The 56,550-nt window shown below is 55.1% G+C and carries 55 protein-coding genes, 5 tRNA genes and 1 pseudogene (1 of these 61 running past the window's edge); 24 read left to right on the forward strand and 37 right to left on the reverse strand.

Translation table 11 applies throughout. The annotated features are described in order from the left end of the window. Positions 1–1,295, reverse strand: a pseudogene (locus OZ410_RS00040) (hypothetical protein); the annotation flags it as partial. A gap of 379 nt (positions 1,296–1,674) precedes the next feature. On the opposite strand from OZ410_RS00040, the gene OZ410_RS00045 reads away from it, so the two are divergent. After that, positions 1,675–3,267, forward strand: coding sequence for a peptide chain release factor 3 (locus tag OZ410_RS00045; protein WP_277707149.1), 1,593 nt, complete (start codon positions 1,675–1,677; stop codon positions 3,265–3,267). A gap of 102 nt (positions 3,268–3,369) precedes the next feature. Here the strand turns inward: OZ410_RS00045 and OZ410_RS00050 are convergent, their stop codons facing one another. The 5 genes from OZ410_RS00050 to OZ410_RS00070 form a co-directional block, all read right to left on the reverse strand. Continuing rightward, entirely contained in the window at positions 3,370–4,050 is a 681-nt protein-coding gene (locus tag OZ410_RS00050; protein WP_277705865.1) for a hypothetical protein, read from the reverse strand. Between the two features lie 107 nt (positions 4,051–4,157). Then, a complete protein-coding gene (locus OZ410_RS00055) occupies positions 4,158–4,427 on the reverse strand; it encodes a hypothetical protein (RefSeq protein WP_277705866.1) in 270 nt (89 codons plus the stop codon). 231 nt (positions 4,428–4,658) lie between these two features. Continuing rightward, positions 4,659–5,480: a hypothetical protein gene (locus OZ410_RS00060; RefSeq protein WP_277705867.1), complete on the reverse strand. Its 822-nt coding sequence runs from the start codon at positions 5,478–5,480 to the stop codon at positions 4,659–4,661. Between the two features lie 119 nt (positions 5,481–5,599). Beyond that, positions 5,600–5,794: a helix-turn-helix transcriptional regulator gene (locus OZ410_RS00065; RefSeq protein ID WP_277705868.1), complete on the reverse strand. Its 195-nt coding sequence runs from the start codon at positions 5,792–5,794 to the stop codon at positions 5,600–5,602. Beyond that, a complete protein-coding gene (locus OZ410_RS00070; RefSeq protein ID WP_277705869.1) occupies positions 5,778–6,191 on the reverse strand; it encodes a DUF2178 domain-containing protein in 414 nt (137 codons plus the stop codon). The genes OZ410_RS00065 and OZ410_RS00070 overlap by 17 nt, the downstream gene beginning before the upstream one ends. A 276-nt stretch (positions 6,192–6,467) precedes the next feature. On the opposite strand from OZ410_RS00070, the gene OZ410_RS00075 reads away from it, so the two are divergent. Next, positions 6,468–7,628 (forward strand): serine hydrolase domain-containing protein, encoded by a 1,161-nt coding sequence (locus tag OZ410_RS00075; protein ID WP_277705870.1) that lies wholly within the window; start codon positions 6,468–6,470, stop codon positions 7,626–7,628. A 54-nt stretch (positions 7,629–7,682) separates the two neighbouring features. On the opposite strand, the gene OZ410_RS00080 is transcribed toward OZ410_RS00075, so the two are convergent. The 24 genes from OZ410_RS00080 to OZ410_RS00195 all read right to left on the reverse strand — a co-directional run bounded on the left by OZ410_RS00080 (position 7,683) and on the right by OZ410_RS00195 (position 29,265). After that, on the reverse strand, positions 7,683–7,997 hold the full coding sequence (locus tag OZ410_RS00080; RefSeq protein ID WP_277705871.1) for a DUF3467 domain-containing protein: 315 nt from the start codon (positions 7,995–7,997) through the stop codon (positions 7,683–7,685). Positions 7,998–8,055: 58 nt separating this feature from the next. Beyond that, on the reverse strand, positions 8,056–12,354 hold the full coding sequence (gene rpoC, locus OZ410_RS00085) for a DNA-directed RNA polymerase subunit beta' (RefSeq protein ID WP_277705872.1): 4,299 nt from the start codon (positions 12,352–12,354) through the stop codon (positions 8,056–8,058). A gap of 39 nt (positions 12,355–12,393) precedes the next feature. Next, positions 12,394–16,203 (reverse strand): DNA-directed RNA polymerase subunit beta, encoded by a 3,810-nt coding sequence (gene rpoB, locus OZ410_RS00090; RefSeq protein WP_277705873.1) that lies wholly within the window; start codon positions 16,201–16,203, stop codon positions 12,394–12,396. Positions 16,204–16,332: 129 nt separating this feature from the next. Continuing rightward, positions 16,333–16,713 (reverse strand): 50S ribosomal protein L7/L12, encoded by a 381-nt coding sequence (rplL, locus tag OZ410_RS00095; RefSeq protein WP_277705874.1) that lies wholly within the window; start codon positions 16,711–16,713, stop codon positions 16,333–16,335. Between the two features lie 53 nt (positions 16,714–16,766). Next, the gene (rplJ, locus tag OZ410_RS00100; RefSeq protein ID WP_277705875.1) at positions 16,767–17,285 is read right to left on the reverse strand and encodes a 50S ribosomal protein L10; all 519 of its coding nucleotides are present in this window, start codon (positions 17,283–17,285) and stop codon (positions 16,767–16,769) included. Between the two features lie 12 nt (positions 17,286–17,297). Further along, the gene (rplA, locus tag OZ410_RS00105; RefSeq protein ID WP_277705876.1) at positions 17,298–17,993 is read right to left on the reverse strand and encodes a 50S ribosomal protein L1; all 696 of its coding nucleotides are present in this window, start codon (positions 17,991–17,993) and stop codon (positions 17,298–17,300) included. Positions 17,994–18,013: 20 nt separating this feature from the next. After that, complete coding sequence (gene rplK, locus OZ410_RS00110; protein WP_277705877.1) at positions 18,014–18,451, reverse strand: 50S ribosomal protein L11; 438 nt, start codon at positions 18,449–18,451, stop codon at positions 18,014–18,016. Between the two features lie 129 nt (positions 18,452–18,580). Further along, positions 18,581–19,132, reverse strand: coding sequence for a transcription termination/antitermination protein NusG (gene nusG, locus OZ410_RS00115; protein WP_277705878.1), 552 nt, complete (start codon positions 19,130–19,132; stop codon positions 18,581–18,583). Positions 19,133–19,142: 10 nt separating this feature from the next. Continuing rightward, positions 19,143–19,331, reverse strand: coding sequence for a preprotein translocase subunit SecE (secE, locus tag OZ410_RS00120; protein ID WP_277705879.1), 189 nt, complete (start codon positions 19,329–19,331; stop codon positions 19,143–19,145). A 154-nt stretch (positions 19,332–19,485) separates the two neighbouring features. Continuing rightward, positions 19,486–19,558: transfer RNA gene (locus OZ410_RS00125), tRNA-Trp, on the reverse strand. Positions 19,559–19,634: 76 nt separating this feature from the next. Continuing rightward, positions 19,635–20,822, reverse strand: a complete 1,188-nt coding sequence (gene tuf, locus OZ410_RS00130) for an elongation factor Tu (protein WP_088342205.1) — start codon at positions 20,820–20,822, stop codon at positions 19,635–19,637. A 262-nt stretch (positions 20,823–21,084) separates the two neighbouring features. After that, positions 21,085–21,156, reverse strand: a tRNA-Thr gene (locus OZ410_RS00135). Between the two features lie 147 nt (positions 21,157–21,303). Beyond that, a tRNA-Gly gene (locus tag OZ410_RS00140) sits at positions 21,304–21,379 on the reverse strand. A gap of 230 nt (positions 21,380–21,609) precedes the next feature. After that, a tRNA-Tyr gene (locus OZ410_RS00145) sits at positions 21,610–21,692 on the reverse strand. Between the two features lie 27 nt (positions 21,693–21,719). Beyond that, positions 21,720–21,793 (reverse strand) — tRNA-Thr (locus OZ410_RS00150). An 86-nt stretch (positions 21,794–21,879) separates the two neighbouring features. Next, on the reverse strand, positions 21,880–22,197 hold the full coding sequence (hpf, locus tag OZ410_RS00155) for a ribosome hibernation-promoting factor, HPF/YfiA family (RefSeq protein WP_277705880.1): 318 nt from the start codon (positions 22,195–22,197) through the stop codon (positions 21,880–21,882). A gap of 24 nt (positions 22,198–22,221) precedes the next feature. After that, positions 22,222–23,112, reverse strand: a complete 891-nt coding sequence (locus OZ410_RS00160) for a tyrosine-type recombinase/integrase (protein ID WP_277705881.1) — start codon at positions 23,110–23,112, stop codon at positions 22,222–22,224. A gap of 80 nt (positions 23,113–23,192) precedes the next feature. Continuing rightward, the gene (gene rpsU, locus OZ410_RS00165; RefSeq protein WP_277705882.1) at positions 23,193–23,387 is read right to left on the reverse strand and encodes a 30S ribosomal protein S21; all 195 of its coding nucleotides are present in this window, start codon (positions 23,385–23,387) and stop codon (positions 23,193–23,195) included. A 69-nt stretch (positions 23,388–23,456) separates the two neighbouring features. Continuing rightward, positions 23,457–24,620 (reverse strand): acyl-CoA dehydrogenase family protein, encoded by a 1,164-nt coding sequence (locus tag OZ410_RS00170; protein WP_277705883.1) that lies wholly within the window; start codon positions 24,618–24,620, stop codon positions 23,457–23,459. 13 nt (positions 24,621–24,633) lie between these two features. Continuing rightward, positions 24,634–25,470, reverse strand: a complete 837-nt coding sequence (locus tag OZ410_RS00175) for a ComEA family DNA-binding protein (protein ID WP_277705884.1) — start codon at positions 25,468–25,470, stop codon at positions 24,634–24,636. Positions 25,471–25,498: 28 nt separating this feature from the next. Beyond that, positions 25,499–27,562: an amino acid carrier protein gene (locus tag OZ410_RS00180; RefSeq protein ID WP_277705885.1), complete on the reverse strand. Its 2,064-nt coding sequence runs from the start codon at positions 27,560–27,562 to the stop codon at positions 25,499–25,501. 104 nt (positions 27,563–27,666) lie between these two features. Further along, a complete protein-coding gene (locus tag OZ410_RS00185) occupies positions 27,667–28,674 on the reverse strand; it encodes a potassium channel family protein (protein WP_277705886.1) in 1,008 nt (335 codons plus the stop codon). 3 nt (positions 28,675–28,677) lie between these two features. Beyond that, a complete protein-coding gene (locus tag OZ410_RS00190; RefSeq protein ID WP_277705887.1) occupies positions 28,678–28,941 on the reverse strand; it encodes a PspC domain-containing protein in 264 nt (87 codons plus the stop codon). A 12-nt stretch (positions 28,942–28,953) separates the two neighbouring features. Further along, a complete protein-coding gene (locus OZ410_RS00195; RefSeq protein ID WP_277705888.1) occupies positions 28,954–29,265 on the reverse strand; it encodes a rhodanese-like domain-containing protein in 312 nt (103 codons plus the stop codon). A 198-nt stretch (positions 29,266–29,463) separates the two neighbouring features. On the opposite strand from OZ410_RS00195, the gene OZ410_RS00200 reads away from it, so the two are divergent. The 12 genes from OZ410_RS00200 (at position 29,464) to OZ410_RS00255 (ending at position 39,631) form a co-directional block, all read left to right on the forward strand. After that, positions 29,464–29,910: a MarR family winged helix-turn-helix transcriptional regulator gene (locus OZ410_RS00200; protein ID WP_277705889.1), complete on the forward strand. Its 447-nt coding sequence runs from the start codon at positions 29,464–29,466 to the stop codon at positions 29,908–29,910. A gap of 13 nt (positions 29,911–29,923) precedes the next feature. Continuing rightward, positions 29,924–30,580, forward strand: a complete 657-nt coding sequence (locus OZ410_RS00205) for an NAD(P)H-dependent oxidoreductase (protein WP_277705890.1) — start codon at positions 29,924–29,926, stop codon at positions 30,578–30,580. A gap of 40 nt (positions 30,581–30,620) precedes the next feature. Further along, on the forward strand, positions 30,621–31,208 hold the full coding sequence (locus tag OZ410_RS00210) for a YceI family protein (protein WP_277705891.1): 588 nt from the start codon (positions 30,621–30,623) through the stop codon (positions 31,206–31,208). A 237-nt stretch (positions 31,209–31,445) separates the two neighbouring features. After that, positions 31,446–32,843, forward strand: coding sequence for an anthranilate synthase component I family protein (locus OZ410_RS00215; protein WP_277705892.1), 1,398 nt, complete (start codon positions 31,446–31,448; stop codon positions 32,841–32,843). A gap of 1 nt (position 32,844) precedes the next feature. Next, a complete protein-coding gene (locus OZ410_RS00220; RefSeq protein WP_277705893.1) occupies positions 32,845–33,414 on the forward strand; it encodes an anthranilate synthase component II in 570 nt (189 codons plus the stop codon). Further along, positions 33,411–34,406: an anthranilate phosphoribosyltransferase gene (gene trpD, locus OZ410_RS00225; protein WP_277705894.1), complete on the forward strand. Its 996-nt coding sequence runs from the start codon at positions 33,411–33,413 to the stop codon at positions 34,404–34,406. The genes OZ410_RS00220 and trpD overlap by 4 nt, the downstream gene beginning before the upstream one ends. Further along, complete coding sequence (gene trpC / locus OZ410_RS00230) at positions 34,403–35,188, forward strand: indole-3-glycerol phosphate synthase TrpC (RefSeq protein WP_277705895.1); 786 nt, start codon at positions 34,403–34,405, stop codon at positions 35,186–35,188. The genes trpD and trpC overlap by 4 nt, the downstream gene beginning before the upstream one ends. Continuing rightward, positions 35,185–35,859, forward strand: a complete 675-nt coding sequence (locus OZ410_RS00235) for a phosphoribosylanthranilate isomerase (RefSeq protein WP_277705896.1) — start codon at positions 35,185–35,187, stop codon at positions 35,857–35,859. Before trpC ends, OZ410_RS00235 begins: the two co-directional genes overlap by 4 nt. Continuing rightward, on the forward strand, positions 35,852–37,039 hold the full coding sequence (trpB, locus tag OZ410_RS00240) for a tryptophan synthase subunit beta (protein ID WP_277705897.1): 1,188 nt from the start codon (positions 35,852–35,854) through the stop codon (positions 37,037–37,039). Before OZ410_RS00235 ends, trpB begins: the two co-directional genes overlap by 8 nt. 4 nt (positions 37,040–37,043) lie before the next feature. Next, positions 37,044–37,826 carry a tryptophan synthase subunit alpha gene (trpA, locus tag OZ410_RS00245; protein WP_277705898.1) on the forward strand — a complete coding sequence of 261 codons (783 nt, stop codon included), beginning with the start codon at positions 37,044–37,046 and terminating at the stop codon, positions 37,824–37,826. Further along, the gene (locus tag OZ410_RS00250; protein WP_277705899.1) at positions 37,823–38,050 is read left to right on the forward strand and encodes a hypothetical protein; all 228 of its coding nucleotides are present in this window, start codon (positions 37,823–37,825) and stop codon (positions 38,048–38,050) included. Before trpA ends, OZ410_RS00250 begins: the two co-directional genes overlap by 4 nt. Positions 38,051–38,116: 66 nt before the next feature. Next, positions 38,117–39,631 carry a M20/M25/M40 family metallo-hydrolase gene (locus OZ410_RS00255; protein ID WP_277705900.1) on the forward strand — a complete coding sequence of 505 codons (1,515 nt, stop codon included), beginning with the start codon at positions 38,117–38,119 and terminating at the stop codon, positions 39,629–39,631. Positions 39,632–39,634: 3 nt separating this feature from the next. On the opposite strand, the gene OZ410_RS00260 is transcribed toward OZ410_RS00255, so the two are convergent. Together OZ410_RS00260 and OZ410_RS00265 are read right to left on the reverse strand one after the other, a co-directional pair. Continuing rightward, complete coding sequence (locus OZ410_RS00260) at positions 39,635–42,181, reverse strand: phosphoenolpyruvate carboxylase (protein ID WP_277705901.1); 2,547 nt, start codon at positions 42,179–42,181, stop codon at positions 39,635–39,637. Positions 42,182–42,329: 148 nt separating this feature from the next. Then, positions 42,330–42,986, reverse strand: a complete 657-nt coding sequence (locus tag OZ410_RS00265) for a uracil-DNA glycosylase family protein (protein WP_277705902.1) — start codon at positions 42,984–42,986, stop codon at positions 42,330–42,332. A 465-nt stretch (positions 42,987–43,451) separates the two neighbouring features. Between OZ410_RS00265 and OZ410_RS00270 the strand changes: the two genes are divergently transcribed. Then, a complete protein-coding gene (locus tag OZ410_RS00270) occupies positions 43,452–43,580 on the forward strand; it encodes a 30S ribosomal protein THX (RefSeq protein WP_277705903.1) in 129 nt (42 codons plus the stop codon). A 9-nt stretch (positions 43,581–43,589) separates the two neighbouring features. On the opposite strand, the gene yaaA is transcribed toward OZ410_RS00270, so the two are convergent. From yaaA to OZ410_RS00285, 3 genes are all read right to left on the reverse strand, one after another. Continuing rightward, positions 43,590–44,351: a peroxide stress protein YaaA gene (gene yaaA, locus OZ410_RS00275; protein ID WP_277705904.1), complete on the reverse strand. Its 762-nt coding sequence runs from the start codon at positions 44,349–44,351 to the stop codon at positions 43,590–43,592. Positions 44,352–44,442: 91 nt separating this feature from the next. Beyond that, complete coding sequence (locus OZ410_RS00280; RefSeq protein ID WP_277705905.1) at positions 44,443–45,480, reverse strand: RluA family pseudouridine synthase; 1,038 nt, start codon at positions 45,478–45,480, stop codon at positions 44,443–44,445. Position 45,481: 1 nt separating this feature from the next. Beyond that, positions 45,482–46,069, reverse strand: a complete 588-nt coding sequence (locus tag OZ410_RS00285; RefSeq protein ID WP_277705906.1) for a PASTA domain-containing protein — start codon at positions 46,067–46,069, stop codon at positions 45,482–45,484. 89 nt (positions 46,070–46,158) lie between these two features. On the opposite strand from OZ410_RS00285, the gene OZ410_RS00290 reads away from it, so the two are divergent. The 5 genes from OZ410_RS00290 to OZ410_RS00310 all read left to right on the forward strand — a co-directional run bounded on the left by OZ410_RS00290 (position 46,159) and on the right by OZ410_RS00310 (position 51,795). Then, positions 46,159–47,145 carry a D-alanine--D-alanine ligase gene (locus tag OZ410_RS00290; protein ID WP_277705907.1) on the forward strand — a complete coding sequence of 329 codons (987 nt, stop codon included), beginning with the start codon at positions 46,159–46,161 and terminating at the stop codon, positions 47,143–47,145. A gap of 28 nt (positions 47,146–47,173) precedes the next feature. Next, positions 47,174–47,635: a pantetheine-phosphate adenylyltransferase gene (gene coaD / locus OZ410_RS00295; protein WP_277705908.1), complete on the forward strand. Its 462-nt coding sequence runs from the start codon at positions 47,174–47,176 to the stop codon at positions 47,633–47,635. A gap of 124 nt (positions 47,636–47,759) precedes the next feature. Beyond that, positions 47,760–49,610, forward strand: coding sequence for a PAS domain-containing sensor histidine kinase (locus tag OZ410_RS00300; protein WP_277705909.1), 1,851 nt, complete (start codon positions 47,760–47,762; stop codon positions 49,608–49,610). After that, positions 49,597–50,001, forward strand: a complete 405-nt coding sequence (locus OZ410_RS00305; RefSeq protein WP_277705910.1) for a response regulator — start codon at positions 49,597–49,599, stop codon at positions 49,999–50,001. The genes OZ410_RS00300 and OZ410_RS00305 overlap by 14 nt, the downstream gene beginning before the upstream one ends. 48 nt (positions 50,002–50,049) lie before the next feature. Next, on the forward strand, positions 50,050–51,795 hold the full coding sequence (locus OZ410_RS00310; RefSeq protein WP_277705911.1) for a M14 family metallopeptidase: 1,746 nt from the start codon (positions 50,050–50,052) through the stop codon (positions 51,793–51,795). Between the two features lie 3 nt (positions 51,796–51,798). Here OZ410_RS00310 and OZ410_RS00315 read toward each other — a convergent pair whose 3' ends face one another. After that, the gene (locus tag OZ410_RS00315) at positions 51,799–52,395 is read right to left on the reverse strand and encodes an NUDIX hydrolase (protein ID WP_277705912.1); all 597 of its coding nucleotides are present in this window, start codon (positions 52,393–52,395) and stop codon (positions 51,799–51,801) included. Positions 52,396–52,402: 7 nt separating this feature from the next. Here OZ410_RS00315 and pyrE point away from each other — a divergent pair, with 7 nt between their 5' ends. Together pyrE and OZ410_RS00325 are read left to right on the forward strand one after the other, a co-directional pair. Next, positions 52,403–53,044: an orotate phosphoribosyltransferase gene (gene pyrE, locus OZ410_RS00320; RefSeq protein WP_277705913.1), complete on the forward strand. Its 642-nt coding sequence runs from the start codon at positions 52,403–52,405 to the stop codon at positions 53,042–53,044. Between the two features lies 1 nt (position 53,045). Continuing rightward, entirely contained in the window at positions 53,046–53,438 is a 393-nt protein-coding gene (locus OZ410_RS00325) for an SRPBCC family protein (RefSeq protein WP_277705914.1), read from the forward strand. 6 nt (positions 53,439–53,444) lie between these two features. Here OZ410_RS00325 and OZ410_RS00330 read toward each other — a convergent pair whose 3' ends face one another. Beyond that, positions 53,445–54,185 (reverse strand): biotin--[acetyl-CoA-carboxylase] ligase, encoded by a 741-nt coding sequence (locus OZ410_RS00330; RefSeq protein ID WP_277705915.1) that lies wholly within the window; start codon positions 54,183–54,185, stop codon positions 53,445–53,447. 80 nt (positions 54,186–54,265) lie between these two features. On the opposite strand from OZ410_RS00330, the gene rsfS reads away from it, so the two are divergent. Further along, positions 54,266–54,640, forward strand: coding sequence for a ribosome silencing factor (rsfS, locus tag OZ410_RS00335; protein WP_277705916.1), 375 nt, complete (start codon positions 54,266–54,268; stop codon positions 54,638–54,640). A gap of 8 nt (positions 54,641–54,648) precedes the next feature. Further along, on the forward strand, positions 54,649–56,550 hold the 5' portion of the coding sequence (gene ftsH, locus OZ410_RS00340; protein WP_277705917.1) for an ATP-dependent zinc metalloprotease FtsH. It continues 132 nt past the right edge of the window; 1,902 of the gene's 2,034 nt are visible here — the first part of the coding sequence; the start codon lies at positions 54,649–54,651; its stop codon lies off the right edge, out of view.

Genomic DNA, 56,550 nt, shown 5'->3' on the forward strand with positions numbered 1-56,550 from the left:
TCATCCGTGTCGTCGTTGGTCGGGTCCCCGTCATTGTCCGGGTCTTCCTCTTCGGTGGGCGTACCGTCTCCGTCATCGTCCGCATCGCGGTAGTTTACATCTTCGGTCCCGTCCGTATCGGGCAGGTCATTAGCCGGGTCGTCAATCTCGTCGTTAACGTCGTAGCCGTCGTTTACATCCGAGCCTTCATACCCGTCGTCCAGGCCGTCCCCGTCGGTATCGGTGCCCGTGTAGGTCCAGTCCGGCTCCCCGTCGAAGTTAAAGTCGTTCCCTTCGTTGTTGTCCGGTACGGTGTCGTTGTCCGAGTCCTGATCCAGGTAGTCCGGGGTGCCGTCGCCGTCCGTGTCCTCAGGGGTAACCCCGTCCGGCTCATAGGCGTCGTCCAGGCCATCGCCGTCCGTGTCTGTACCGCTGGGCGGGATGTACCCGTCCGTGGGCTGGCCCTCTACGTTGTCCGGGATGCCGTCGTTATCCGAGTCGATGTCCCGGAAGTCCGGCAGCCCATCCCCGTCCGTATCTATAGGGTCCAGGCCATTGGGGTCGTAATGGTCGTCCAGGCCATTGCCATTATTGTCAATGCCGCAGGGCTCCTGGTAACTGCCGGAATCCTGGGCTTCCACATTGTCGGTAATACCATCATTATCGGAATCGATATCCCGGAAGTCCGGGTGGCCGTCCCCGTCCGTATCCATGGGGTCCAGGCCGTTGGGGTCGTAATGGTCGTCCAGGCCGTTGCCATTATTGTCAATGCCGCAAGGCTCCTGGTAACTCCCGGAAGACTGGGCTTCCACATTATCGGTAATGCCGTCATTATCGGAATCGATATCCCGGTAATCCGGGATGCCGTCCCCATCGGTATCCACTGGGACCAGTCCCCCGCATGCACCCGGGCTGGGCTCATAGGCATCGTCCAGGCCATTTCCATCGGAATCCACGCCGGAAGGCGGGATATAGCTGCCAGATGCCTGTGCCTCCAGGTTGTCCGTAATGCCGTCGTTATCGGAGTCGATATCCAGGTAATCCGGTACGCCGTCCCCATCGGTATCCGTAGGGTTGGTGGCCGGGTTGTTATCCCCGTCGGTGTTGGCATCCTCCCGGCTGTCGATTATCCCGTCATCGTCATCGTCGATGTCGTTCGGAACCGGCAGGGTCCGGAGCACGCCATGGGGTTGGGGTGTTCCTTCAAATTCAGGGCTGGCCAGCACCAGGACGGGCAACCAGAACAAGCCCAAAAGCAGGGCGAGTCCCCGAACCGGAAAAGGTTTGGAAAAAAGACGGAAGTAAAGGTTTTCCATGCGTGATCGTTTAGGCTTAACGGTCACCATGGCATTTTCAGGTCAGGTTCTCTCGTAAAGACTTGGGGAGTCTTTGGTTCCCGCAATATAATCGGAATACATGGTCCGGCCAATCAATTTTAACAGGAATCCGGCGGGCCTTCCTTCAACGGCCGCAATAATCGACAAACGGCCTGAAGGGCAAGGCTTAAGCCTGGGGACAAATGGCCCTCAGCCCCTGGCCGAGGCCCCGGCTTACCACCGGTTTTTCGACCATCTCCTCAATTCTTCGATAAGCGGAGCGGCGCTTCCCTCCACTCCTGCCCTTCAAATCCGCTTCAAACCGCCGATGGAAGCGCTCGGTATTTTTGGTATTTTTGCACCAAATTTCAGCAAGGCCTTGAGTTTTACCCAGGAAATCAGACAACGACGCACCTTCGGCATCATCTCTCACCCGGATGCCGGAAAAACCACCCTTACCGAAAAGCTGCTGCTCTTTGGCGGGGCCATACAGGAAGCCGGTGCGGTAAAGAGCAACAAAATCAAAAAAGGCGCCACCAGCGACTTTATGGAAATTGAACGGCAGCGTGGGATTTCCGTAGCTACTTCGGTCTTGGCTTTCCGGTATAAAGACCGGAAAATCAATATCCTGGATACCCCGGGCCACAAGGATTTTGCTGAGGATACGTTCCGGACCCTTACGGCCGTAGACAGTGTTATCGTGGTCATAGACGTGGCTAAGGGGGTGGAAGAACAGACCGAAAAACTGGTCTCTGTCTGCCGCATGCGCAACATCCCCATGATCGTTTTCATCAACAAACTGGACCGGGAGGGGAAAGACGCCTTCGACCTGCTGGACGAGGTGGAGCAGAAACTGGGCTTGCACGTATGCCCCTTGAGTTTCCCCATCGGGATGGGCTATGATTTCCAGGGCATCTACAACATTTATGAAGGCAATGTTAAACTCTTTAGCGGGGGCAGTAAGAAGAAGCTCGAAGAAACCCTGGAATTCGAGGACCTGCAGGACCCTGAGCTGGAAAATCGCATTGGCTCCCCAGCCCTGAACAGCCTGAAGGAGAACCTGGAACTGGTTACCGGGGTGTACCCCCAGTTCAGCCGGGAAGCCTACCTGAGCGGGGAACTGCAACCCGTGTTTTTCGGATCGGCCCTGAACAATTTCGGGGTGCAGGAACTGCTGGATTGTTTTGTGCAGATTGCCCCGGACCCGAGGCCCAAAAAGGCCGAGGAGCGGCTGGTAAAGCCGGAGGAAGAACAGATGAGCGGCTTCGTGTTTAAGATCCACGCCAACATGGACCCCAAACACCGGGACCGCCTGGCTTTTGTCAAAATCGTTTCCGGCACCTTTGAGCGCAACAAGCCCTACCTGCACGTGCGCCTGGGCAAGAACCTGAAGTTTTCGAGCCCCAATGCCTTTTTTGCCGAGAAAAAGGAAATTGTAGACCGCTCCTATCCCGGCGATATCGTTGGCCTGCACGACACGGGGCACTTTAAAATCGGGGATACGCTAACCGAAGGGGAAGAACTGCACTACAAGGGCATCCCTTCCTTTTCGCCCGAACACTTCCGCTACATCAACAATGCGGACCCCATGAAATCCAAGCAATTGGCCAAGGGCATTGACCAACTGATGGACGAAGGGGTGGCCCAGCTCTTTACCCTGGAACTAAACGGCCGGAAGGTGATCGGTACCGTGGGGGCCCTGCAATACGAGGTGATTCAGTACCGCCTGGAACATGAGTACGGCGCCAAATGCACCTACGAAAACTTCCCGGTTCACAAGGCCTGCTGGGTCGAACCCCAGGACCCGAACAACGAGGAATATCAGGAATTCCTGAGGGTCAAACAGAAATTCCTGGCCCGGGACAAACGGGGCCAGCTGGTCTTTCTGGCGGATTCCGCCTTCTCCCTGCAGATGACCCAGGACAAATACCCCAGCGTTAAACTGCATTTTACCTCCGAGTTCGATACCTGACACCGGCAGCACCTGAAAGCGGTGGCCTGCGCAAAATTGTTGCGGGGGCTGCGGTTATTTTTGGATTGGGCGGGGGTGGGGAATGCACATCCCGGATCCCTGTTAAAAGCGAAGCCCCATGGTGAGTTGCAGGGCCCCATACCCATAGGAAACCGTAGGAGCCTCCAAATCGGCAGGCCAACTCCCGGATGATGTATAAGACCCCAAAGCCGTACCATAGGAAAGTACATAGAAGCCCCCAAGGGTACCGTAACTGCCCGGGCGTTGCCATAAATGAATTCCCAGTCGCATCTTCAAACCCACCGTAACGGAATGGTCTTCAGGGGCATCCCCTTCTGGGGCGTAAGCGGTATTAAACATCAGTTGCGGCCCTGCCTGCAGTAACCAGGGAGTAGCGGTTATGCCGTAATAAGCCCCAAGCCCCACGGAATTAAACCCCACCTCTGCCGCGCTGCCCGAGCGGACACCTGTTACCTGGCCCAGTTGAGCATAAGTGGCTTCCAGGCCTGCACTATGGCCACTGCCCAGATTCCGGCGATATCCCAGGGCAAAATAACCCCGGGGGCCCCGTTTTACCGGGTAGCCCACATTTCCAAAAAAACCACTGACATTTTCGTCGTAACCCTGTTCCCTGAAATACCGGGCCATCGCATTGGCCGGCCCTATGACGGGGAATCCCACCTGGAATTCAAATCCCGAAGTTTTTGCGGATTCCTGCTGGGCATTTACCGGATAGGTGACCAGGGCAGAGCCAACCCATAAAAGTGAAATAATTTTCCTCATGATTTCCGTTATTAGGGGATTTCAGGCACAAGGAAAACCTAATAAACGGTAAGGCTGTCCGAAAATGGCATTGGGGCAGGATTCCGGACACCTTGCCTGCAGCAGGGCTATCCCCCAAATAACCAAAGCAATCCCAAGGTAGTCAGCACGACCAGGACGCCCCACAAAAGCCATTCCCTTCGGCGTTCCCGGGCCGCCCGGGAACGAATCCCGGCTTTGATCCGAGCCAGTTCCTCCGGGGATACCTCCTTAAAAGATAAGGGAGTAGCTCCATCCCCGATATAATCGGAGCGGTTCCCTTTCCGCCGCTTTTTCAGCAGCGCCCGATTTTGCTTCATGCTCTTGATGGCATGCAGCATGCTTCCTTCTCCTCCCATGGCCTAGCGTTTCTATATGCGTCGCAAGAAAAGACAAAATGTTACATATGACACTTAATGTATCATATAAAACATTTATTTCCCGGAAATTGCCCTGCTTTCTTTTTTCAGCCCGGGGTCATAGCTTTACCCAAGGGGGGGTAGGGAGATACCACTCCTCCTCCCCGCCAAGGAAACACTAAATACCGGGGCTCAACTTGGAAAATCTTAACGCTCTTAAGAAAAGGCGCCTTACAAATAGTCTGATTTCAGCAGTACAATAAGTTCTTCCCCCTGCCGGATGAGCCGCGGTAATTCGGCATTGCCGCGGATATTGAGGAAGAATCGCAGCCGTAAATACCCATTGACCATTTTGCGCACTTCGTTTATATCGTGCGTGAGCAGGCTCAGGCCATCGCTTTGGGCGCGGGCATAATCGTCGGTCTGGTTGAAATGGTATTCCAGGATATGCTTATTGTGATTGGCATAGTTCGGCGCCAGGTGGCCAAAATCGGAATAGTTCAGGTTCAGGATCCCATCCGAGAGTACAGAAACCTGCTCCCGGGCCCGTAAATCGTAGTAATAATCCTCTTCCAGGTGGCGGGTAAAGGCCTCGTATTCGGCCAGTTTACGCGAAAGGATTTCATTTTCGGGCATCCTCAGGATACCGGACTGCTTCAGGTCTTCCAGGGTAATGCGGTTAAAGGAATAGGGACGATAGGGGTTATCCCCCATCGCCAGGGGGAAAAGGTCCAGGTTGTCCAGTTGGTCAATGCTCCTGTGGCGGGTATAATTTGCCAGGCTGTCGATGCGGCGAATGGATTCCCGCATGTGCCCCATGATGTCCCGGAGTTCTAGCAAATCATCCTCAAGGTCCGAGATTAAAGAGCGGGCATAGGATTGCATCAGGGCGTCCCGTTGTGATCGGTTATAGGCGTTGTCGAGTGAAAAAGCGATCAGGATACCCAGGATGACCACCAGGGTGTCGAAAAAATAGGTGTAGCCGGTGGCCCTCAGGTGGCAGGCAAGTCGCTGCAGGAAAGATGACCTTTGGGGTTTTGCTTTTTCATCCATGATGCCAAGAGCCCGGAATCAGCCCGAACCGCACCCAAGGTACTTTTTGCCAGGGCAAAGACCTATGACATGGATCAGGTGCATACATTCGTAGCTAAGGCCAGTCCTGAATTTCCAGGCTACGCATCCAACAGGAAAACCTCTTCTATGGGCAGGTCAAAAACCCGGGCTACGGCATGGGCCAACTGCAGGGAAGGGTTGTATTTGCCCTTTTCCAAAAAAACAATGGTCTCTCGACGCACCTGTACCTTCCGCGCCAGGTCTTCCTGCGTTAAGCCGTCCCTGGCACGGAGTTCTTTAATCCGGGTTTGCATGGGTGGAGCCCGTTTTGGAGTAATAGATCCAGAACCCCACAAAAAGCAGGGCCATGCCCAACAAGCCTATTTCCAGGGGGATTTCCGGACGCAGGCCTGAATCCATCACAAATACCGCAATGGCCGTCCAAAGGTAAAAGGAACCGGCAAATGCGCTGGCAGCAGCCCGTTGTTTTATACCCCGGCTGAGTTCGTCCTCTGCCGGCAAGCCTTTTTTCTCATCCTTCATGCGGCGCAGGGCTACCACCACACTAAATCCGGTCACAACAAATACCAAGGCCGCCACTGAAATTTCAAAGATGCCGAGGGGGCTTTGCTGGGCATACAACCAAAGGCCTGCGGAAAAGGTAACGGTTCCCGCCAGGATCAGCACCAATAGGGTTTGGGTCTTTTTCATGATTATATTGTTATTTATTTCTAACACTAAGTTATGTATTTCTAACAACATATACCATACCCAATGGCAAAATTATGCGTGCCCTTCTTACACGCGGGGTCTGAAGCCCTTTGTGATGAACGTTCATGACAGGCATGAGAAATCAGCATTAACCCATTCGTTAACTGCCCTTTACAACTTTGATCCCCTACCCTTCCCCTTGCCCCGTAATGAGATTTTTTCTATCTTCTCCCTCCGGTACCGGAAATGCCTGCTATCCTTTCCGGCGCTGCTGTTATGAAAAAGACCCTAATCCTCCTGTTTTGGCTGTTGGCCTCCCTGGGCTGCAGCAAATCTGAGGCACCTGATCCCATTCAGGAACCCGACACCAATCTGGTACCCCGTCCTGGCAGTCCGGGCAGTACCACGCCAGACCCCCCTACGGACGAAGGCACTTCAAGCCTTAGTGATATTACACAGGACTTTGAATTCCTACTGCGAAACCTGGGATTCCCAGGAGCCCAGGTAGCCATTGTTTGGGAAGAAGAACTGGTATACCTGAAAGCATTTGGCAAGGCAGACCTGGATACCGGGCAGGAGGTCACGGATTTCTCCCGTTTCCGCATAGGCGCCATTTCCAAACCGATTACCCTCCTGGCCCTGTCCAGGCTTATTGTGCAGGGACGTGTACAACCCAATGACCTGGTATTCGGGCCCGACGGCCTGCTGGGGACCCAATACGGCACCCCGCCTTATGAAGAGGCAGTGATGCGCATCACAGTAGACGATCTGATAGAGCACCGGGCGGGATTTGCGGATATCCCCAACGATATCATGTTCGAAGACCCGGCCTTAAGCCAGGCAGATTTGATCGGGCAGGTCCTGGACCAGCGCAGCCTGGCCTATGAACCAGGGACCACCTATACCTATTCCAATTTCGGATACTGTTTATTGGGGCGCATTATAGAAGCCGTTTCGGGCCAGAGCTACTCGGAATATGTTCAGAATGAGGTCCTGGGCCCTATGGGCATTACGGGAATGCAGGTTAGTTCAGACGCCCAGGGCGTTCCCGTGCAGCACGAAGTTTCCTATTATACCCGCTGGCAGGTGCCCTACCCCTTAAACGTTACGCGAATGGATGCCCACGGGGGATGGCTGGCCCGGGCATACGATCTGGCCCTATTGGCCGCGCAAACGGATGGGAGTCCCAACTTCCCGGATTTCCTGGACCGCGGGGAAGGAGTATCTTATCTGAGTCGCAGCAGTTGGGGGCATAATGGGGCCCTGCCGGGGACCACGGCCGTTTTAAAGGTAGGTTACCCCCTTTCCTATGTAGTATTGTTCAATGCCGGCAACAGCAATTTCCATGAAACCCTGCAGGCGGTTATCGACTTTATGGAAGAAAAAACCCGCGATCGCACCAGCTGGCCCCAGGATAACTTTTTTGAGTTCCAGTAGTGCATGGTTATGGCATAATAAAAAAACCGCGCTGCTGGCGCGGTTTTTTTATTCTCATGCTTCGCCCGTAGGCCCGAAGTTTAACGGGATGGGCGGGTGGTCGTGTTCCTGTATGGTGCCGTGTGCCTGTTCAAAGCGCTGTATGTTTTCACCCAGGGCCTTTAAGAACTTCTTGGCGTGCTGGGGCGTGAGGATAATCCGGCTCTTCACCTTGGCCTTGGGCCGGCCGGGCATGATGCTGATAAAATCCACCACGAATTCGGAAACGGAGTGGTTAATGATCGCCAGGTTGGAATAGATACCTTCGGCGGTCTTTTCGTCCAGCTCTATATTGATCTGTTTTTGCTGCGATGCATCCTTTTCTGCCATAATCGATACCTTAAAAAAACCCCCGGCCTGGGCCGGGGGTCTGTTTGCAAATGTCTGCTTAGAATTTCAATTCCTCCTTGCGGGCCATGATCTCGTCGTATTCCTCCTTGGAGCCCACAATGATGTGGTCGTAATCCCGCATACCGGTACCGGCAGGGATTTTGTGACCTACAATCACGTTTTCCTTGAGGCCATCGAGCTGATCTACCTTGCCGTTTACCGCAGCCTCGTTCAGTACCTTGGTGGTTTCCTGGAAGGAAGCCGCCGAGATAAAGGATTTGGTCTGCAGGGAGGCACGGGTAATCCCCTGCAACACCGGAGTAGCGGTGGCCGCTACGGCATCGCGTGCCTGAACCAGGGCTTTGTCTGCCCGCTTCAGGATGGAGTTTTCGTCCCGCAATTCGCGAACGGTCAGGATCTGTCCGCGCTTGAGGTTCTCGGAATCCCCGGCATCGATAACTACCTTCTTGCCAAAGATCTCGTCGTTCTCGTTGATGAAGTCGTCCTTGTGCACCAACTGGTTTTCCAGGAAGATGGTGTCGCCCGGATCCTGAATCTGGACCTTGCGCATCATCTGGCGGACCACCACCTCAAAGTGCTTGTCGTTGATCTTCACCCCCTGGAGGCGGTACACTTCCTGTACCTCATTCACCAGGTATTGCTGTACGGCGGACGGGCCTTTGATGGTCAGGATGTCTTCCGGGGTAATGGAACCGTCGGAAAGCGGCATCCCCGCCCGTACGTAATCGTTCTCCTGAACCAGGATCTGGTTGCTGAGTTTCACCAGGTATTTCTTCACCTCGCCCGTCTTGGACTCGATGATGATCTCCCGGTTCCCCCGCTTGATCTTGCCAAAGGACACTACCCCGTCAATTTCGGTAACCACTGCCGGGTTAGAGGGGTTACGCGCTTCGAAGAGCTCGGTAACCCGCGGCAGACCTCCGGTAATATCCCCCGCCTTGGCGGATTTTCTCGGGATTTTCACCAGGATCTTGCCTTCCTCGATCTTCTCGCCGTTGTCTACCATCAGGTGGGAGCCCACCGGCAGGTTGTAGGAACGCAGCACCTCGCCTTTCTTGTCCTTGATATGCAGGGTGGGGATCAGCTTCTTGTTCCGGGATTCGGAAATCACCTTCTCCTGGAAGCCGGTCTGTTCGTCGATCTCTACCTGGTAGGTAACCCCCTGTTCGATGTTCTCGTAGGAGATTTCACCCGGGAATTCGGAGACGATTACCCCGTTGTAGGGATCCCATTGGCAGATCAGATCGCCCTTCTTCACCTTGCCCCCGTCTTTTATGAAAAGCTGGGAACCATAAGGAATGTTATTGGTGCTGAGGGTGATACCGGTTTTGGCATCTACAATCTTGATTTCGGATGTCCTTGAAATCACGATCTGAACGGCTTTGCCTTCGGCATCCTTGCCCTTTACGGTGCGCAGGTCCTCGATCTCGGCAATACCGTCGAACTTGGCCTCCAGTTTGCTCTCCTCGGAGATGTTACCGGCAATACCTCCCACGTGGAAGGTCCGCAGGGTAAGCTGGGTACCCGGTTCCCCGATGGACTGCGCGGCCACAACGCCCACGGCCTCGCCCCGCTGAACCATCTTATTGGTTGCCAGGTTGCGGCCATAACATTTGGCACAGATCCCGTGGGTAGCCTCACAGGTAAGCGGAGACCGCACCTCGATACGCTCGACCGGGGATTCCTCGATACGGGCCAGGTCCGACTCCATGATTTCCTGCCCGGCCTCGAGCAGCAGCTCTTCGGTGATCGGGTGGTATACATCGTGGAGGGAAACCCGCCCAAGGATACGCTCCCCGAGAGTTTCCACCACTTCTTCATTCTTACGCAGGGCCTCGACTTCAATGCCGCGCAGGGTACCGCAATCCTCACTGTTGATGATTACGTCCTGGGACACATCCACCAGGCGGCGGGTCAGGTATCCGGCATCCGCCGTCTTCAGGGCCGTATCCGCCAGACCCTTACGGGCACCGTGGGTGGAGATGAAGTACTCCAGGATGGACAGCCCTTCCTTAAAGTTGGAGAGGATGGGGTTTTCGATGATTTCCCCGCCCCCGGCCGTGGACTTTTTGGGCTTGGCCATCAGGCCGCGCATCCCGGTAAGCTGACGGATCTGCTCCTTGGAACCCCGTGCCCCGGAATCCAGCATCATGTACACGGAATTGAAGCCTTGTTGGTCTTCGCGAATCCGCTTCATAGCCAGTTCGGTCAGCATCGCGTTGGTAGAGGTCCAGACGTCAATCACCTGGTTGTAACGCTCGTTGTTGGTGATCAGACCCATGTTGTAGTTCATCATGATGCCGTCCACCTGCTCGTTTGCATCGCCAATCATGTCGTGCTTTTCTGCCGGGATGATGATATCCCCCAGGCTGAAGGAAAGCCCGCCTTTAAAGGCGAATTCGTACCCCATGGTCTTGATCTTGTCCAGGAAGTCTGCCGTGGTGGGCACGTTGGTGACCGCCAAAATCTGGCCAATGATGTCCCGCAGGGATTTCTTGTTCAGTACGGTGTTGATGTAACCGGCCTGTTCGGGCACCACGGAGTTAAACAGCACACGCCCTACCGTGGTTTCGATCAGTTTGGTTACCAGTTCCCCAGACTCGTTCAGGTCTTTAACCCGCACCTTAATGCCGGCGTTCAGGTTTACACGGCCCTCGTTGTAGGCAATCTCCACCTCTTCCGGGCTGTAAAAAGTCAACCCTTCGCCGATAACCGGCACTTCCTTGGTAGACTTGCGCTCTTTAGTCATGTAGTACAGCCCCAGTACCATATCCTGAGAAGGTACGGTGATGGGAGAACCGTTAGCCGGGTTCAGAATGTTGTGGGAAGCCAGCATCAGCAGCTGGGCCTCCAGGATAGCCTCGGGCCCAAGCGGGAGGTGTACGGCCATCTGGTCCCCGTCAAAGTCCGCGTTAAAGGCGGTACATACCAGAGGGTGCAGGCGGATGGCTTTCCCCTCGATCAGGCGGGGTTGGAACGCTTGTATCCCAAGGCGGTGCAGGGTGGGGGCCCGGTTCAGCAGTACCGGGTGCCCTTTCAGCACGTTCTCCAGGATATCCCAGACCACGGGCTCCTTCTTATCGATAATTTTCTTGGCGGACTTCACCGTTTTCACGATGCCGCGCTCAATGAGTTTACGGATTACAAAAGGCTTGTAGAGCTCCGCGGCCATATCCTTGGGCAGACCACACTCGTACAACTTCATTTCCGGGCCAACCACAATAACGGAACGGGCGGAGTAATCTACCCGTTTTCCGAGCAGGTTCTGGCGGAAGCGACCCTGCTTGCCCTTCAGGGAATCCGAAAGGGATTTCAGCGGGCGGTTGGATTCGGTCTTCACGGCAGAAGCCTTGCGGGTGTTGTCGAAGAGGGAATCCACAGCTTCCTGCAACATCCGCTTTTCGTTCCGCAGGATTACCTCGGGGGCCTTGATTTCCATAAGGCGCTTCAGGCGGTTGTTACGGATAATCACCCGGCGGTACAGGTCGTTCAGGTCGGAGGTGGCAAAACGCCCCCCGTCCAGCGGCACCAGCGGGCGCAGTTCCGGCGGGATCACAGGAATCACCTTCATGATCATCCACTCCGGGTTGTTTTCGCGGTTTTCCTGGGATTCGCGGAAGGCCTCAACCACCTGCAGCCGTTTCAGGGCCTCGGTTTTCCGTTGCTTGGAAGTCTCGGTGTGCGCCTTGTCCCGCAGCTGGTAGGAGAGCTCCTTCAGATTGATGCGGGAGAGCAGGTCAATCAGACACTCGGCCCCCATCTTCGCGATGAATTTATTGGGGTCGGAATCTTCCAGGTACTGGTTCTCCGGCGGGATGGTTTCCAGGATGTTCAGGTATTCCTCCTCGGTCAGGAAGTCCATCGCCTGGATTTCTTCCCCGTCCGGGCCCTTGGCAATACCGGGCTGAATGACCACATACCGCTCGTAGTAGATGATCATGTCCAGTTTCTTGGAGGGCAGCCCCAGCAGGTAACCGATTTTGTTCGGCAGGGAACGGAAATACCAGATGTGGGCCACGGGCACCACCAGGTTAATATGCCCCACGCGGTCGCGGCGAACCTTCTTTTCGGTCACCTCAACCCCGCAGCGGTCGCAAACAATACCGCGGTAGCGGATGCGCTTGTACTTGCCGCAGGCACATTCGTAATCCTTAACCGGGCCAAAGATGCGTTCGCAGAACAATCCGTCGCGCTCCGGCTTATGGGTACGGTAGTTTATGGTTTCAGGCTTCAAGACCTCCCCCCGGGATTCCGCCAGGATAGCCTCCGGTGAGGCGAGTCCGATGGAAATCTTGTTAAACCTCTTGACTTGTGTATTATCCTTGAGTCGAGCCATTATAATATGGTACTAGATTTAATGTGTTGTGAACTACGCTTATTCCTCCAGGCGGATGTCCAAACCTAATCCCTTAAGTTCGTGCATCAATACGTTGAAGGATTCCGGCAAACCGGGTTCGGGCATGCTTTCGCCTTTTACGATGGACTCGTAAGTCTTGGCCCGGCCGATCACGTCGTCGGACTTCACCGTGAGGATCTCGCGCAGGGTTGCAGAAGCGCCATAGGCTTCCAGGGCCCACACTTCCATCTCCCCGAAACGCTGGCCTCCGAACTGCGCCTTACCACCCAGCGGTTGCTGCGTGATGAGGGAGTACGGGCCAATGGAACGGGCGTGCATCTTGTCGTCCACCATGTGGCCGAGCTTTAGCATGTAGATCACCCCTACCGTGGCCGCCTGGTGGAACCGTTCTCCGGTGCCTCCGTCGTACAGGTAGGTATGGCCGTACTGCGGAATGCCCGCCTCTTCGGTCAGGGCTTCGATCTGGTCCAGGGTAGCCCCGTCGAAAATCGGGGTGGCGTATTTCTGGCCCAGCTTCAGGCCGGCCCAGCCCAGAACGGTTTCGTAGATCTGCCCGATGTTCATCCGGGAAGGTACCCCAAGCGGGTTCAGGACAATATCCACCGGCGTGCCGTCTTCCAGGAAAGGCATATCTTCCTGACGGACGATACGGGCCACAATACCCTTGTTTCCGTGGCGTCCGGCCATCTTGTCCCCTACCTTGAGCTTGCGCTTCTTGGCGATGTACACCTTGGCCAGCTTCATGATCCCGGCGGGCAGTTCATCCCCTACGGAGATGGTGAACTTGTCCCGGCGCAGATTCCCCTGCAGGTCGTTCAGCTTAATCTTGTAGTTGTGCAACAGGTCTGCAATCAGGCTGTTGGTCTTCTCGTCCGTAGTCCAGCTGCCGCCCACCAGGTGTGCGAAGTCGTCTACGGCGTTCAGCATCTTCAGGGTGTATTTCTTGCCCTTGGGCAGGACTTCCTCGCCCAGGTCGTTCATAACCCCCTGGGAGGTTTTGCCGTTCACCAACTGGAAGAGTTTCTCTACCAGCACGTCTTTGAGCTGCTGGAATTTCACTTCGTATTCCAGTTCCAGCTTGGCAATGGCCTCCTTATCCTCGGACCGCTTGCGCTTGTCCTTGATGGAACGGGAGAAGAGTTTTTTATCGATCACTACCCCGTTCAGGGAGGGCGGTGCCTTCAGAGAGGCATCCTTCACATCCCCGGCCTTATCGCCAAAGATGGCGCGCAGCAGTTTTTCTTCGGGGGTGGGGTCGGATTCCCCTTTCGGGGTAATCTTACCGATCAGGATATCGCCCGGTTTCACCTCGGCCCCGATACGGATCATACCGTATTCGTCCAGGTCCTTGGTGGCTTCTTCGGAAACGTTCGGGATGTCGTTGGTAAGCTCTTCAGCTCCCAGTTTGGTATCCCGCACTTCCAGGGCGTATTCATCGATGTGGATGGAAGTGAAGATGTCTTCGCGAACCACCTTTTCGGAGATCACGATCGCATCCTCAAAGTTGTATCCCTTCCAGGGCATAAAGGCCACCTTCAGGTTCCGGCCCAGTGCCAGTTCCCCGCTTTCGGTTGCATAGCCTTCGCAGAGAACCTGCCCCTTCTTCACCTTGTCGCCCTTGCGGACAATGGGTTTCAGGTTAATGCTGGTCCCCTGGTTGGTCTTGCGGAACTTCACCAGGTCGTAGGTCTTGGCATCCTCGTCAAAGCTCACCAGGCGCTCCTCGTCGGAACGGTCGTATTTGATGGTAATATTCTTGGAATCCACACGTTCCACTACCCCGTCTCCCTCGGCGTTGATCAGGACGCGGGAATCGGTAGCTACCTGCCGCTCCAGCCCGGTACCCACAATGGGGGATTCCGGCTTCAGCAGCGGTACGGCCTGCCGCATCATGTTGGAGCCCATCAGGGCGCGGTTCGCATCGTCGTGCTCCAGGAACGGAATCAGGGAAGCCGAAATAGAGGCAATCTGGTTCGGGGCCACATCCGTGTAATTCACATCCTTGGGGTCGGTTACGGGGAAGTCGCCTTCCTCGCGCGCAATGACCTTGTCGGTATCGATGCTGCCGTCTTTCTTGAGCGGGATGTTGGCTTGTGCAATCTTCATCCCTTCTTCCTCCTCGGCGCTCAGGAAGCTGTAGCCACTCAGGTCTACCTTCCCGTTATCCACCTTGCGGTATGGGGTTTCCAAAAAGCCCATGTTGTTCACCTTGGCAAACACGGACAGGGAAGAGATCAGACCGATGTTCGGCCCTTCCGGGGTTTCGATCGGACACAAACGGCCATAGTGGGTATAGTGTACGTCACGCACCTCGAAACCGGCGCGCTCCCGTGAAAGACCGCCCGGCCCCAGGGCGGAGAGACGACGCTTGTGCGTAATCTCGGCCAGGGGGTTGGTCTGGTCCATGAACTGGGAGAGCTGGTTGGTTCCGAAGAAGGAGTTGATTACCGAAGACAGGGTCTTGGCATTGATCAGGTCAATAGGGGTAAATACCTCATTGTCCCGGACGTTCATCCGCTCGCGGATGGTACGGGCCATACGGGCCAGCCCCACGCCAAACTGGGCGGACAATTGCTCGCCCACGGTACGCACCCTCCGGTTGGAAAGGTGGTCGATGTCGTCGATCTCGGCCTTGGAGTTGATCAGCTCGATCAGGTACTTGATGATGGTGATGATATCTTCCTTGGTCAGCACCTGCTTGTCCATCCCGATATCCAGACCCAGTTTTTTATTCATCCGGTAGCGGCCCACTTCGCCCAGGTTGTAGCGCTGGTCGGAGAAGAAGAGCTTGTCGATGATGCCTCGAGCCGTTTCCTCATCCGGCGGTTCTGCATTACGCAGCTGGCGGTAGATATGCTCTACGGCTTCCTTCTCGGAGTTGGTCGGGTCCTTCTGCAGGGTGTTGTGGATAATGGCGTAGTCGCTCTGCGCATTGTTTTCCTTGTGCAGCAGGATGGTCTTCACGTCCGCATCCAGGATCAGGTCCAGGTGCTCTTTTTCCAGCACGGTATCCCGGTCCAGAACAATTTCGTTCCGCTCGATGGAAACCACCTCGCCGGTATCCTCGTCCACAAAATCCTCGTGCCAGGTATTCAGTACCCGGGCGGCCAGTTTGCGGCCCAGGACCTTTTTAAGCCCGGTTTTGGTCACCTTCACTTCCTCGGAGAGGTCGAAGATCTCCAGGATGTCCTTGTCGCGCTCAAACCCGATGGCGCGGAACAGGGTGGTGACGGGCAATTTCTTTTTACGGTCGATGTAGGCGTACATCACACTGTTGATGTCCGTGGCAAATTCAATCCAGGACCCCTTAAACGGGATCACACGGGCTGAATACAGTTTGGTCCCGTTGGCGTGGAAGGACTGGCCAAAGAATACGCCCGGGGAACGGTGCAGCTGGGATACGACCACCCGCTCGGCTCCGTTGATCACGAAAGTCCCGCTGGGGGTCATGTAAGGGATGGTACCCAGGTATACATCCTGCACGATGGTTTCAAAATCTTCGTGCTCCGGGTCGGTACAGTACAGTTTCAGACGGGCCTTCAGCGGCACGCTGTAGGTAAGGCCGCGCTCAATGCATTCCTGAATGCTGTAACGGGGCGGGTCGATGAAGTAATCCAGGAACTCCAGTACAAACTGGTTCCGGGTATCAGTTATCGGGAAATTCTCCATGAAGGTGTTGTACAGCCCTTCATTGGCCCGCTGGTCGGTTTTGGTCTCTAGCTGGAAAAAATCCTGGAAGGATTTGATCTGGATGTCCAAGAAATCCGGATATTCCGGTATGTTCTTAGCGGATGCAAAGCTTTTTCTTTCAGTCAGTTTAGTGAACATCTATGGACAAGAATTACGTGTGATTTCAAGGATGGGCCGTATATGCCTTCATATACTGGCTATAAAAGGGTTTAGGTCTAGCCGCCAAAAAGGCGGAAGACCTAAACCTAAACCGTATGGTTGAAGCGATTATTTAAGCTCAACTTCTGCTCCTGCTTCTTCCAGTGATTTCTTGATACCTTCGGCTTCGTCTTTGGACACGCCTTCCTTAACTGCTTTGGGGGCGCTGTCCACAATCTCCTTGGCTTCTTTCAGGCCAAGACCGGTCAGTTCCTTAACGAGTTTTACAACCGCCAGCTTGGAACCACCTGCGGCTGTCAGGACTACGTCGAACTCGGATTTCTCCTCGGCGGCCTCACCAGCGTCACCACCGGCAGCACCACCGGCAACAGCAACAGCTGCAGCAGCGGGCTCGATCCCGTACTCCTCCTTAAGGATATCAGCCAACTCGTTTACTTCCTTTACGGTAAGGTTGACCAACTGTTCTGCGAATTCTTTCAAATCTGCCATTTTTCTATCGTTTAAAATCTGTTAGAAATTTATACTTAGTTATTAGTGCGTACTTATTCTTTTTCGGAAAGGGTTTTCAGGATACCCGCCAGCTTGCCGCCACCAGATTTCAGGCCGGAAATCACATTCTTGGCCGGAGATTGGAGCAGTGCCACGATATCCGCGATCACCTCTTCCTTGGACTTGATGCTTACCAGCGCGTCCAGTTTATCGTCCCCGATGTATACGGCTTCCTCGATATAGGCTCCCTTGAGCAAAGGCCGGTTAGACTTCTTGCGGAAAGTCTTGATCAGCTTTGCGGGGCCGTTACCGGTTTCGCTAAACATCAGGGAAGTATTTCCTTTCAGGACCTCGGGCAAATCCCCGAACTCCCGGTCGGAAGCTTCCATAGCCTTGGCCAGCAGTGTGTTTTTCACTACGGCCAGCTTTACATTTGCTTTAAAGCAAGCTCTTCTCAGATCTGAAGTGGCCCCTGCATCCAGGCCGGAAATATCGGCCAGGTAAATTGCCGGGCTGCCGGCAAGCTGTGCCGTCAGGTCCTTAATTACTGTTGCTTTTTCTTCTCTGGTCATCTTTAGATGCTTTTAGGGTTGAACCGCCTTAGGATCCAGTTGAACGCTGGGGCTCATAGTGCTGGACATGTAGATACTCTTCATGTACACACCTTTAGCCGCAGCCGGCTTCATCTTGATCAGGGTTTCGATGAGTTCCTTCGCATTGCCGGCAATTTTATCCGGCGAGAAGGATACCTTCCCAATGGCTGCGTGCACGATCCCCGTCTTGTCGACTTTGAAGTCGATCTTACCGGCCTTCACCTCGGCTACGGCCTTGGCCACATCCATAGTAACGGTTCCGGTTTTGGGGTTCGGCATCAGGCCGCGCGGTCCGAGGATTCGGCCGAGCGGGCCGAGTTTCCCCATCACGCTGGGCATGGTGATGATTACATCCACATCGGTCCAACCTCCTTTGATTTTCTCGAGATATTCGTCCAGGCCTGCGTAGTCCGCACCGGCTTCCTTTGCTTCCGCCTCTTTGTCCGGGGTCACCAGGGCCAATACCTTCACGTCCTTTCCGGTTCCATGGGGAAGGGTTACCACCCCGCGTACCATCTGGTTCGCTTTACGGGGGTCCACACCCAGGCGCACGGCCAGGTCTACGGAGGCATCGAATTTTACGTTGGTGATCTCCTTGATGAGCTCGGAGGCTTCCTGCAGGGAATACAGTTTATTGCGGTCCACTTTGGTCCGGGCCTCTTTTTGCTTCTTGGTAAGTTTTGCCATCTTAAAAAGTGCTTTTCAGATTAAAAGGGACGTTTCCCGGCCACCTTCAGCCCCATGGAACGGGCAGTACCCGCAACCATGCTCATGGCCGATTCGGTGGTAAAGGCGTTCAAATCCGCCATCTTGTCTTCCGCGATGGTGCGAATCTGATCCCAGGTTACACTCCCCGCTTTCGCGCGGTTCGGTTCGCCGGAACCCTTTTTAACCTTAGCCGCTTCCAATAGCTGTACTGCCGCCGGAGGTGTCTTGACGACAAAGTCAAAGGACTTGTCGGCATAAACGGTGATAACAACAGGCAGGACTTTGCCCTGTTTGTCCTGCGTACGCGCATTGAACTGCTTGCAGAACTCCATGATGTTAACGCCGGCAGCACCTAAAGCGGGTCCAACCGGTGGCGACGGGTTCGCAGCACCTCCCCTAACTTGTAGTTTTACTACTTTACTTACTTCTTTTGCCATTGTTATAATTAATTTACAACTCCCGGCCGTTTCACCCCGGCCGTCTGTGCCTTCCGGGATTCAGCCCCGGAAAAGTAAAAGTGCGTCTAATTTGGAAGCGACATCACTTTTAAGCGTAACAGATATTTTTCAGACTTTTTCGACTTGCATATAGCTGAGCTCCAGTGGCGTTTTCCGTCCGAAAATCTTCACCATCACTTCCAGCTTGCGCTTCTCTTCGTTGATCTTCTCTACGGTACCGTTGAAGCCGTTGAACGGCCCGTCGATCACCTTTACAGTTTCCCCGAGTACAAAGGGGATAGCGACCGTATCAGTGCTCACAGCCAGTTCATCTACCTTGCCGAGCATACGGTTTACTTCGGACTTGCGAAGCGGCACCGGATCCCCGCCTTTGGTTTCTCCCAGGAAGCCAATCACATTGGTGATGGAGCGGATCACGTGGATCATCTCCCCCACCAGATGGGCCTTCACCATGATATATCCCGGGAAGTAAACGCGTTCTTTGTTGATTTTTTTTCCATTGCGGATCTGGACCACCTTCTCAGTAGGGACCAGGACCTCTTCCAGGTACTCCCCGAAACCGTGGCGCTCTACCTCGCTTTCAATGTACCCTTTGATTTTATTCTCCTGGCCGCTTACCGCGCGAACCACATACCACTTTTTCTCCAGCACTTCAGACATTCTCCTTCTCTTATCCGATTAACGCATTGAAATACACCTGGATAACCTCGGAAAACAGGGAATCTACCGCCCAGGTCGCCAAGGCGAACAGGATGGAGAAAACCGCCACAATAACCATGAGGTTAGAAGCTTCGGACCGCGTAGGGAGCGAAACCTGGTGTTTGAGTTCGTCGTAGGATTCCTTGATGTATGTTAACATGTCCTGCTGTTCTTTATTTGGCCCGGAACCATCCGGGACTTGCGGCCGCCGCGCGGCCTTCGTGACAAATTGCGCGGGAGGAGAGACTCCCTGAAGGACTCCGTCTTCAGGATAAACTTCTCGCCTCACACATACTGTGTTTAGCACTTCATTGCACGGGAGGAGAGACTCGAACTCCCGACACCCGGTTTTGGAGACCGGTGCTCTACCAACTGAGCTACACCCGTATACACAGTGAAAGGGTACCTTCCCGATACGATCAGGACGGGACCCCTCACTGCGTGCCAGTTAAACCCTTAGGGTTTAATCCAGAATCTTGGTTACCTGTCCGGCACCAACGGTACGGCCACCTTCGCGGATCGCGAAGCGCAGTCCCACGTTCAGGGCGATGGGCTGGAGCAGGTCAACAGTAATGGTCAGGTTGTCCCCGGGCATTACCATTTCTACACCGTCAGGCAGTACGATAGTTCCGGTAACGTCGGTAGTACGTACGTAGAACTGAGGACGGTAGTTATTGTGGAAGGGAGTGTGACGACCACCTTCTTCTTTCTTCAGGATATACACCTCAGCCTCGAATTTGGCGTGCGGCTTCACAGAGCCCGGCTTGCAGATTACCATTCCGCGCTTGATATCTTTTTTCTCGATACCACGCAGCAGGATACCTACGTTGTCTCCGGCTTCTCCGCGGTCCAGAATCTTGCGGAACATCTCTACACCAGTAATAGTGGAGGTCAGTTTCTCTGCACCCATACCGATGATCTCAACAGGGTCACCCGTTTTGGCAACACCAGTCTCAATACGGCCGGTAGCAACAGTTCCACGACCGGTAATGGTGAATACGTCTTCAACAGGCATCAGGAAGTCTTTATCCACATCCCGCTGAGGCAGTTCGATCCAGTTGTCTACGGCTTCCATCAGCTCCATAACGGTGTTCACCCATTTTTCCTCCCCGTTCAGGGCACCCAGGGCAGAACCAGCAATTACCGGGCTGTTGTCTCCGTCGTACTCGTAGAAAGACAGCAGTTCGCGAACTTCCATCTCTACCAGCTCCAGCAGTTCCTCATCGTCCACCATGTCTACCTTGTTCAGGAAAACAACGATACGCGGGATACCAACCTGACGGCCGAGCAGGATGTGCTCACGGGTTTGGGGCATAGGACCATCGGTAGCAGCAACCACCAGGATCGCACCATCCATCTGAGCCGCACCAGTTACCATGTTCTTTACGTAGTCGGCGTGACCCGGACAGTCTACGTGTGCATAGTGACGGTTAGCCGTCTGGTACTCCACGTGAGAGGTGTTGATGGTGATTCCACGTTCTTTCTCCTCCGGCGCGTTGTCGATAGAATCGAAGCTGCGCAGTTCGGACAAACCTGCTTTCGCCAAAACAGTGGTGATGGCGGCTGTCAGCGTAGTTTTACCGTGATCGACGTGTCCAATCGTACCGATGTTCAAGTGCGGTTTGGAACGATCAAAAGTTTCCTTAGCCATTGTTAGTGATTTTAATCTTAGTTTATATTAGTGTATCTGCGTTAAAAGCCCCCGAACACCCTGGAATTTCCTCTGGAAAAACCCGACTGCCGGCGGTGTACTCTCGTCCCTGGGGACTTTTATTCTTAAAGCCCGAGCGGGGTATTAGGCCCACTTGACTTTAATTCATTCGAGCCAACGACGGGCCCCGATAACTATCGGGGAAACCCGTGACCTCTTCAGGAGGCTGGGGTTACAATCCCACTTGACTTCAATTCATTCGAGCCAACGACGGGAATTGAACCCGTGACCTCTTCCTTACCAAGGAAACGCTCTACCCCTGAGCTACGTCGGCTTTTTGGCGCAAGGTTCGCAAGACCGACGGAAGGCTCCGTATCCGGCAACACTACGCTTGCCCAAGGTTTGGAAGCGCACCTTCGGGGAAAACCCCGGGCGGCTCGGGATGTACCGTGCCGCCCGGGAAGGGCGGCAGGACATCTCTTGGAGCGGGAGACCGGGTTCGAACCGGCGACATTCAGCTTGGAAGGCTGACGCTCTACCAACTGAGCTACTCCCGCATTACTTTACTTTCAATATGTCATTCAAGGTCTGGCCTTGAAATCGGCTTCAACGAACATCCGGACTCAGGAGGATTACCTCACTTCGTTCGGTGATCCTGGTTCGGGGAACCAGGACGGATTACCTCGCTTTCGCTCGGTGATCCTGGACCGGGGGTCCAGGACCAAAGAAAATTTCTCCGTGGCTTTACGAAAGCGAGCTTTCGACACCCACTCTGAAATTTTCTTTGTGGGGAGAGCAGGATTCGAACCTGCGAAGGTGAAAACCAACAGATTTACAGTCTGTCCTCGTTGGCCGCTTGAGTATCTCCCCCAATGTGTTTATTTCTAAGAACTTACGAGCCGATGGAGGGACTCGAACCCACGACCCCGAGATTACAAATCACGTGCTCTAGCCAGCTGAGCTACATCGGCTTTATGGGCCTTTTTACCACATAAAAAAGTCCGCTATTTCTAACGGACTGCAAATGTAGATAATTATTTATTTAATCAAAACTATTTCAGAAAAATTTTAGGGAGGCATATGCCTTCGGTTTCATTTTCTTTTTGACCAGTTTTCGCTCCAGTGAACTGCACGCGGTATCGACTGCTTCCTCGAAGGTTTTACACTGTTTTTTGACGATAAATGTCTCCTTGGGAACATGCAGTTTAACCTCCGCAATCTTATTCTCCTTACCACTGATATTTTCCACTTTCAGGAAGACTTCTGTCCGGATAATGCGGTCGTAAAAAAGATCCAGTTTATCCAGTCGTTTTTGGGTAAAATCCAGAAGCTTGCCGTCTGCCGTGAAGTTCACGGATTGCATGGTTACATTCATAAAGGCCAATATTAGGGTTTACACTCAGTTCTTGTTCCTGGGGTGGGCACTGCCGTGCACTTTTTTAAGGGTAGCTATGCTGTTGTGCGTGTATACCTGGGTGGACGCCAGGGATGCATGGCCCAGCAATTCCTTTACGGCATTCATATCCGCCCCCTTATTGAGCATGTGCGTGGCGAAGGTATGCCGCAGCATATGCGGACTCTTCTTAACCTTGGCCGACACTAATCCAAGATACTTATTTATAATCCTATAAACAAGATTGGGGTACATTTTATTGCCGTGTACGGTAAGGAAAATATAGGGGGCTTCAGGATCCGGGAATTCCGCTTCGCGCAGGGCCAGGTAACGGCCCAACTGAGGCTTGAGCCCGGCCAGTAGCGGAATAATGCGTTCCTTGTTGCGTTTGCCCAGTACGCGCAGGGTGCCTTGCTGCAAATCCAGGTCCTTCAGCTGCAGCCCAATCAGCTCTGCGCGCCGCATGCCCGTGGCGTATAACAACTCCACCACGAGTTTGTCCCGCAACCCTTCAAAATGGTCCGGGTCCGGCCACTGCGAAAGCAGGGTCCGCATTTCGGCCTCTGAAAAGGGCAGCTCCACCTTTTTATCGACCCGCAGAGGCCGGTGCCCGGTCAGGGGGTTGGAGGGCAATGCGCCCTGGCGCACCATATATTTGTAATAGGCTTTAAGGGAGGCCACCTTCCGGTTAATGGTGCGATTGGCCAGGCCGGATTCCATAAGGTGGATAATCCAGCTGCGGATTACACTATAGGGCATGGCCACCAGGGATTCGCCCGGGTGGTTCTCTTCACAATACACAGCAAAGGCCTGCAGGTCCCTGAGGTAGGCCTGTACGGTATGGGCGGCGTATTTCCGCTCCAGGGCCAGGTATTTCCGAAATGCTTCCAGCGCCATAGCCTAAAGGTACAAAAGGCAGGGGCAAAAAAAACCCCGGCCGAAGGGCCGGGGGTATATTGCATCGCAAGCTGCAGGGACTAGATGTCTTCCTGGTCCCGCAGGTGCTGGATGTATCTCGCTTTTTGCACTTGCTGGCGGCGCTCGATAGAAGGCTTGGTGAACTGCTGGCGTTTCCGCAGCTGGCGCATGGTACCGGTACGGTCAAACTTCCGCTTGAAACGCTTCAGCGCGCGATCTATATTCTCTCCTTCTTTAACAGGTATAATCAACATAGGCTACCACCTCCTTTCTTTTGGGATTTGAGGCTGCAAATATACGCCTCTCTTCGAAAATCCCCGTGTTTATTTCAAAATATTTTTGGCGATCACCACTTTCTGGATCTCGGTTGTCCCTTCCCCAATGGTGCAGAGCTTGGAATCCCGGTAGAACTTCTCCACGGGGAATTCCTTGGTGTACCCATAACCGCCATGGATCTGTACGGCTTCGTTAGATACCCGCACACAGACTTCGGAAGCGTACATCTTGGCCATGGCGCTCAACTGGGTAACCGGCCGGCCCTGGTTCTTCAGGAAGGCCGCCTTGTGCACCATGAGCTCAGACGCCTCAATCTCGGTAGCCATTTCGGCCAACTTAAAGGATATCCCCTGGAACTGGCTGATCGGCTTGCCGAACTGCACCCGTTCCTTAGAGTACTTCAGGGCGGCGGCATAGGCCCCTTTGGCAATCCCGAGGGAGAGGGCAGCAATGGAGATCCGCCCACCATCCAGTACCTTCATGGATTGGATAAACCCTTCTCCTACCGGCCCCAGCCGATGGGAATCCGGGATGCGGCAGTTATCGAAGATCAGCTCGGCCGTTTCGCTGGCGCGCATGCCCAGTTTATCCTCTTTCTTGCCGCTGCTGAAACCCGGCGTGCCCTTTTCAATGACGAAGGCGGTCATTCCCCGGCTGTCACCCTTTTCGCCCGTACGGGCAATGACTACGGCCACGTCCCCGCTAATGCCGTGGGTGATAAAGTTCTTGGCACCGTTCAAAACCCAGTGGTCCCCATCCTGCCGTGCGGTGGTATTCATGCCGCCGGCGTCGGACCCGGTGTTGTGCTCGGTAAGCCCCCAGGCACCAATCCACTCCCCTTTGGCGAGTTTCGGAATCCAACGGGCCTTCTGCTCCTGGTCACCAAATTCCAGAATGTGGTTGGTACATAGAGAATTGTGGGCAGCTACGGACAACCCTATGGAAGGGTCAACCTTGGAGATTTCTTCAATAATGGCGATGTATTCATGGTACCCCAGGCCGGACCCCCCAAGGGATTCGGGCACCAGCACGCCCATAAAGCCGAGTTCGCCCGCTTTGCGGAAAACCTCGATGGGAAAGTGCTGGGATTCGTCCCATTCCATAATGTGGGGGCGCAGGTGCTGCTCGGCAAAGGCACGGGCAGATTCGGCTACCAGCCGCTGGGTTTCAGAGTATTCAAAGTTTAATGCGGTCACCGTTTCGGGGGTCATAGCACGCTTTTTTTTAAAGTGCCAAATATAACCCAATTCTCTCAATTTTATCGGCAGGGATACCGGGCACCTCCTGCAATTGGGAAAGTTTTAAGAAGGGGCCGTGGCGTTCGCGGTAGCGCACAATTTCCCGCGCCATCTCCCACGACAGGTACGGCAGACGCGCCAATTCGGCCACCGGGGCTGTATTCAGGCTGGGCTTGTGGACCTCGGGCGGCTTCCCTACGCGGAAGCGTTTTATAGCGCGGGCGGCCACCTGCGGATCCAGGCCGTAAACATCGTAGAGCTGGCTGGCATCCATAAAGCCGCCCAGAGCTTCCCGGAACTTCAGGATGCGCCGGGCTAACACCGGCCCGATACCCCGTACCTCCATAAGTTGCACCTCCGTAGCGGTATTCAGCTCCAGCACAGGAAGTCTCTTTTTAGGCGGTCGCGCCCTGTTGCGGGGCGGGTATGGGTAGTACAATTGCTCCTGTAATAAGGCATAGGCGGAATCCGATATGCCGGTAACCTGCCGGAAGGTTGCCGAGGTATAGATGCGGCCGCCGCCACGGCGGTAAGCCTGCAACCGGTCCATGGCCCCGGGGCTTAACCCCAGGCGATAGCCCTGGTAATCGGACAGGTAGTTGGGGTTTACCCGTCTTACGGGCGAACGGGAAACCTGTTGCTGCTTCAGGCTGTCCAGCAGGTTTTGCCGCAGGGAATCCAGGGCCACCTGAACCCCGGGAGGCGGCACCCATTGCGGCAGTTGTCTGCGGCCCCACTCCAGCCCCCAGAGCAGGCAACAAAAAATAAAAATCCCACTCCGGAGCCGCAAGGGATATCCGGAGTGGGATCTGGGCTGCCGCATCCGGTAAAGGTACCGGGGCGGCGCGCAATTATTTTGCAGCCTTCTTGAACAACAGGTTGGCTTTCAGTTTTTGAAGGTAATTATCCAGGTCTTCACGCACCTCGCCGGACATGATATACAAGCCGATGATGTTCGGGAAGGACATGGCCAGGATCATCATATCCGAAAAGTCCAGTACCGCTCCCAGGGAAACAGAGGCGCCTATGACCACAAAAACCAGGAACAGCAACTTATAAGCCATTTCAGTTTTGCGGCTCTTGCCAAACAGGTAGGTCCAGGCACGCATGCCGTAATAAGACCAGGAGATCATGGTCGAAAAAGCAAAGAGGAATACGGCAATGCCGAGTACATACGGGAACCAGCTGAAGACACTGCCAAAGGCGTCAGAGGTGAGCTGGGCGCCGGCCATACCTTCCACTTCGTGCATCCCGGTAAAGATCAGCACCAGGGCGGTCAGGGTACACACCACAACCGTGTCGATAAAGGGCTCCAGCAGGGCCACAAAGCCTTCCGAAGGCGGGTGGTTGGTCTTGGCCGTACTGTGGGCGATGGCCGCGGAACCTACCCCGGCCTCATTGGAAAAGGCCGCCCGCTGGAAGCCGACCACCAGGACACCGATAACCCCACCCTTAAGGGCGGAGGGGCTGAAGGCGCCTTCAATGATGGCCGAAAAAGCCGGGCCAATGTTTTGGATATTTAAAATGATGACAGCCAGGGCAGCAATCACATAAATGGAAGCCATGAGCGGCACTACCCGCCCGGTTACCTTGGCAATACTCTTGATCCCGCCAATAATCACCACCCCTACCAGGATGGAGGTTACCACGCCAAACCAGAATCCGTTGCCCTGCAGGACCGTGAATTGTCCTGCCAATTGCTCAAAGGACTGGTTGGCCTGGAACATATTCCCTCCCCCGAAGGAGGCGCCTACCGCCAGGATGGCGAAGAGGATGGACAATACCCGGCCCAGGCCCTTCATATTGCGTTTTTCCAGGCCGTAGCGCAGGTAGTTCATCGGGCCGCCAAATACGCGTCCGTCCGGCAGAATGTTCCGGTATTTCACCCCCAGGGTACATTCCACAAATTTGGAAGACATCCCCAGCAAGCCGCAGACAATCATCCAGAAGGTGGCTCCGGCCCCGCCCAGGGATACAGCAACAGCCACTCCGGCAATATTCCCGAGGCCCACGGTTCCGGATACGGCAGTAGCCAGCGCCTGGAAGTGGGTAACCTGCCCCGGGGCGTCCGGGTCGTCGTATTTGCCTTTGGCCAGGTCAATGGAGTGGCGAAAGCCGCGGATGTTGATAAAGCCCATACGCAGGGTAAAGAAGGTAGCCCCAAGCACCAGCCAGATCACGATAAAGGGAATCCCGTTGGAAATAGGGTCGCCGTTCGGGTGGGTCATCACCACGGGTTGATCGTAATGCACTTCGGCCAGGTAATGGGCCCCTTGCTCAATTACGTGTTCCGGGTTATTGGGGTCGTAGATCACGCCTCCCTCGGCTACCAGGTGGTTCAGGGTCCCGCCGGCCTCGGCGCGTACGCTTACGTCGTTCCCATCGCCCCGGGTAATCACGGCCACAGGGTCGCCTTTCTTCACCTTTTGTCCATCGGCCACAATCCAGCGTTTAAGTACAAAGCGCTCAGTCACTTCAGGGCTCCATCCCGGCACCGGGATACGTTTCATCTCGGCGTAGACTACCGGGTCGTATAACCCGAAGGAGGCAAAGGGATCCCAGAACAGCACGCTGCCCAGGGCATTTACCGCCGGGGTCATGGTCCCGTTAAACACCTCGGTAATAGCCTCTGTGGGCACCGTATACACCCGGGTTACGGTGTTGCCCCGGGAGTCCGTGATAACCACGGAATAGGGCACTCCTTCGGTCAGGCCGGTAGCCTGGTCCGAGCTCAGGGGGGTACTCTGGTTGCTCCACTTATAGGTATAGGGCGGCACCCCGCCGGAAACATTCAGGTGGACCACCCCGTCGTTGATGTTGCTCGACGGGTTATTTATGGATTCCTTCACCTGCAGGTCCTGTGCACTGAGGTTCAGAAAAAGACCGCTAAGGATGAGGGTATAGAAAAACTTCATAGGTTTTGCGTACGTTTTTAGTGGGTTTCGTTTTTGCGTTCGGCCAATATCCTAAAAATATTTAACCCGGTCAAATCCGGACGGGCATCAGGGGCCCTTCGGGATCAGCCAATATGGAACATTTGGTTGAGTTTGCGGATCTGCTCCGGCCGGCCCAGCACAATGACCTTGCTCTTGGGTTCCAGGGGCAGGTCTGCCTCGGGGTTGATGATGTATTTGCCATCCGGGGCAATATACCCGATTATGGTACAGCCCGTCTTGCGCCTCAGGTCCAGGTCCCTTAAGGTGTTGCAGTCTACCTGGTCCCGGAAGTCCTCAATCTCCACTTCCTCCAGGTTGGTGGTGGTCCCGCCTTCCATGGAAAGCTTATCCATAAAGGTGATCAGGTCCGGCAACACCACCAGGGAAGCCATGTGGTCGCCCCCGATCTTGTCCGGCATAATGACCTTGTCCGCCCCGGCCAGCTGCAGCTTCTTTACCGAAGAGATCTGGGAAGCCCGGCTGATGATAAACAGCTTCTTGTTCAGCTGGCGGGCCGTGAGCACCACAAAGAGGTTGGCCGCATCTTCCGGCAGGGTGGCAATCAGGTAATTTGCCCGGTCCACCCCGGCCTCGAGCAAAACCTCGTCCTCGTTGGCATCCCCCTCCACAAACAGGTACTCCTCCTCGAACTTCTCGATCACCTCCCGGTTTTTTTCGATAATAACGAAGGGGCGGTTGTACATCTCCAGGCGTTGGGCGGCCTGGGAACCGTTGCGGCCAAAACCGCAGACAATAACGTGCTGGTCCAGTTGGTCGATGCGCTGTTTCACTTTCTTTTGCTTTAGGGTTTGGAGGGTGTTGCGGCTCAGGATGTATTCGGTAATCACGGAAATGGCGAAGGCGAAGATAAAGACGCTGCAGATAATCAGCACCACCGTAAAGAGGCGGGTTTCGGTGTCCAGGGGCCTGACCTCCTGGAAGCCCACCGTAGTTACCGTAATGATGGTCATGTACAGCGCTTCGCTCCAGGTGTAGTCCGCCAGGATCCGGTACCCCAGAACGCCCATGGAAAGCATGGCGAACATCAGGGTCAGGGCCAGGTAGAATTTAGAGCGGAAGAGCTTCAGCATGGGCTACAGGTCAAAGACGGAGGTGCGTTTGGTATAGATAAGATCCTTGATCTTCAGCCAGAAGGCCAGAAAAAGGTAGAGGGCGAAACCAAAGCCCAGGGTAACGAAGGTAAGGTAGATGAAGGAGGTGCGCACCACCCGGGTACGAATACCCAGGCGTTCTGCGATCCTGCGGCACACCTCAAAGCCGCGCTTCTGGAAATAATAGAGCAGCCGGTAAAAGACATTTCCCTCCACTTCGTTCATATAGGGTGCTTTGGCATCCATTCCCGTTCCGGATCAGGTAATGACATCCCCTTCCCATTCCATCATGCCACCCATCAGGTTGTAGGTGCGGCCAAAGCCACGGCTTTGCATGAGGGCACAGGCCTGCCCGCTCCGGTTTCCGGAACGGCAGTATACGTAATAGCTCTTGGCTTTATCCAGCTTATCGATTTCCTCCAGGAATCCGGCTCCCTGGTAAAAATCGAGGTGGATGGCACCGGGGATAATCCCCTCCTCCACTTCCTGGTCGGTGCGGACATCCAGGATCACCGCTTCGGGATCTGCCTGGGCCTTGGCTGCCCATTGCTCTTGAGTCAAATCTGACATATAGGATACGTTTTTTACCCCGTAAAGGTACAATTTATAGCGGAACCCTTATGCAGAAAGAAGTACGGCAGGCCCTGCACAACCCAGTCCGGCGGCGCGGGTAAATGCCTTAAGGTTTTTAACAAAAGTTTAGTGCAGCAGGCCTTGCGGGAACCAGAACACCATCTTACATTTGTCATCACAACATTTGTATATACAATGAATGTGGAGGCCCTTTTAAAAACCGAACGCCCCATGCCGCTGGAGCAGCGGTCCATCATACACCTGATCCTGGTGCACAACCATATATATGACGCCCTGACCCAGGTGCTGAAGGCGTATGAGGTTTCCATCCCCCAATTCAATGTGCTGCGCATTTTGCGGGGCCAGAAAGGAGCCCCGGCCAACCTGGGCACCATTAACGAACGTATGATTAATAAGATGAGTAACACCACCCGTCTGGTAGACAAACTCATCGTCAAAGGCCTGGTGCGCCGCAATATCTGCCCCAACAATCGCAGGAAAGTGGAAATCTTCCTGACCGATGCCGGGGAAGAGGCCCTCCGCGAAATGGATGTGGCCGTAGCGACCCGCGAGCAGGAATTGCTGGCCGGGCTGTCCGAACAGGACCTCAAGACTTTAAACAACCTGCTTGACCAAATCTAATCCCTAAAATCCTATGTCGACCCAAGTAGAAAATCTTCAGATCCCTTCCCTTGAAGCCCTGCAATGGCGGTATGCCACCAAGCGCTTTGACGCGGATCGTAAAATCGATGCCGAAACCCTGACCCAACTGCTGGCGGCCATTCGCCTGGCCCCTTCCTCCTACGGGCTGCAACCCTACCGCGTACTGGTGGTGGAATCTCCGGAAATCCGGGAAAAACTGCGGGCAGCCAGCTGGAACCAACCCCAGCTTACCGAAGCCTCACATGTGCTGGTCTTTGCCCACCGGACCGCGTTTGGGGACGAACTTATCGATTCTTACCTGCGGCGTGTAGCCCATGTACGTGACACCGATATGGACAACCTGAAAGGCTATGGCGACTTCATGAAATCGAAGCTGCTGGACCTTCCGGATGCTGCAAAAAATGAATGGACGGCGCGCCAGGCCTACATTGCCCTGGGCAACCTGATGTACGCCGCGGCCGAGGCCCGGGTAGATACCTGCCCCATGGAAGGGTTTGAGCTGGAAACCGTAAACGAAATCCTGGACCTGCCGGCCCAGGGGTACAGCGCTGCCGTAATAGCTACCATTGGCTACCGCAGCGAGGAAGACGTGACCCAGCACTACCAGAAAGTACGCCGCACCGAAGAAGAACTTTTTGAATACCTCTGATTACGCATATTACTCTAACGCTTTAAACAAAAACAACAACATGAAAAAGCAAATCATTACCCTGGCCCTGGCCCTGATGGCAGGAGGCGCCGCCCTGGCCACAGAACCGGCCGTTGAGAAAAAGGAAGTGAACACCGAAAAGAGCACCGTAACCTGGAAGGCCTACAAGGTGACTGGTTCCCACACCGGGACCGTAGCCCTGAAATCCGGATCCCTGATGTTCGAGGACGGACAATTGAGCGGAGGCGAGTTTGCCGTAGACATGACCTCCCTGACCGCTACCGACCTGGAAGGCGAATGGCGCGACAAGCTGGTAGGCCACCTGAAGTCCGACGATTTCTTCTCCACGGCCAGCCACCCGGAATCCACCCTGGTATTCACCAGCATCAAGGCCAACGGGAAGAACTCCTACGAAGTAACCGGCGACCTCACCATCAAGGGGATCACCAAGCCTGTGACCTTTGACCTGTCCGTATACGGCAGCAAGGCAACCGCCACCATGAAGATCGACCGGGCCGAGTACGACGTACGCTATGGCTCAGGCAGCTTCTTTGACGACCTGGGAGACAAAACCATCTACGATGAGTTTGACCTGGTAGTAGACCTGGAATGGGATACCGCCAGCTAAACGGTACCACGGAAAGACCGGTCCTTGATGGGCCGGTTTTTTTTTTGGCCTGAAATGATTGGGAAAAATAAGATTTCGTTCTATCTTTGAAATCTCATGAAACCGAATTTCCATACAATCTGGTGGTGGCTGCAACTTCACGAAACCCCGTGACCTGAGCCCCTATGGTTGTATTTCGAATAAAGGCTTGTCTGTCACGACAGGCCTTTTTTCGTGGAAAACATTAAGCCAAAATACATGTCTTACCCTCTGAAGACGTTTTACAAGAAGATCCTGGCAGATACCATTACGCCGGTGAGCGTATACCTGAAAATCAGGGACCGCTTTCCCGGCAGCATCCTGCTGGAGAGTAGCGACTACCACGCCAACGATAACTCCTTTTCCTATATCTGCTGCAATCCCATTGCCAGCTTCCGGGTGCAGGACAATACCCTGTATCGCCAGTACCCGGATGGTAAAAAGGAGCAACAGGCCATAGGCCCGGACACGGATGTCGCCCTGGAAATCCATGCCTTTGCCCGGCAGTTCAAGGTTGCGGATAACGATTTCAAGTTCATCCACAGTGGGTTATTTGGCTATATGGCTTACGATGCGGTCCGGTATTTCGAAGATGTGGAGATCGGGCGCAAGCCGGATTCTGCAGACATCCCCGACATCTATTACGCCGTATACCAGAACATCATTGCCATAAACCACTTTAAGAACGAGGCTTACCTCTTTGCCCACAGTTATGAGGGGGACAACAACCTCTCCCAGCTGGAGCAGCTGCTGAGCGTACAGACCTTTGCCTCCTACCGCTTTACCCGGGAAGGGGATCGGGCCTCCAACCTGGAGGATACAGAATTCCTGGAGCAGGTGGAACTGGCCAAAAAACACTGCGCCCGGGGCGATGTATTCCAGCTGGTCCTCTCCCGCAGGTTTGCCCAGGGATTTAAAGGAGATGAATTCAACGTATACCGGGCCCTGAGGTCCATTAACCCCTCCCCCTACCTCTTCTACTTCGACTACGGGGATTTCAAGATCTTCGGCAGCTCTCCCGAAGCCCAGCTGGTGGTCAAGGACGGTAAGGCCGAAATCCACCCCATTGCAGGCACCTTCAGGCGCACCGGGAACGACGAGGAAGACGCCCAGCTGGCCAAGGCCCTGGCTGCGGACGAAAAAGAAAATGCGGAACACGTGATGCTGGTAGACCTGGCCCGCAACGACCTGAGCCGCAACGGGAATACGGTGCAGGTGGAAACCTACCGGGAGGTGCAGTATTTCTCGCATGTGATTCACCTGGTTTCCAAGGTTACCGGCCTGAAGAAAAAGGACATCCCTACCATGAAGGTGGTGGCGGACACCTTCCCTGCCGGCACCCTGAGCGGGGCACCCAAACACATGGCCATGCAGCTCATTGAGCGCTACGAGAAAACCAGCCGGTCATACTACGGGGGAGCCATCGGGTTTATGGCCTTCGATGGGGATTTTAACCACGCCATTATGATCCGGACCTTCCTGAGCCGGAACCACAACCTCTACTACCAGGCAGGGGCAGGCCTGGTGGCCGCCTCCGACCCCGAGGCCGAACTGCAGGAAACCTACAACAAGCTCGGGGCGCTGAACCAGGCCCTGGAAATCGCTGAAACGCTGTAGTATGAAAGAGGTACTGGTAATTGACAACTACGATAGTTTTACCTACAACCTGGTCCATTACCTGGAGGAACTGGGGTGCCGGGTAACGGTGCGTCGGAACGACAAGCTGAGCCTGGAAGAACCTGAAGCCTTTGCGCATATCGTGCTTTCCCCCGGGCCCGGCATCCCGGAGGAAGCCGGTTTGCTGAAGGCGATCATTGAAAAATACGCCCCCACCAAACGGATCTTTGGCGTTTGCCTGGGGCAACAAGCCATAGGGGAAGTCTTTGGCGGCAGGCTCATCAACCTGGACCAGGTGTACCACGGGGTGGCTACCGGCATCCGCGTAACCCGGGAAGATATCCTCTTTAGCGGGCTGCCACGGGAACTGCAGGTAGGCCGCTACCATTCCTGGGTGGTAGACCCGGACCTGCCCGAGGCCCTGGAGGCCACTTCGGTGGACGCTTCGGGCCAGGTCATGTCCCTGAGGCACCGCACCTACGATGTACGGGCCGTACAATTCCACCCGGAATCCGTCCTTACCCCCGAAGGCAAACAAATGCTTGCGAACTGGCTAAACGAAGACGCATGAAAGCAACTCTGAACAAACTAATTGAACACCAGCTCCTGACCCGGCTGGAGGCCCGGCAGGTCCTGGTCGATATTGCTTCCGGTACCTATAACACCAGCCAGGTGGCGGCCTTCCTGACCGTGTTTATGATGCGCAGCATCAGCACCGAAGAGCTGGAAGGCTTCCGGGACGCCCTGCTGGAGCTTTGCAAAGCCGTAGACCTGGGCGATTACGAGCCCATAGACCTGTGCGGCACGGGCGGGGACGGCAAAAACACCTTCAACATCTCCACCCTGGCCTCCTTTGTGACGGCCGGGGCCGGGGTGCCCGTGGCCAAGCACGGGAACTACGGGGTTTCCTCTAAATGCGGTAGCAGTAACGTGATGGAGTTCCTGGGCATCCGCTTCACGGACGATTCCGATTTCCTGAGGCGGTGTATGGACCAGGCGGGGATATGCATCCTGCACGCCCCCCTCTTTCACCCGGCCATGAAACAGGTGGCGCCCATCCGGCGGGAACTGGGCGTAAAGACCTTTTTCAACATGCTGGGGCCCATGGTAAACCCGGCCTTCCCGAAATACCAGATGGTAGGGGTCTTTAACCTGGAACTGGCCCGGATGTACGGCTATCTCTACCAGAACACAGACAAGACCTACAGCATCCTTCACGCCCTGGACGGGTATGACGAAATCTCCCTGACCGGGCCGGCCAAGTGGATCGGATCGGCCGGCGAGGGCATCCTGCAACCGGAGGACTTCGGGTTACAGGCCCTGAGCCCAGCCGATATTGCCGGGGGGGACCAAATTGAAGATGCTGCCCGTATTTTTCTGGAAGTGCTCCAGGGCAAGGCCACCGATGCCCAAAACCAGGTGGTATGCGCCAATGCCGGGCTGGCCATTGCCACAGTACAAGGCTGCAGCCCGCTGGAGGGCTACCAACGGGCCCAGGAATCCCTGGCTTCCGGTAAGGCCCTGCAAGCGTTCCGCACCCTTCAAAAACTGAGCGAACCATGAATATCCTACAGCAAATAGCAGCCGACAAAAGGCGGGAAATTACCCTGAAAAAAACCTGTGTGCCGGAAGCCCAGCTTCGCGGGAGCGCGCTTTTTTCCATGCCCACCCGCTCCTTGAAAGCCTCTCTTGAAGCCCGCCCCTTCGGGATCATTGCCGAACACAAAAGGCGGTCTCCTTCCCGGGAAGTCATTAACCAGAGTGTCCCCCTGCCCGCCGTGGTGGGCGGGTACGACGCAGCCGGGGCCGGGGGTGTTTCCGTCCTGACCGATGGCACCTACTTTGGCGGCTCCCTGGAAGACCTGCTGCTGGCCCGGGCCACAACTGATTTGCCGCTGCTTCGCAAGGAATTTATCCTGGACCCCTACCAGCTGCTGGAGGCACGGGCCTACGGGGCTGATGCCATATTGCTGATCGCGGCCCTGCTTCCTGCGGAACGGGTTACCGCCCTGACCCACGAGGCCCATGAGCTGGGGCTGGAGGTGCTCCTGGAGGTACATGACCAGGAAGAACTGGACGACAACCTGGAGTGCGGTGCAGACCTTTTCGGGGTGAACAACCGCAACCTGAAAACCTTCGAGGTGAGCCTGAAGACCAGCCGGCAACTGGCCCCCCATATCCCGGAAGGGGCCCTGAAGGTATCGGAGAGCGGGCTGGACAGGCCCGAAGAACTCCGGGAATTACACGCCCTGGGCTACCGCGGCTTTTTGATGGGCGAACGTTTTATGAAGCACGAGGACCCGGGGCGCGCCCTGGAGTTATTCCTCCAAACCCTGACTCCGTGAAACTGAAAGTCTGCGGCATGAAACACAACCCGGGTGCCATTGCCCGGTTGCACCCGGATTACCTGGGCTTTATTTTCTGGGAACCCAGCCCCCGCAACTTTGGCGGGCCGCCCCCGGAAGGCCTTTCCAAGGGCCCGGTGCCCGCCGGGGTTTTTGTGGATGCCACGGCCGATGCCATCCTGGAAAAATGCCGGGACTTTGGCCTGGGTATGGTGCAGTTACACGGGAAAGAAAGTGCAGCCTTTTGCGGCCACCTGAAAAACCGCCTGGAAGACCTGGGCCTGGATGTACTCCTGGTTAAGGCCTTCGCCGTGGGGCCGGGTTTTGATTTTGAAGCCCTACAGCCCTATCTGCAGGCCTGCGACGCTTTCCTCTTCGACAGCAGGGGCCCTATGCCCGGCGGGAATGGCAAGGCATTCGACTGGACCCTCCTGGCTGCCTACCCCTTTGACCTCCCGTATTTCCTGAGTGGGGGGATTGGTCCGGAGTCAGTGCCGGAACTGGAGGCCTTTTTCCAACAACCTGCCGCCCGCAGGTGCATGGCCATCGACATCAATAGCGGGTTTGAGACCCGGCCGGGCGAGAAAGACCCCGCCCGCATTAAAACCTTTATGAACCAGGCCTTCTGGACTACCAAACGCGGCCTGAAAAGCACGGAAAAAAATGAGTAAATACCATGTAGACGAACACGGGTTTTACGGGGAATTCGGGGGGGCGTTTATCCCCGAGATGCTCTATCCGAATGTAGAAGAGCTGCGGCAGCATTACCTGGAAATCATGGCCTCCGAAAGCTTCCAGCAGGAATTCCGAAAGTTGCTGCGCGATTACGTGGGCCGGCCCACCCCCCTCTATTACGCCGAGCGCCTGTCCGAGAAATACGGCAGCCGGATCTACCTGAAACGGGAAGACCTCTGCCACACCGGGGCACACAAGGTAAACAACACCATTGGCCAGATCCTGATGGCCAAGCGCCTGGGTAAAAAGCGCATCATCGCCGAAACCGGTGCCGGGCAGCACGGGGTGGCCACGGCCACGGTCTGTGCCCTGATGGGCCTGCCCTGCGTGGTCTATATGGGAGAGGTGGACATTGCCCGCCAGGCGCCCAATGTGGCCCGCATGAAGTTGCTGGGCGCGGAAGTGCGCCCCGCCCGTTCTGGGAGCCGAACCCTGAAGGACGCCACCAATGAAGCCATCCGGGACTGGATCAACAACCCGGAAGACACCCACTACATTATAGGCTCCGTGGTGGGCCCCCACCCCTACCCGGACATGGTGGCCCGCTTTCAGGCGGTAATCTCGGAGGAGATTCGCCACCAGCTCCTGGAAGCCGAAGGCCGCACGGACCCGGATTACCTGATTGCCTGCGTGGGGGGCGGCAGCAACGCCGCCGGTACGTACTACCACTATCTGGACCAGGAAGAAGTTCAGATTATTGCTGCAGAGGCTGCCGGCAAAGGCGTGGATACAGGCGAGAGCGCGGCCACCTCGGCCCTGGGCCGGGTGGGCATCATTCACGCCAGCAAGACCCTGCTCATGCAAACCGCGGACGGCCAAATCACCGAACCCTACTCTATTTCGGCCGGGCTGGACTACCCCGGGGTGGGGCCCATGCACGCCCACCTCTTCCAAACCGGGCGGGCGCAATTTATTCCGGTTACCGATGCCCAGGCCATGGCGGGCGGGCGGGAACTGGCCCGCCTGGAAGGGATCATCCCCGCCATCGAATCTTCCCACGCCTTTGCCGTACTGGAAATGGGGGCCGTGCCCCCGGACAGCCTGGTGGTGATCAACCTCTCCGGGCGGGGGGACAAAGACCTGCAAACCTATATCGATTACTTTGATTTAACCTGAAGCCATGGCTGAAACCCAATCCCAAAACCGCATACACCAGGCCCTGGAAAAACCCGGGAAACTGCTCTCCATCTATTACACTGCCGGCTTCCCCAACCTGGAGGACACCGTACCCATTTTGGAGGAATTACAGGCGGCCGGGGCCGATATGGTGGAAATCGGGCTGCCATTTAGCGACCCCCTGGCCGATGGCCCCACCATTCAGGAAAGCTCCACCCGGGCCCTGCGTAACGGCATGCATACGGAACTCCTTTTTGAACAGCTGAAAGATGTCCGCAAAACCGTAGACCTCCCCCTGATCCTGATGGGGTATTTTAACCCCGTGCTGCAATACGGGGTAGAGGCCTTCTGCCGCAAATGCAAGGAAGTGGGGATAGACGGGCTTATCCTGCCAGACCTGCCCCTGGAGATCTACCAGCGGGACTACCAGCACCTGATGGCCCCCTACGGCCTAAGCATGGTTTTTCTGATCAGCCCCCAAACCGGGGAGGCGCGCATCCGGCAGATCGATGCGGCTTCGGATAGCTTTATCTACATGGTGAGCTCTGCCAGCACCACCGGGGTCCAGGACCAGTTCGGCCAGGGTCAGGATGCCTATTTTGACCGCATCCATGCTATGGAACTCAAGCACCCTCAGGTGGTGGGCTTCGGGATTTCGGATGCCCAGAGTTTCCAAAAAGCCACCCGCACGGCCAAAGGGGCCATTATCGGGTCCGCCTTTATCCGCCTGCTGGAACGGGAAGGCCTGGGCGGTATCCGCAACTTTATCGAAAACATACGCCCATGAAAGCCTGGCTGGAAGACTGGCGCATCCTGATGGTCCTCTGCCTCACCCTGGGGATGGCCCCATATTTCCCGGAACCCCACCTGCTGGGCAAACTGCGGTGGCTGGCCGGAGGGGGCCGCGGGATGGAACCTATCGATTATTTCGACACCGTGCTGCACGGCTTCCCCTGGATCCTTTTACTGCGACGGCTTGCGCTGGCCGTTTACCGCCGCGTCCGGAAATAAGCCATCCCGTATTGCCTAGCCCCTGAAAATAGGGTAACTTGAGACGCCGAACCCAAAACCGAATCTATGAGAAGTTTTAGCCTTCTAAGCCTGCTGGTTACAGCCCTGCTTTCCACTGCTACAACCTGGTCGCAGGAAGATGCCACCCTGAAGGCCCAGGTACGCCACAGTATTGACGAACTCGTCTCCTTTGTGGCTATCCCCAACGATGCCCTGAACCATGCAGACATCAACCGGAACCTCACCTGGCTAACCGATAAGTTTACGGCCCGCGGGTTTAACACCTCCATCTTGCCTACCTCGGAGGAATCCCTGTTTTTTGCGGCCCTGCCCATGGTGGAAGGGAAGCCCACCCTGCTCATGTACATGCACTTTGACGGGCAGTCTGTAGACCCCGCCCGCTGGTCGCAACCGGACCCCTATAAAGTGGTTTTAAAAGCCCCGGGGGAAGACGGGCAATGGGAAACGCATCCTTTTTCGGACCTCTCCGAAGACATTCCTTACGACTGGAGGCTCTTTGGGCGATCTACCTCGGACGACAAAGGGCCCATTGTGATGCTGCTGAACACTATTGACCTGCTCCGGAAAGAAGGCAAGGAACTGGCCTATAACCTGAAAGTAATCCTGGACGGGCAGGAAGAACGCAGCAGCCGACCCCTGCCCCAGGCCGTGGTGGATTACCGGGAATTGCTGGAAGCGGATTACCTGCTGATTGCCGACGGCCCCACCCACTACAGCGGGAAACCCACCCTGGTATACGGCTGCCGGGGCATTACTACCCTGCGCCTGACTACTTATGGCCCTATCCGGCCCCAACACAGCGGGCATTACGGCAACTACGCCCCCAACCCGGGGCAACAACTGACCCAAATCCTGGCCAGCATGAAAGATACCGAAGGACGGGTACGGATTGCAGGTTACTACGACGGCATCTCCCTGACACCGGATGAAAAGAATATCCTGAAATCCGTGCCGGACGACGCCGGCCGCATCAATGGCGACCTGCTGGTGGGACGGCCGGAACAGGTGGGCGCCTTTTACCAGGAAGCCCTGCAGTACCCCTCCCTGAACATCCGCGGGCTCTCATCCGGGTGGACGGGAGACCAGGCCCGCACTATTGTTCCGGCAACGGCTACGGCCGAACTGGACCTGCGCCTGGTACCGGAATCGGACGGGCACCGGCTCAAAGGCCTGATCAAATCCCATATTGAATCTTTGGGCTATACCCTTACCGACAAAGAACCCGATGCCGAAATGCGGATGCAGGATAAGCGCTGGGTACGGGTAGAGGAGAGCGAAGTTACCGAGCCCTTCCGCACCCCCCTGGACCACCCCTTTGGTAAGCATGTGGTAGATCTGCTTGGAAGCACCTTCGGGGAAGACGTGGTGCAGATCCGCATTGCCGGGGGCACGGTGCCGATCGCGCCTTTTGTAAACGCCCTGGATATCCCGGCATTTTTACTCCCCCTGGTAAACCCGGACAACAACCAGCACAGCCCGGACGAAAACCTGAAACTGGGCCAGATTGCCTATGGCCTGAAGGCCCTGGACGCCATCCTGACTACCCCGCTTGCCCCCTAGGGATCAGGCGGAATTCCGGCTGGCGTTGATGTTGCCGTACAGGGAACGGGTCACGATCTTTTCGTAGAGCTCCTTGAAGGAACTGTCCTGACCAATCCGCTGCAGGGCGCATTGCTGAATCACCAGCAACGGCAGGACGATATCTTCCCGGATCTTAACGGATTCACGGGAGACGGTCTCCCCTTCCATCAGCACCTTGGAACTGGAAATCTGCAGCAGCATCCGCTTGGAGAGCTGATACTCCTCATAAAGGATGTTCCAGAATTCGCTGAATTCCGGGTCGTCGTTCATATAGCGGGTCAGTTCAAAATAGCACTTGGTCAGAGACATCATACTGTTGCGCATCAGGGCCTGGAAAAAGGGCACTTCCTTATAGAGTTTCTTCAGGTCCGACAACCGGCCCTGTTCCTTGAGCGCCTTCAGGGCCGTCCCGATCCCGAAATACCCCGGCACATTCTGCTTGAGCTGGCTCCAGGACCCCACAAAGGAAATAGCCCGCAAGTCGGAGAGTTCCAGTTTGGCCTTGTTGCCCCGTTTCCCCGGGCGGCTGCCGATATTAGCCTTCTGGTAGTACTTAAGCGTACTGCGGTGCTCCAGGTACGGGATAAACTTCTCGTGTTGCTTCAGGGCGTCGTATTTGTCAAAACTCAGGTCCGAAAGGGTTTCGATCAGGTCGCGCTGGGCAGGGGTAATGATATTCTCCCGGCCAAAGATGGTATTGGACAACCCGGCCGTAAGCAATTGTTCACTGTTGTGGATGAACTGCTCCGGCGTCCCAAAGGTGCTGGTAATGGTCTGCCCCTGTACCGTAAGCTGGATCTCGTGGTTGGCTATCGCCTTGGTCTGGGCGGCATAGAACCGGTGCGTTTTCCCGCCACCCCTTGCGGGCGGCCCCCCACGACCATCAAAAAAGATCGCCTTGATTTTGTGTTTGCGGCAGGTTTTCGACAGGGTTTCCTTGGTTTTAAAGATGGACCAGTTGGCCTTCAGGTAGCCTCCGTCCTTGGTGCCGTCTGAAAAGCCGAGCATGATGGTCTGTATATCGCGCCGCTGCTGCACATGGGCGCGGTATTGCGGCAAATCAAAAAGGGTATTCATAATAGCTTCGGACTCCTGCATCCCGTTCATGGTTTCGAACAGGGGGACGATGTCGAAGGAAATGGCCCCATCCTGCCAGCCACACCAGCGGAACAGCCCGTAAACAAACAACACGGAGAAGATGTCTTCCGAGTTGCTGATAATGTACCGGTTGCAACCCGCCTCGCCGTTTTTGGCCTGTATATCCGGCAACTGGGTAATATTCTGAAGGGTGTCCTGTACCAGCGGGTCGTCAAAATCCGAGGCAGTGACGGGCAGGCGTTCCTCCACCAGCAGGCGGATCAGGGCGGCCTCCGAAAGTTCGTCCAGGTTTTCCCGGATTTTCCCGTGTTTCAGCAATACGGCTTCCACCACCCGCTTATGTACCCGGTGGTCCTGGCGGATGTCCAGGGTGGCAAAATGGGTGCGGAACAGCCGCACCTTGTCAATAAAGTGATCCAGCTCCTTCACGAACAACCCGTAATAGGTGTCCACCAGGGTAGCCCTAACTTCCAGCAGGGGTGCCATGATTTCCGAATACGGCAGGTTCTTTTCCTTGTCGAACATGGCCACATACACCTTGCTTCGCAATTCCTGCAGGGCTTCCTGCACCCCTCGGAAGGAGATGCGTTTGGCCAATTCCTTCAGGTCGTTGTAATAGCACTTCATCAGGGTGGTGCGCAGTTCGTCCGCCACATCGCGGGTGATATCTGCCCGGACGTAGGGGTTCCCGTCCCGGTCGCCCCCGGGCCAGAAGCCCAGCTTGATGATGTCCGGGTTGTTGTACTGGTCGTTCCCAATACTGGTTTTGATGTACTGGTAGAGTTCCCCCACCGCCTGGTAATACACATGGCGGAGGGTATAGATGATATTTTTAGCCTCGTCCAGGGGGGTGGGTTTCTTGCGGTTGATCAGGGAGGTGAGCCCCAGCTGCTGCAGGGTTACATCGATCTCGTCGATTTTGTTTTCCAGGATCAGGGTGCGTAATTCGGTAATGATATCCAGTACCGCAGGGGTATAAAACTGGGTGGGGTGGGCCGTAAGTACAATCCGGGCACTGAAGGTGTCCAGCTTTCTGGCCACCTTGTCCCAGCGTTTGTTTTTCTTGGCCAGCTGGAAATAATCCCGGATCGAAAGGGAATCCGTGTGTTCGTGCAGCTTGGGAAAAGCCGCATCCTCCACACTGTCGTAAAGCACCACCTGCCGCTCTACAAACTGTATGATGTGGAACATCAGGTCGATCTGTTCCCGTTCCGTAGTGGCTTTGGTAAAATCCCGGAAAAATCCGTCCAGGATTTCCGTGGGGTTTTTACCCTCTTCCAGCCCCTTATGGCATTGCTGGAAGAGCAAGGGGATATAAATCCCTACGTTTTCCCCTTCCGTATAGGGAAGGTTAAGGAAAAGGCTGTTGTAAACATTGAACTTATTGCGCACCGAGCGCTTGAATTCCTTGAGGCGTTCCACCTGACTCATAGTATGCGTTGTTGACTGTTACCCCGGGGTACGGCAAATTGCAGCAGCCCGGCCCATGCAAATTACGCCTATCCCGGAAAAGCCAAAACTTTTGGGAAGGCTCTTTTAACAAAATAGGCCTCACCTGGTAGAAAATCAACAAAAACGGCTAAAAAAACCGGCGGTACTGCTCCACGCGAAAATCCAAGACGGTATATGCAGGGTCATTGGCCTTACGCGCCTTGTACTCCGCAAGGCTGCCCACAGCACGGTTGGCCGAACCCGAAGGCGCCGTCAGGGATACGGTGCGCAACTGCCGCCCCCCGGGGAGTTCCACCGTATTGATGCGGGGCACCTGGACGGTAACCGGTTGCAGGGTTAAGCCGGCCTGCTTCAACAGCTTCCGGAAGAGGTATTCCGGGCCATTTTTGCTGTTGCCCCCGGTAAACAGTAAGGTTTCTACCCTGGGATACTGCGAAAGGAGCCCCAGCAGGTCGCGCAGTCGGATGTGCTGCATCCCCAGGTCCGAGGCATCGATGCGCTGCCGTTGGGCCTCTGCCACAATATCGCAAATCCCAATACCCCGGCGCCGCAGGAAAGCCTGGCGTTCGGCCACCGCCTCCGGGGTGGTTTCATAGGTAAGGCCCAGCTGAAAGATGCGGTCCAGGATGGGCCAGAGCTGCCCGTCCCGGCTGCCGTAACAGAAATCCACATCCCCGGGCCGTAAATGTCCGGTGGTAAATCGCGGCGGGGGCAACGTACCTACAATCCACTTGGTCGCGGTGTCAAAAAGGAAGGGGGGATACGGGTGGCGGTGGAGAAACATGTGAAAGGATACTGCCCGTAAAAATACAGGATTCGGACCAGGCCGGAAATTCGTCCTGGAGCTTCATACTTCAGGGGTTTGGCCTTTGTGGCATTTTAGTGGGGACAGGGCGGGGCGGACTCCCCCACCCCCCTGACCAAAATAAGTACGGAACGTGAAAGGGTTTTTCATGATTGCCGGCCCCGGGAAAGGGGAAATGCCCCAAAGCCCCGGTGAAAAATACAGTTTGACCCTGCAAAACCCAAGCAGTTAGTCTACAGGTCTACAAGGGGAAACCACCCCAAAGCCCCGGGTTCAAATTACCGATCCAACCCGCATATAAATTGCAGTCCTTTGCCCAAGGGGAAACCACCCCAAAGCCCCGCTTCGAATATAGCGACCGAATCTGCAATCCCCTGTCCGCCCTTCCCCTTTATTGGGAAGTCATGCCTATTTCGTATCTTAAAGGATCTAATGTTACGAGATATGGGAAAAGGAGATAAAAAGACCAAACGCGGCAAAATCGCAAACAAGAGTTACGGGGCAAGGCGCCCCAGGAAAATCCGCAAGCGGACACCGATAGAGGAAAAGGTAGGCGTAAAGGGTAAATCCTGACCCCCGCCGTTACCGAATGAAAACAGGTTCGTTTGCCTTAAGGGTATGTTCCGGGCTAAACTGATAGCCATCCGCATCAAAGCCCTTCAGGTCTTCTGCACTGGCAGCACCGGATTCAATAATATACCGCACCATGGCGCCCCGCGCTTTTTTGGCGTAAAAACTAATCACCCGAAGTTTGTCCTTGCTCCAGTCCTTGAAAACCGGCGTAATGACCTCCGCCTTTAGTTTTTTGGCATCCAGGGCGGAGAAATACTCCTTGCTGGCCAGGTTCACCAGCATCTCCCCCGCCTCCATTTCCGAATTCAGTTTTTTGGTAAGCGTTTCTTTCCAGAAGGCATACAGGTTGGCCTTCCGACCCACTTTGAGAGAGGTTCCCATTTCCAGGCGGTACGGCTGTATCAAATCCAGCGGGCGCAGCAGGCCATAAAGCCCCGAAAGGATTCGCAACTGCTCCTGCATGCGGTCAAAATGTTTGGCATCCAGGGAATAGGCATCCAATCCCTGATAAACATCGCCATTAAAGGCAAAAACGGCAGGACGGGCATTTTCCGGCCCGAATGGCAGTGAAAATTCCTGGTTGCGTTTCCAGTTGAGTTCCGCCAGGTCCGTAGAAATATCCATCAACTCAGACAGGGCCTTGGGCTTCTTGCGGGCCAGCACCTGGTTGAGCTTCTGGGCAGCTTCCAGAAATTCCGGTTGGGAATATTCCGTAGTGGGAAGGGTACGTTCAAAATCCAGCGACTTGGCCGGGGAAATCACAATCTTCATCTCCTGAGTTTTTGCCTTTCAAAAATACAACGCTCCCGGGGTTCTGCCCAGCGGGGTCGAAAAGAGTTCCTTATGGTTCTATTGAGCGCCCCTATTCTGCGGAAAGGTGACGGGCATAGCCCCGCCATTTTTCGATACAGGCAGCCATGTCTTGCGGGATGGGCGCCTCAAAAAACAAATGCTCCCCGCTTTCCGGATGCACAAAGCCCAGGGTCCTTGCATGCAGGGCCTGCCGGGGCAGCAGTTGGAAGGCATTTTCCACAAACTGCTTGTATTTGGTAAAGGTGGTACCCTTCAGGATGCGGTCGCCCCCGTAACGGGCATCGTTAAACAGGGTATGTCCGATATATTTCATGTGTACCCGGATTTGGTGGGTACGGCCCGTTTCCAGGCGGCAACGGACCAGGGTCACATACCCCAGGCGCTCCAGCACCTCGTAATGGGTTACGGCCTCCTTGCCCTGATCGGCCTCAGGGAAGACCTGCATCTGCAGGCGGTTCTTGGGGTTACGGCCAATGTGGCCTTCAATCCGCCCGGCATCGTCTGCCACATTGCCCCAGACCAGGGCCACGTATTCGCGTTGGGTGGTTTTGTCGAAAAATTGCTGGGCCAGGTGAGCCATGGCATGGTCGGTCTTGGCAATGACCAGCAGCCCGGAGGTATCCTTATCGATACGGTGAACCAATCCGGGACGGTTACTGGAATTCATGGGCATATCCCCAAGGTGGTGGGCCAGGGCATTGACCAGGGTCCCGGAGTAGTTGCCGTGGCCCGGGTGCACCACCATCCCGGCCGCTTTGTTGACCACTAAAAGAGAGGCGTCCTCGTAAATAATATCCAGGGGGATGGGTTCCGGGGTGAGCAGGTACTCGTATGGCGGGTGTTCAAACAGGACCCGGACCGTATCTCCGGCCTTAACCCGGTAGTTCTGTTTAACCGTCTGCTCGTTTACCCGGATATTGCCTGCCTTGGCCGCCTGCTGGATCTTGTTACGCGTGGCATTGCGGATCAGGTTCATCAGGAATTTATCCACCCGCAAAGGGTCCTGCCCCCCGCCGGCGGTAAAGCTGTAATGCTCAAAAAGTTCTTCGGAGTCGGATTCTTCGGGTTCCGCGTCAAATGCCGCCATGCTAGTTGGATTCCGCTTTTACCCGGGCCTGATCCGGGATGGTACCATTCCCGCAAATCAATTCTATGCGGGAGGTTTTCGGCAATTTATCCCCTGGGTTAACATATTTACCCTGGTGGCGGATGCGGTACACCATATCCTTGCCCAGTTCGTCTATATAACTCACTTTATCCACCTCCAGGCCCACGGCCCGCAGCATGGATTCGGCATTGCGCTGGGTTACCTGGATGATATCCGGAACGGTTACCTTTTTATAACCGGAGGGGTTAACCGTAACGTAGATTTTACGGTTCTCCTTAACGCGGGAACCGGCCGGAGGGTCCTGGTCCTTAATGGAAAAACGCGGGTATTCCGGGTCGTAGTTGGCAGAATCGACCACCTCGTACCGCAGGCCGGCCTCTTCGATGACCTCCCGCATTTCCGGTACGGACAGCCGGGCCAGTTCGGGCACCTCCACAAACTCCCCGTGCCGGGTAGAGCTTTTGAGCCACTGCAGGGCGAACCATACCAAGAGGATGGTGGCCGCCAGCGCCAGCCCCAGCTGGATCAGGAAGGTTTTGGATCGCAAGAAATTCAGGAAGTTTCGCATGGGCACCGAATTACCTTACAAATATAGAAAACCCGCCGCTTTTTAATTACTTTGGCTGGGTCGAAAAGCCAAATTACCAGTATCCTGCTATGGGAACTCCGAAAAATATTGCCGTCATTATGGGCGGGTATTCCAGCGAATACAACATCTCCCTGAAAAGCGGGGCAGTGGTCTGTAAATGGCTGGATCCAGAAGCCTACCGGGCCTATCCGGTTGTCATCAGGCCGGAAGCCTGGGAATTGAAAACTGAAGATGGGCAGCTGCACCCGGTGAACCGTCACGATTTTACCGTAGACCTGCCCGAGGGCATCCTGCGGTTTGACTGCGTCTTTAACGCCATTCACGGCACCCCCGGCGAAGATGGGCTGCTGCAGGCCTATTTTGAATTGATCGGCCTGCCGCTCACCGGCTGCGATTTCTACGCCTCGGCCCTCACCTTCAACAAAAGGGATTTGCTGAGTGTGCTGAAAGTACACCAGGTGCCCTGTGCCCGCTCCTACCACCTCGATAAGGGACAACCCATACACGCCGGCACCATTCTGGAACGAGTAGGGCTGCCCTGTTTTGTAAAAGCCAACCGCTCCGGCAGCAGTTTCGGGGTGAGCCTGGTCAAAAAGGCCGAAGAATTAGATGCGGCCCTCGAGGTCGCCTTCAAGGAAGACAATCAGGTCCTCATTGAACAGGCCCTGCAGGGGCGGGAAGTTTCCGTGGGGGTCATCCGGTACCGGGGGAAAATACAGGTGCTGCCCATTACCGAAATCTGCCCGGACAACGAATTTTTCGACTACGAGGCCAAGTACGAGGGCAAATCCCGGGAAATCACCCCGGCCCCGATCCCGGAGCACGAGACCGAGGCCGTCCGCAAACTGGCCGCGCACATATACGAAACCCTGGGCCTTCAGGGGTACAGCCGGAGCGAATTTATCCTGGTGGACGGTATTCCCCACCTGTTGGAAGTGAACACCACCCCGGGGCTGACCGAAGCCAGCCTGCTGCCGCAACAGGCTGCAGCCGCCGGCATTCCGCTGCCCGAGCTTTTCGGCAGCGCCATTGAGGAAGCCTTGGGTAAAAAATAAGTACCTTAGTCCCGGTTAATGACTAAACATGAAACGCGCCATCTTTCCCGGATCCTTCGACCCTATTACCCTGGGGCATTATGACATCATCCAGCGGGGCCTCTCCCTGTTTGATGAACTGGTGATTGCCATTGGGGAGAATGCGGAAAAGCGGTATATGTTTAGCCTGGAAGAACGTATTCGGTTTATCTCCGAGGCCTTTGCCGGGGAACCCCGCATCCGGGTAATGAGCTACACCGGCCTCACCGTGGATTTCTGCAAAAAGGTGGAAGCCGGTTTTATCCTCAGGGGCCTGCGCAACCCCGGTGATTTTGAATTTGAAAAGGCCATTGCCCATACCAACCGGAAACTTTCCGAGATCGAAACGGTCTTTTTGCTCACCGCTTCCGGCAAGTCTTACATCAGTTCCTCCATTGTGCGGGACGTGATCCGAAACGGGGGGGATTTCACCGGGCTGGTCCCGGATACCGTCAGGGTTTCCAAATCATAACCCAGCCCCCTTCAGGGCTTCGCACCGCGTCAATCCCACCCCTCACAACAGCCAGAAGGGCATTCACAACATTCCTTCATCTATTGTAGGTGAACTACATACTTTAGTAGGAAATATCTTATAGGTGCTCAAAAGGCTAAATCACGATATCCAGAATTACCTGATCAAACAGCTGCCCAACCCGACAGCTTTTTTGAACGACAGGCTGGAAGTGGTATATGCCTCCGATTCCTGGATCGAGGCCCTGATGCTGCAAAAGGATGGAGTCATCGGCCGGGGGATCTGGGAGCTGATACCCCAGGCGCCGGAACACTGGCACGAAATCCTGGAGAATTGCCTGAAAGGAATTTCCGGTCAAAAAGGAGTAGAACGCGTGGTTAGCCCGAACCGGGAAGAAAAATGGTTCGAGTACGAAAATAACCCCTGGTACGACGAACAGGAAAACGTGATTGGAGTCCTCATACAGATTACCGACGTAACGGGGCGCATCAAAAGCGAAATCCGGCACGAAAAGACCGAAATCCTTATGCGGGCCCAATCTGAACTGGCCCGGATTGGCAGCTGGGAATACGATGTGGTGAAAGACCAGCTGCATTGGTGCAACATGACCAAGGAAATCCACGAGGTACCCCTGGAATTCCAACCGGACCTGGAAAGCGCTATAGAATTTTACAAAGAGGGTTATTCCCGCAATACCATTTCCATGGTGGTATACCGGTCCATAGAAACCGGGCAGCCCTGGAGCGAGAAACTGCAACTGGTGACCGCAAACGGTCGTGAAATCTGGGTCATCGCTTCCGGAAAACCCCTCTACCAAAACGGCAAATACATTGGTTTGGTAGGCACTTTTCAGGATGTAACCCATACCACCCAGTTTGAGCAGCGGATCATCGAAAGCGAAAAGCTGTTGCGGACCGTGGTGGACAACCTGCCCCTGAACCTCTATATCAAGGACCTGGAATCCCGTAAAACCCTGGTGAACAAGTCCGAATGTGAATACCTGGGGGTGTCCGACCCCTCCGAATTGCTGGGCAAAACGGACTTTGACCTCTTGCCCAAAAAGATGGCCCAGATCTCCCGGGACGAAGACCTGTATGTGATGAGCAACGGCAAGTCTATTATAGGGAAGGAAACCCTCTTAGAACTTCATGATGGTTCCACCACGCATTTCCTTTCCTCCAAAATCCCGCTTTTTGATGCGGAAAACCAGATTTACGGCCTAATGGGCATTAGCCTGGATATTACCGACCTGAAACAGAAACAGGAAGAATTGAGGGAGCTGATCAACGTAACCTCCCAGCAGAACAAAAAACTGATCAACTTCACCCACATCGTTTCCCATAACCTGCGGTCGCATTCCGCTAATTTCTCCATGCTGCTGGAACTGCTTGGGGTGGAAGAAGATCCGCACGAAGCCCAGCGCATTGTCGGGATGCTCACCAAGGCCTCCAACAACCTGATGGAAACCCTGGAAAACCTTAACGAGGTGGTAGCCATCAATACCAACACCAATATCCAAACCAGCCGGGTGGACCTCCACCATATGGCCGAAGAAGCCGAAAACAACCTGGCGGCCTACCTGGGCGCCAACCTGGCCAAAGTGGTAAATGAAATCCCCAAAGCCACCATGGTCCAGGCCGTACCTTCCTACATGGAAAATATAATTTCCAGCCTGATTACCAATGCCGTACGCTATCGCCATCCGGACCGGCTGCCGGTGATTCGCCTGTATATGGAGAAAACCAACAACCGGACGGTCCTGTGTGTGGAAGACAATGGCCTGGGCATTGACCTTGACAAGTACGGCGACAAGCTGTTTGGGATGTACAAAACCTTCCACAACCACCCGGATGCCCGCGGTATCGGGCTTTATATCACCAAAAACCAGATCGAGGCCATGCAGGCCAGCATCCTGACGTGCAGTGAGGTCGATCAGGGAACCACCTTTAAAATATTCTTCAATGACCCCCATTGATTCCATTTGCGTGATTGATGACGACCCCATTGTGGTCTTCGGCATCCGAAAGATGCTGCAGAATGCACTGCCCGAAACCTCTTTAATCGCCTTCGAAAATGGCCGGCATGCCCTGGATTACATGCAGGCGGCCCTGGACCAGGGGATACCCCTTCCGCGGCATATTCTGCTGGATATCAATATGCCCATTATGGACGGGTGGCAATTCCTGGAAGCCTTTATTGGCCTTCCCATTCCGATGCCCATGGACATTACCATCATTACTTCGTCCATAGACCCTTCCGATTACGGGCGTTGGGAAACCTTCCGGGCCATAACCCACCACCGCCTGGAATACAAGAATAAACCCATCCGCAAAGACGACCTTATCGCCATCGTAAGCGCGGCCTGACCTTCAGTTTTTTAGGTACCTTTGCGAAAAATCCGCAAGGCGTACGCTATGAAATGGTTACCCGGCTTACTGCTGCTGACAGCCCTCTTGCTTACCAGTTGTGAACAACGGGTCGAAAGCGAGAAAGAAGAATATCCCACCCCCTTCGAAACCGGCAACGGGAATACCAGTGCCACCTACCAGGAAGTACTGGATTTTTATATCCACCTGGCACGGGAATTCCCCCAGGTGAACCTCCAGACCCTGGGAATGACGGACAGCCAGCACCCGCTGCACCTGGTCACCTTTAATCCCGAAGGCAACTTCAATTTTCAGCGGCTCGGGCCGGAAAAGACCGTCTTGCTGGTACTAAACGGCATCCACCCCGGGGAACCGGACGGGATTGACGCCAGTATGATGCTGATGCGGGACCTGGCAACTGGCGCCCTGGAGGCCCCGGAAAATATAGTGGTAGCCATGGTCCCGGTCTATAATGTAGGCGGAGCCCTGCAGCGCAACAGCGCCACCCGCGCCAACCAGAATGGCCCGGAGCAATATGGCTTCCGGGGCAATGCCCGCAACTATGACCTGAACCGGGATTTCATCAAGATGGATACGCACAATGCCCGGAGCTTTGCGGAGATCTTTCACATGGTGCAACCGGATTTTTTCCTGGATACCCACGTGAGTAACGGGGCGGATTACACCTATGCCCTTACCCACCTTTTTACGCAATACCAAAAGCTGGGCGGGCCACTGGGGGCCTATCAGGAAGAAGTATTGCGTCCGGCCCTGGAAGCAGCCCTGAAGGAGCGGGACTGGGATATCACCCCCTATGTAAATGTCTTTAACCGCCCTCCGGAATCGGGGTTTTCCCAGTTCATGGATTCCCCCCGTTACTCCACCGGGTATACCACCCTGTGGAACGTGCCCGGAATGATGCTGGAAACCCACATGCTGAAACCCTATTCCACCCGTGTGGAGGGGACTTATGCCGTGCTGGAAACCACGTTGCAGCTGATGGCCGAACACGGGCCCCGCCTGTCCAAACTCCGGGAAGCCTCGGCAGCCTACTGGGAAGGGGCTGCCTATTACCCCCTGGCCTGGGCCGTAGACAGCCTGCATTATCAGGAACTCCCCTTTAAAGGTTACAAAGCGCGATGGATACCCAGCAGGGTTACCGGGCAGGAGCGGCTGCAGTACGACCGGGAGCAGCCTGTAGATACCGTCCTTGCCTATTACAATAATTTCCGGGCCACGGATTCGGTTCGTATCCCCAGGGCCTACCTGATGCCCCTGCAGTGGGAAGGGATCCGGGAACGATTGGATTGGAACCACATCCAGTACAGCACCCTGGAGGCCGATACCGTTATGCAGGTTACCGCCTATCGGATTGCTAATTACCAAACCTATAACCGGCCCTACGAAGGCCATTATCCCCATTACGCGACGGCGGTATCCCCGGACACCCTGGAGGTGGCCTTTCGGGAAGGCGACCTGTATATCCCCACGGCACAACCCGGGCTCAGGTACCTGCTGGAAACCCTGGAGCCCCAGGGGGTGGATTCCTTTTTCAACTGGAATTTCTTCGACCCCATACTGCAGCGGAAGGAGGGGTATTCGCCTTATGTGTTTGAGGATGAAGCGGCATCCCTCCTGGCAGCGGACAGCACCCTGCGCAAGGCTTTTGAGGCCCGGAAGGCTTCAGATGCGGCCTTTGCAGGCAGTGCCGGGGCTCAGTTGAACTGGATCTATATGCACAGCCCGCACTACGAGCCGGCGCATAACCGTTACCCGGTATACCGCCTGGAGTAAGCCCTAAAGGGCAGGCGGTTCAAAGAGGATGCGGATGTTGATGTAAGACTGCTCCAGGGCGGCCTGGATTTTTTTGGGGCCCTTCCACTTTACCTTTTCAATGCCTTCACTCTTCTGGCCTTTCAGGGGGCCGTCGTAGGTGGTGCGCATGGCGTACCAGTGCACCTCTTTAAGGCGGTATTTCCCGCCCCGCTTCAGTACGTGGTAGGTGGTACGGAGGAAATTTTCGATTTCAAGGCCCTGCACCCCGGTTTCTTCCTCTACCTCGCGCAAGGCGCAGTCCTCCAGCTTTTCCTTTTTCTTGCAAACTCCTTTAGGGAGGTCCCATTTGTCGTTGCGGTAGATAAAGAGCACCTTCCCGCTGGCGTTGGTTACCACCCCTCCCGCAGCGACTATCATAGGGATTTCGGCGGTAAACTTATTGAGGATTTCCTCCAGGTTGGGGTGGTAGATATAGGCCCGCTCCAATTTCTTTTTAAAGAGGGCATCTACCGCGGATTTCACCGCCTTGCCGTTCATCTTGAAGTATTCACCTTCGCCGGCGTCCATGATTTTATCCGTTAAAATCAGCGGACGCTCATTCACAAAAACTTTATACATTTACGGCATGGTTTTAAACGATGAAACAGCCCGTAAAACGGCGGAGCTTCTGCTACAAATAAATGCAATAAAATTAAAACCAGAAAATCCCTTTACCTGGGCTTCCGGTTGGAAATCTCCTATTTATTGCGATAACCGGATTGTACTGTCCTACCCCCAGATCCGAAACTACATCCGCGAGCAGCTCGCCTACCAGGTAGAAGAGCTCTACGGCAAGCCGGACCTGATTGTGGGCGTGGCCACCGGAGCCATCGGCATCGGGATGCTGGTAGCTGAAAAGCTGGGGCTCCCCTTTGCCTATGTGCGGCCGGAACCCAAATCCCATGGCCGGCAAAACCAGATTGAAGGGCATGCAGAACCCGGGCAAACGGCAGTGGTAATTGAAGATCTGATCAGTACCGGAAAAAGCAGCCTGAATGCCATAGACGCCCTGGAAGCCTTCGGGTTGAAAGTTAAGGGCATGCTCGGTATCTTTTCCTACGGTTTCCCCCTGGCAGAATCCCGATTCCTGGAGCGGGAACTGCAGGTTCACACCCTGAGCAATTACAACCATCTGATCGAACTGGCCTCCGAAACCGGATACGTACGAGAGGCCCAACTGGAAACCCTGCGGGAATGGCGTGCCAATCCCCAAGACTGGAACCCCTGATATGCACCTTGAAGCCCCAACCGCCCGGATCGAAAAATCCCGAAAAGAGGTTTATGCCTTTTTAAGCGACCTCAAAAATTTTGAACAGCTGATGCCGGAGAACATCCAGACCTTTGAGGTGCTGGATGAGGATACCTTCCGCTTTGCCCTGAAGGGCATGCCCGAAATTGTCCTGAAGCGCAAGACCCAGCAGCCGGAGTCCCAGATTGTACTGGGGGCGGCCAGCGATAAACTGCCTTTCTCCCTAACGGCAGACATACAGGAGGCTGGCCCCCAGGCCAGTGAAGTACGCCTGAGTTTTGCCGGGGATTTTAACCCCATGATGGCCATGATGATCAAAGGGCCCATTACCAACTTTATCGGGACCCTGAGCCAGAAGCTTTCCCAGGTCTAGCCCTTTTCAATAGAGCATTTCCACTTCCTTCGGGCCAAAAATTTGCAAATCCCCACCCGCGTCCTGCAATTGTAGTAATCCGTCCTGGGTTACCCCTTGAATAACGCCACGAAAAGCTTTGCCTCCGGGTAATCGGTAGCGGTGGGATTTGCCCAGCCCGAACAGGCGTTCCCGGTATCGTTTCTCCAGGGTTTCCGTACGCCGTACCCCCAGGGCCGCTATTTCCTGCTCGATCCCGGCCACGACGGCCCGTAACAGGGGTTCCCGATCGAAGGTCCTGCCGGTGGCCAGCAGTAGGGACCCGGCCCTGGGCAGGGCCTCAAATTCGGTTTGGTTTACGTTTAAGCCAACCCCGATTACCGTGGTAGTGATGCGGCCGCCCTGGAGCAGGTTTTCGATCAGGATGCCACAAATCTTATGACGGCCTGACAAGATGTCGTTTGGCCATTTGATGGAAAGTTGCGGGATTCCAAAGGCTTCCAGGGCCTGGCAGATGCCCAGGGAAACCGCCATATTCAATTGAAAATGCGCCTGGGCATCCCAATTTAAACCCGATTTCAACAGGCTGAAGGTTAGGTTTTTACCTGCCTCAGATACCCAGGTTGCCCCCCGCTGCCCGCGGCCGGCTGTCTGCAGCTCCGCCCAGAGCAGGGTGCCGTTTATAACCGGCCCTTCGGCCAACAGCCGTTTTAAATGGGCATTGGTGGAATCCGTGGCACTTATTTTGATCAGTGAGAGCGGGCGCATTTCCGGTGATAAAGGGAATATTAAAGGTACTGCCTAAAAAAACAAAAAAATGGTAACTTTGTATAAACTAAATCTTTTGGATGCAGAAAAGGAAAGCTAGCGCAGATGAACTGATTGCCACCATTTTACAAGGGATAGAAGAAGTCAAAGGATTAGACATCAACTTGCTGGACTTAAGGGCTATAGACAATACGGTTTGCGACTACTTTGTGATTTGCAGCGGTACTTCCAACACCCACGTTAACGCCATCGTCAATTCCATACAAAAGACGGTCAGTAAAACCCTCCAGGACAAGCCCTGGCATGTGGAGGGTACGGACAATTCCGAATGGGTACTGATCGACTATGTGAACGTAGTGGTTCACGTCTTCCAGAAACACACCCGGGAGTACTACGACATTGAGGGCCTTTGGGGCGATGCCAAGGTCACCATGGTCGAAAGCAGTTATAATTAAAATACACCATGTCAAACGATAACAAAACCCCCCAAAAAAAGCCAAGGTTCAGTTCCTGGTGGATATATGGCCTGATCATTGTTTTCCTGATCGGGTTCCAGTTTTTCGGGAGCGATACGCTTTCGCCTTCCCGTAAAACCACCACTTCCGAACTGCAGGAATTCCTGCGCAATGGCGATATCGAAAAAATTCTGATCATCACCAACACGCGGCAGGCCAAGGTTTTCCTGACCGATGAGGCCCTGGCCAAGGATGTGCACAAGGATGTGGCCCAACAGCCCTTTTCGCTGACCTCGGCCACGGCTCCCCATTATATCCTGGATTACGGGGACCTGCAGAATTTCGAGAACGACATCAAGAAAATTAAACAGGAGAACAACCTGGACACGGTGGTGGATTACACCACGGAATCGAACGTGTTTATGGAATTGCTCTTCACCATTCTCCCCTTTGTGCTGATTATCGGGATCTGGATCTACCTGATGCGACGCATGTCCGGCGGGGCCGGGGGCGGTGCCGGGGGGCAGATCTTCAACATCGGCAAATCCAAGGCCAAACTCTTTGACGAGAAAACGGACACCCGCACCTCCTTTAAGGATGTGGCCGGCCTGGAAGGCGCCAAGGAAGAGGTGGAGGAAATAGTGGAATTCCTGAAAAACCCGGACAAGTATACCTCCCTTGGGGGTAAAATCCCAAAGGGCGCCCTTCTGGTAGGGCCTCCCGGTACGGGGAAAACCCTGCTGGCCAAAGCCGTGGCCGGGGAAGCCAAGGTCCCCTTCTTTTCCCTATCCGGCTCGGATTTTGTGGAAATGTTTGTAGGGGTTGGCGCCTCCCGGGTTCGCGACCTGTTTAAGCAGGCTAAAGACAAGGCACCCTCCATTATTTTTATCGACGAAATCGACGCCATCGGCCGGGCCCGGGGCAAGAATAACTTTACCGGTTCCAACGACGAGCGGGAAAACACCCTGAACCAGCTGCTGACCGAAATGGATGGTTTTGGCACCAACACCAACGTGATTGTGCTGGCGGCCACTAACCGGGCAGATGTGCTGGACAAGGCCCTGATGCGGGCCGGGCGCTTTGACCGCCAGATCTATGTGGACTTGCCGGACATCCGCGAACGAAAAGAGATCTTTGAGGTGCACCTGCGGCCTATTAAGACGGCCGAGACCCTGGACCTGGATTTCCTGGCCCGCCAGACCCCTGGCTTCTCCGGGGCGGATATTGCCAATGTGTGTAACGAGGCGGCCCTGATTGCGGCCCGGAAAGAGAAAAAGGCCGTGACCAAACAGGATTTCCTGGATGCAGTAGACCGTATTGTGGGTGGCCTGGAGAAGAAAAACAAGATCATTACCCCGGAAGAAAAACGCACCATTGCCTACCACGAGGCCGGCCACGCCACCGTGAGCTGGATGCTGGAACATGCCGCCCCCCTGGTGAAGGTGACCATTGTGCCCCGCGGCCAGTCCCTGGGTGCGGCCTGGTACCTGCCGGAAGAGCGGCTGCTGGTACGCCCGGAACAGATGAAGGACGAAATGTGCGCCACCCTTGGGGGGCGGGCAGCCGAAAAAGTGATCTTCGACAAGATTTCCACAGGGGCCCTGAGCGACCTGGAAAAGGTGACCAAACAGGCCCGGGCTATGGTAACCATCTACGGCCTGAATGACGAGATCGGGAACGTGACCTATTACGATTCCAGCGGGCAGAACGAATACGGTTTTACCAAACCGTACAGCGAGGAGACCGCCCAGAAAATCGATCACGAAATTTCCCGTATCATCGAGGAGCAATATGTCCGCGCTATAGAGGTGTTGCAGGACAACAAAGACAAGCTTAGCGAGCTGGCGGAACTGCTACTCGAAAAAGAAGTTATCTTTAAGGAGGATCTGGAACGCATTTTCGGCCAGCGG

This window comes from Robiginitalea aestuariiviva, from assembly GCF_029537735.1.
Classification (GTDB): Bacteria; Bacteroidota; Bacteroidia; order Flavobacteriales; family Flavobacteriaceae; genus Robiginitalea; species Robiginitalea aestuariiviva.

Bases quoted from the DNA above. Each gene is read 5' to 3' on its own strand.
- OZ410_RS00050 (WP_277705865.1), bottom strand. From the start codon at position 4,050: ATGAGGAAAATTATTTCACTTTTATGGGTTGGCTCTGCCCTGGTCACC.
- OZ410_RS00055 (WP_277705866.1), bottom strand. From the start codon at position 4,427: ATGGGAGGAGAAGGAAGCATGCTGCATGCCATCAAGAGCATGAAGCAA.
- OZ410_RS00060 (WP_277705867.1), bottom strand. From the start codon at position 5,480: ATGGATGAAAAAGCAAAACCCCAAAGGTCATCTTTCCTGCAGCGACTT.
- OZ410_RS00065 (WP_277705868.1), bottom strand. From the start codon at position 5,794: ATGCAAACCCGGATTAAAGAACTCCGTGCCAGGGACGGCTTAACGCAG.
- OZ410_RS00070 (WP_277705869.1), bottom strand. From the start codon at position 6,191: ATGAAAAAGACCCAAACCCTATTGGTGCTGATCCTGGCGGGAACCGTT.
- OZ410_RS00075 (WP_277705870.1), top strand. From the start codon at position 6,468: ATGAAAAAGACCCTAATCCTCCTGTTTTGGCTGTTGGCCTCCCTGGGC.
- OZ410_RS00080 (WP_277705871.1), bottom strand. From the start codon at position 7,997: ATGGCAGAAAAGGATGCATCGCAGCAAAAACAGATCAATATAGAGCTG.
- rpoC (WP_277705872.1), bottom strand. From the start codon at position 12,354: ATGGCTCGACTCAAGGATAATACACAAGTCAAGAGGTTTAACAAGATT.
- rpoB (WP_277705873.1), bottom strand. From the start codon at position 16,203: ATGTTCACTAAACTGACTGAAAGAAAAAGCTTTGCATCCGCTAAGAAC.
- rplL (WP_277705874.1), bottom strand. From the start codon at position 16,713: ATGGCAGATTTGAAAGAATTCGCAGAACAGTTGGTCAACCTTACCGTA.
- rplJ (WP_277705875.1), bottom strand. From the start codon at position 17,285: ATGACCAGAGAAGAAAAAGCAACAGTAATTAAGGACCTGACGGCACAG.
- rplA (WP_277705876.1), bottom strand. From the start codon at position 17,993: ATGGCAAAACTTACCAAGAAGCAAAAAGAGGCCCGGACCAAAGTGGAC.
- rplK (WP_277705877.1), bottom strand. From the start codon at position 18,451: ATGGCAAAAGAAGTAAGTAAAGTAGTAAAACTACAAGTTAGGGGAGGT.
- nusG (WP_277705878.1), bottom strand. From the start codon at position 19,132: ATGTCTGAAGTGCTGGAGAAAAAGTGGTATGTGGTTCGCGCGGTAAGC.
- secE (WP_277705879.1), bottom strand. From the start codon at position 19,331: ATGTTAACATACATCAAGGAATCCTACGACGAACTCAAACACCAGGTT.
- tuf (WP_088342205.1), bottom strand. From the start codon at position 20,822: ATGGCTAAGGAAACTTTTGATCGTTCCAAACCGCACTTGAACATCGGT.
- hpf (WP_277705880.1), bottom strand. From the start codon at position 22,197: ATGAATGTAACCATGCAATCCGTGAACTTCACGGCAGACGGCAAGCTT.
- OZ410_RS00160 (WP_277705881.1), bottom strand. From the start codon at position 23,112: ATGGCGCTGGAAGCATTTCGGAAATACCTGGCCCTGGAGCGGAAATAC.
- rpsU (WP_277705882.1), bottom strand. From the start codon at position 23,387: ATGTTGATTATACCTGTTAAAGAAGGAGAGAATATAGATCGCGCGCTG.
- OZ410_RS00170 (WP_277705883.1), bottom strand. From the start codon at position 24,620: ATGACCCCCGAAACGGTGACCGCATTAAACTTTGAATACTCTGAAACC.
- OZ410_RS00175 (WP_277705884.1), bottom strand. From the start codon at position 25,470: ATGCGGCAGCCCAGATCCCACTCCGGATATCCCTTGCGGCTCCGGAGT.
- OZ410_RS00180 (WP_277705885.1), bottom strand. From the start codon at position 27,562: ATGAAGTTTTTCTATACCCTCATCCTTAGCGGTCTTTTTCTGAACCTC.
- OZ410_RS00185 (WP_277705886.1), bottom strand. From the start codon at position 28,674: ATGCTGAAGCTCTTCCGCTCTAAATTCTACCTGGCCCTGACCCTGATG.
- OZ410_RS00190 (WP_277705887.1), bottom strand. From the start codon at position 28,941: ATGGATGCCAAAGCACCCTATATGAACGAAGTGGAGGGAAATGTCTTT.
- OZ410_RS00195 (WP_277705888.1), bottom strand. From the start codon at position 29,265: ATGTCAGATTTGACTCAAGAGCAATGGGCAGCCAAGGCCCAGGCAGAT.
- OZ410_RS00200 (WP_277705889.1), top strand. From the start codon at position 29,464: ATGAATGTGGAGGCCCTTTTAAAAACCGAACGCCCCATGCCGCTGGAG.
- OZ410_RS00205 (WP_277705890.1), top strand. From the start codon at position 29,924: ATGTCGACCCAAGTAGAAAATCTTCAGATCCCTTCCCTTGAAGCCCTG.
- OZ410_RS00210 (WP_277705891.1), top strand. From the start codon at position 30,621: ATGAAAAAGCAAATCATTACCCTGGCCCTGGCCCTGATGGCAGGAGGC.
- OZ410_RS00215 (WP_277705892.1), top strand. From the start codon at position 31,446: ATGTCTTACCCTCTGAAGACGTTTTACAAGAAGATCCTGGCAGATACC.
- OZ410_RS00220 (WP_277705893.1), top strand. From the start codon at position 32,845: ATGAAAGAGGTACTGGTAATTGACAACTACGATAGTTTTACCTACAAC.
- trpD (WP_277705894.1), top strand. From the start codon at position 33,411: ATGAAAGCAACTCTGAACAAACTAATTGAACACCAGCTCCTGACCCGG.
- trpC (WP_277705895.1), top strand. From the start codon at position 34,403: ATGAATATCCTACAGCAAATAGCAGCCGACAAAAGGCGGGAAATTACC.
- trpB (WP_277705897.1), top strand. From the start codon at position 35,852: ATGAGTAAATACCATGTAGACGAACACGGGTTTTACGGGGAATTCGGG.
- trpA (WP_277705898.1), top strand. From the start codon at position 37,044: ATGGCTGAAACCCAATCCCAAAACCGCATACACCAGGCCCTGGAAAAA.
- OZ410_RS00250 (WP_277705899.1), top strand. From the start codon at position 37,823: ATGAAAGCCTGGCTGGAAGACTGGCGCATCCTGATGGTCCTCTGCCTC.
- OZ410_RS00255 (WP_277705900.1), top strand. From the start codon at position 38,117: ATGAGAAGTTTTAGCCTTCTAAGCCTGCTGGTTACAGCCCTGCTTTCC.
- OZ410_RS00260 (WP_277705901.1), bottom strand. From the start codon at position 42,181: ATGAGTCAGGTGGAACGCCTCAAGGAATTCAAGCGCTCGGTGCGCAAT.
- OZ410_RS00265 (WP_277705902.1), bottom strand. From the start codon at position 42,986: ATGTTTCTCCACCGCCACCCGTATCCCCCCTTCCTTTTTGACACCGCG.
- OZ410_RS00270 (WP_277705903.1), top strand. From the start codon at position 43,452: ATGGGAAAAGGAGATAAAAAGACCAAACGCGGCAAAATCGCAAACAAG.
- yaaA (WP_277705904.1), bottom strand. From the start codon at position 44,351: ATGAAGATTGTGATTTCCCCGGCCAAGTCGCTGGATTTTGAACGTACC.
- OZ410_RS00280 (WP_277705905.1), bottom strand. From the start codon at position 45,480: ATGGCGGCATTTGACGCGGAACCCGAAGAATCCGACTCCGAAGAACTT.
- OZ410_RS00285 (WP_277705906.1), bottom strand. From the start codon at position 46,069: ATGCGAAACTTCCTGAATTTCTTGCGATCCAAAACCTTCCTGATCCAG.
- OZ410_RS00290 (WP_277705907.1), top strand. From the start codon at position 46,159: ATGGGAACTCCGAAAAATATTGCCGTCATTATGGGCGGGTATTCCAGC.
- coaD (WP_277705908.1), top strand. From the start codon at position 47,174: ATGAAACGCGCCATCTTTCCCGGATCCTTCGACCCTATTACCCTGGGG.
- OZ410_RS00305 (WP_277705910.1), top strand. From the start codon at position 49,597: ATGACCCCCATTGATTCCATTTGCGTGATTGATGACGACCCCATTGTG.
- OZ410_RS00310 (WP_277705911.1), top strand. From the start codon at position 50,050: ATGAAATGGTTACCCGGCTTACTGCTGCTGACAGCCCTCTTGCTTACC.
- OZ410_RS00315 (WP_277705912.1), bottom strand. From the start codon at position 52,395: ATGTATAAAGTTTTTGTGAATGAGCGTCCGCTGATTTTAACGGATAAA.
- pyrE (WP_277705913.1), top strand. From the start codon at position 52,403: ATGGTTTTAAACGATGAAACAGCCCGTAAAACGGCGGAGCTTCTGCTA.
- OZ410_RS00325 (WP_277705914.1), top strand. From the start codon at position 53,046: ATGCACCTTGAAGCCCCAACCGCCCGGATCGAAAAATCCCGAAAAGAG.
- OZ410_RS00330 (WP_277705915.1), bottom strand. From the start codon at position 54,185: ATGCGCCCGCTCTCACTGATCAAAATAAGTGCCACGGATTCCACCAAT.
- rsfS (WP_277705916.1), top strand. From the start codon at position 54,266: ATGCAGAAAAGGAAAGCTAGCGCAGATGAACTGATTGCCACCATTTTA.